This is a genomic window from Janthinobacterium sp. 75 (genome assembly GCF_004365495.1).
Lineage (GTDB): Bacteria > Pseudomonadota > Gammaproteobacteria > Burkholderiales > Burkholderiaceae_D > Janthinobacterium.
In genome coordinates this window covers 2,851,885-2,908,181 of record NZ_SORD01000001.1, presented here as the reverse complement: position 1 = coordinate 2,908,181, position 56,297 = coordinate 2,851,885, and the positions used below count along the sequence as shown (strand labels likewise).

The 56,297-nt window shown below is 62.0% G+C and carries 57 protein-coding genes and 1 riboswitch (2 of these 58 only partly in view); of the genes, 19 read left to right on the top strand and 38 right to left on the bottom strand.

Annotated features, from left to right (window positions below):
- From C8C89_RS13245 to C8C89_RS13190, 12 genes are all read right to left on the bottom strand, one after another.
- Positions 1-1,305, bottom strand: partial view of a DegQ family serine endoprotease gene (locus tag C8C89_RS13245; protein ID WP_133990288.1) — the 5' portion only. Its footprint begins 180 nt before the window's first position; only the first 1,305 of its 1,485 coding nucleotides appear in the window; the start codon lies at positions 1,303-1,305; its stop codon lies beyond the left edge, outside the window.
- A gap of 226 nt (positions 1,306-1,531) precedes the next feature.
- Entirely contained in the window at positions 1,532-1,867 is a 336-nt protein-coding gene (locus tag C8C89_RS13240; protein ID WP_133990286.1) for a sigma-E factor negative regulatory protein, read from the bottom strand.
- Between the two features lie 72 nt (positions 1,868-1,939).
- Positions 1,940-2,563, bottom strand: coding sequence for an RNA polymerase sigma factor RpoE (gene rpoE, locus C8C89_RS13235; protein WP_208327696.1), 624 nt, complete (start codon positions 2,561-2,563; stop codon positions 1,940-1,942).
- 66 nt (positions 2,564-2,629) lie between these two features.
- Positions 2,630-3,127, bottom strand: coding sequence for a hypothetical protein (locus tag C8C89_RS13230; protein WP_133990282.1), 498 nt, complete (start codon positions 3,125-3,127; stop codon positions 2,630-2,632).
- Positions 3,128-3,257: 130 nt separating this feature from the next.
- On the bottom strand, positions 3,258-4,508 hold the full coding sequence (gene fabF, locus C8C89_RS13225) for a beta-ketoacyl-ACP synthase II (RefSeq protein ID WP_101481971.1): 1,251 nt from the start codon (positions 4,506-4,508) through the stop codon (positions 3,258-3,260).
- A gap of 29 nt (positions 4,509-4,537) precedes the next feature.
- Positions 4,538-4,777 (bottom strand): acyl carrier protein, encoded by a 240-nt coding sequence (gene acpP / locus C8C89_RS13220; protein ID WP_008449912.1) that lies wholly within the window; start codon positions 4,775-4,777, stop codon positions 4,538-4,540.
- Positions 4,778-4,955: 178 nt separating this feature from the next.
- Positions 4,956-5,699, bottom strand: coding sequence for a 3-oxoacyl-ACP reductase FabG (fabG, locus tag C8C89_RS13215; RefSeq protein WP_099763133.1), 744 nt, complete (start codon positions 5,697-5,699; stop codon positions 4,956-4,958).
- Positions 5,700-5,748: 49 nt separating this feature from the next.
- Positions 5,749-6,690, bottom strand: a complete 942-nt coding sequence (gene fabD / locus C8C89_RS13210) for an ACP S-malonyltransferase (protein WP_133990280.1) — start codon at positions 6,688-6,690, stop codon at positions 5,749-5,751.
- Positions 6,691-6,721: 31 nt separating this feature from the next.
- Complete coding sequence (locus tag C8C89_RS13205) at positions 6,722-7,720, bottom strand: beta-ketoacyl-ACP synthase III (protein WP_133990278.1); 999 nt, start codon at positions 7,718-7,720, stop codon at positions 6,722-6,724.
- A 15-nt stretch (positions 7,721-7,735) separates the two neighbouring features.
- A complete protein-coding gene (gene plsX / locus C8C89_RS13200) occupies positions 7,736-8,803 on the bottom strand; it encodes a phosphate acyltransferase PlsX (RefSeq protein ID WP_101481974.1) in 1,068 nt (355 codons plus the stop codon).
- A 210-nt stretch (positions 8,804-9,013) separates the two neighbouring features.
- Positions 9,014-9,196: a 50S ribosomal protein L32 gene (rpmF, locus tag C8C89_RS13195; protein WP_010399517.1), complete on the bottom strand. Its 183-nt coding sequence runs from the start codon at positions 9,194-9,196 to the stop codon at positions 9,014-9,016.
- A 191-nt stretch (positions 9,197-9,387) separates the two neighbouring features.
- Positions 9,388-9,885 (bottom strand): YceD family protein, encoded by a 498-nt coding sequence (locus tag C8C89_RS13190; protein WP_101481975.1) that lies wholly within the window; start codon positions 9,883-9,885, stop codon positions 9,388-9,390.
- 235 nt (positions 9,886-10,120) lie between these two features.
- On the opposite strand from C8C89_RS13190, the gene C8C89_RS13185 reads away from it, so the two are divergent.
- Complete coding sequence (locus C8C89_RS13185) at positions 10,121-10,729, top strand: Maf-like protein (RefSeq protein WP_133990275.1); 609 nt, start codon at positions 10,121-10,123, stop codon at positions 10,727-10,729.
- A gap of 94 nt (positions 10,730-10,823) precedes the next feature.
- Positions 10,824-11,573, top strand: coding sequence for an SAM-dependent methyltransferase (locus C8C89_RS13180; protein WP_101481976.1), 750 nt, complete (start codon positions 10,824-10,826; stop codon positions 11,571-11,573).
- A gap of 182 nt (positions 11,574-11,755) precedes the next feature.
- Here C8C89_RS13180 and rlmJ read toward each other — a convergent pair whose 3' ends face one another.
- Positions 11,756-12,673, bottom strand: coding sequence for a 23S rRNA (adenine(2030)-N(6))-methyltransferase RlmJ (gene rlmJ, locus C8C89_RS13175; RefSeq protein ID WP_101481977.1), 918 nt, complete (start codon positions 12,671-12,673; stop codon positions 11,756-11,758).
- 279 nt (positions 12,674-12,952) lie between these two features.
- Between rlmJ and C8C89_RS13170 the strand changes: the two genes are divergently transcribed.
- On the top strand, positions 12,953-13,384 hold the full coding sequence (locus tag C8C89_RS13170; protein ID WP_101481978.1) for a thioredoxin family protein: 432 nt from the start codon (positions 12,953-12,955) through the stop codon (positions 13,382-13,384).
- Between the two features lie 3 nt (positions 13,385-13,387).
- Here the strand turns inward: C8C89_RS13170 and C8C89_RS13165 are convergent, their stop codons facing one another.
- The gene (locus C8C89_RS13165) at positions 13,388-15,661 is read right to left on the bottom strand and encodes a xanthine dehydrogenase family protein molybdopterin-binding subunit (RefSeq protein WP_208327695.1); all 2,274 of its coding nucleotides are present in this window, start codon (positions 15,659-15,661) and stop codon (positions 13,388-13,390) included.
- A 10-nt stretch (positions 15,662-15,671) separates the two neighbouring features.
- Positions 15,672-18,797: an EAL domain-containing protein gene (locus C8C89_RS13160; RefSeq protein ID WP_133990273.1), complete on the bottom strand. Its 3,126-nt coding sequence runs from the start codon at positions 18,795-18,797 to the stop codon at positions 15,672-15,674.
- Between the two features lie 263 nt (positions 18,798-19,060).
- Here C8C89_RS13160 and C8C89_RS13155 point away from each other — a divergent pair, with 263 nt between their 5' ends.
- The gene (locus C8C89_RS13155) at positions 19,061-19,567 is read left to right on the top strand and encodes a DUF1993 domain-containing protein (RefSeq protein ID WP_034779265.1); all 507 of its coding nucleotides are present in this window, start codon (positions 19,061-19,063) and stop codon (positions 19,565-19,567) included.
- A 127-nt stretch (positions 19,568-19,694) separates the two neighbouring features.
- Here the strand turns inward: C8C89_RS13155 and C8C89_RS13150 are convergent, their stop codons facing one another.
- The gene (locus C8C89_RS13150) at positions 19,695-19,889 is read right to left on the bottom strand and encodes a DUF1289 domain-containing protein (RefSeq protein ID WP_133990271.1); all 195 of its coding nucleotides are present in this window, start codon (positions 19,887-19,889) and stop codon (positions 19,695-19,697) included.
- Positions 19,889-20,461: a DUF1415 domain-containing protein gene (locus C8C89_RS13145; RefSeq protein WP_101484633.1), complete on the bottom strand. Its 573-nt coding sequence runs from the start codon at positions 20,459-20,461 to the stop codon at positions 19,889-19,891. Before C8C89_RS13145 ends, C8C89_RS13150 begins: the two co-directional genes overlap by 1 nt.
- A 339-nt stretch (positions 20,462-20,800) precedes the next feature.
- On the opposite strand from C8C89_RS13145, the gene C8C89_RS13140 reads away from it, so the two are divergent.
- The 3 genes from C8C89_RS13140 to C8C89_RS13130 all read left to right on the top strand — a co-directional run bounded on the left by C8C89_RS13140 (position 20,801) and on the right by C8C89_RS13130 (position 25,054).
- Positions 20,801-22,213, top strand: coding sequence for a transglycosylase SLT domain-containing protein (locus C8C89_RS13140; RefSeq protein WP_133990269.1), 1,413 nt, complete (start codon positions 20,801-20,803; stop codon positions 22,211-22,213).
- A 104-nt stretch (positions 22,214-22,317) separates the two neighbouring features.
- Positions 22,318-23,106 carry an enoyl-ACP reductase FabI gene (fabI, locus tag C8C89_RS13135; protein WP_133990267.1) on the top strand — a complete coding sequence of 263 codons (789 nt, stop codon included), beginning with the start codon at positions 22,318-22,320 and terminating at the stop codon, positions 23,104-23,106.
- 541 nt (positions 23,107-23,647) lie between these two features.
- Positions 23,648-25,054: a DEAD/DEAH box helicase gene (locus C8C89_RS13130; protein WP_101481984.1), complete on the top strand. Its 1,407-nt coding sequence runs from the start codon at positions 23,648-23,650 to the stop codon at positions 25,052-25,054.
- Between the two features lie 87 nt (positions 25,055-25,141).
- On the opposite strand, the gene C8C89_RS13125 is transcribed toward C8C89_RS13130, so the two are convergent.
- The 4 genes from C8C89_RS13125 to C8C89_RS26960 all read right to left on the bottom strand — a co-directional run bounded on the left by C8C89_RS13125 (position 25,142) and on the right by C8C89_RS26960 (position 26,728).
- Entirely contained in the window at positions 25,142-25,600 is a 459-nt protein-coding gene (locus C8C89_RS13125; RefSeq protein WP_101481985.1) for an acyl-CoA thioesterase, read from the bottom strand.
- Positions 25,601-25,681: 81 nt separating this feature from the next.
- Positions 25,682-26,050 (bottom strand): hypothetical protein, encoded by a 369-nt coding sequence (locus tag C8C89_RS13120; RefSeq protein ID WP_101481986.1) that lies wholly within the window; start codon positions 26,048-26,050, stop codon positions 25,682-25,684.
- 129 nt (positions 26,051-26,179) lie between these two features.
- Positions 26,180-26,317 (bottom strand): hypothetical protein, encoded by a 138-nt coding sequence (locus C8C89_RS26965; RefSeq protein WP_166674638.1) that lies wholly within the window; start codon positions 26,315-26,317, stop codon positions 26,180-26,182.
- A gap of 240 nt (positions 26,318-26,557) precedes the next feature.
- Positions 26,558-26,728, bottom strand: a complete 171-nt coding sequence (locus C8C89_RS26960) for a hypothetical protein (RefSeq protein ID WP_166674727.1) — start codon at positions 26,726-26,728, stop codon at positions 26,558-26,560.
- A gap of 330 nt (positions 26,729-27,058) precedes the next feature.
- On the opposite strand from C8C89_RS26960, the gene pepA reads away from it, so the two are divergent.
- Positions 27,059-27,892 (top strand): flocculation-associated PEP-CTERM protein PepA, encoded by an 834-nt coding sequence (pepA, locus tag C8C89_RS13115; RefSeq protein WP_101481987.1) that lies wholly within the window; start codon positions 27,059-27,061, stop codon positions 27,890-27,892.
- Between the two features lie 78 nt (positions 27,893-27,970).
- On the opposite strand, the gene C8C89_RS13110 is transcribed toward pepA, so the two are convergent.
- From C8C89_RS13110 to C8C89_RS13090, 5 genes are all read right to left on the bottom strand, one after another.
- A complete protein-coding gene (locus C8C89_RS13110; RefSeq protein WP_133990265.1) occupies positions 27,971-29,080 on the bottom strand; it encodes a nitroreductase family protein in 1,110 nt (369 codons plus the stop codon).
- Positions 29,081-29,950 (bottom strand): ThiF family adenylyltransferase, encoded by an 870-nt coding sequence (locus C8C89_RS13105; RefSeq protein WP_133990263.1) that lies wholly within the window; start codon positions 29,948-29,950, stop codon positions 29,081-29,083.
- A 79-nt stretch (positions 29,951-30,029) separates the two neighbouring features.
- On the bottom strand, positions 30,030-31,622 hold the full coding sequence (locus C8C89_RS13100) for a methyl-accepting chemotaxis protein (RefSeq protein WP_101481990.1): 1,593 nt from the start codon (positions 31,620-31,622) through the stop codon (positions 30,030-30,032).
- Between the two features lie 144 nt (positions 31,623-31,766).
- A complete protein-coding gene (locus C8C89_RS13095; RefSeq protein WP_010399555.1) occupies positions 31,767-31,964 on the bottom strand; it encodes a hypothetical protein in 198 nt (65 codons plus the stop codon).
- Positions 31,965-32,057: 93 nt separating this feature from the next.
- Positions 32,058-34,901 carry an insulinase family protein gene (locus C8C89_RS13090; protein WP_133990261.1) on the bottom strand — a complete coding sequence of 948 codons (2,844 nt, stop codon included), beginning with the start codon at positions 34,899-34,901 and terminating at the stop codon, positions 32,058-32,060.
- Positions 34,902-35,086: 185 nt separating this feature from the next.
- Positions 35,087-35,237, top strand: a riboswitch (FMN riboswitch).
- 95 nt (positions 35,238-35,332) lie between these two features.
- On the opposite strand from C8C89_RS13090, the gene ribB reads away from it, so the two are divergent.
- Positions 35,333-35,980 (top strand): 3,4-dihydroxy-2-butanone-4-phosphate synthase, encoded by a 648-nt coding sequence (gene ribB / locus C8C89_RS13085; RefSeq protein WP_101481992.1) that lies wholly within the window; start codon positions 35,333-35,335, stop codon positions 35,978-35,980.
- Positions 35,981-35,984: 4 nt separating this feature from the next.
- Here ribB and C8C89_RS13080 read toward each other — a convergent pair whose 3' ends face one another.
- Positions 35,985-37,358 carry an MFS transporter gene (locus tag C8C89_RS13080; RefSeq protein WP_133990259.1) on the bottom strand — a complete coding sequence of 458 codons (1,374 nt, stop codon included), beginning with the start codon at positions 37,356-37,358 and terminating at the stop codon, positions 35,985-35,987.
- Between the two features lie 118 nt (positions 37,359-37,476).
- Between C8C89_RS13080 and C8C89_RS13075 the strand changes: the two genes are divergently transcribed.
- The 5 genes from C8C89_RS13075 to C8C89_RS13055 all read left to right on the top strand — a co-directional run bounded on the left by C8C89_RS13075 (position 37,477) and on the right by C8C89_RS13055 (position 42,400).
- Positions 37,477-38,343, top strand: a complete 867-nt coding sequence (locus C8C89_RS13075; protein WP_101481994.1) for a LysR family transcriptional regulator — start codon at positions 37,477-37,479, stop codon at positions 38,341-38,343.
- A gap of 70 nt (positions 38,344-38,413) precedes the next feature.
- On the top strand, positions 38,414-39,229 hold the full coding sequence (locus C8C89_RS13070) for an ABC transporter permease (protein WP_166674871.1): 816 nt from the start codon (positions 38,414-38,416) through the stop codon (positions 39,227-39,229).
- Positions 39,230-39,284: 55 nt separating this feature from the next.
- Entirely contained in the window at positions 39,285-40,316 is a 1,032-nt protein-coding gene (locus C8C89_RS13065) for an MlaD family protein (protein WP_101481996.1), read from the top strand.
- A complete protein-coding gene (locus C8C89_RS13060) occupies positions 40,313-40,984 on the top strand; it encodes a hypothetical protein (RefSeq protein WP_133990257.1) in 672 nt (223 codons plus the stop codon). Before C8C89_RS13065 ends, C8C89_RS13060 begins: the two co-directional genes overlap by 4 nt.
- An 87-nt stretch (positions 40,985-41,071) precedes the next feature.
- A complete protein-coding gene (locus C8C89_RS13055) occupies positions 41,072-42,400 on the top strand; it encodes an ATP-binding protein (protein WP_133993352.1) in 1,329 nt (442 codons plus the stop codon).
- On the opposite strand, the gene C8C89_RS13050 is transcribed toward C8C89_RS13055, so the two are convergent.
- The 8 genes from C8C89_RS13050 to C8C89_RS13015 all read right to left on the bottom strand — a co-directional run bounded on the left by C8C89_RS13050 (position 42,397) and on the right by C8C89_RS13015 (position 50,446).
- Positions 42,397-43,710, bottom strand: a complete 1,314-nt coding sequence (locus C8C89_RS13050; RefSeq protein WP_166674726.1) for an HD domain-containing phosphohydrolase — start codon at positions 43,708-43,710, stop codon at positions 42,397-42,399. The two genes, C8C89_RS13055 and C8C89_RS13050, sit on opposite strands and share 4 nt — an antisense overlap.
- 14 nt (positions 43,711-43,724) lie before the next feature.
- Entirely contained in the window at positions 43,725-45,188 is a 1,464-nt protein-coding gene (locus tag C8C89_RS13045) for an ATP-binding protein (RefSeq protein ID WP_133990253.1), read from the bottom strand.
- Between the two features lie 14 nt (positions 45,189-45,202).
- A complete protein-coding gene (locus C8C89_RS13040; RefSeq protein WP_133990251.1) occupies positions 45,203-46,042 on the bottom strand; it encodes an HDOD domain-containing protein in 840 nt (279 codons plus the stop codon).
- Complete coding sequence (locus C8C89_RS13035; protein ID WP_133990249.1) at positions 46,039-46,383, bottom strand: hypothetical protein; 345 nt, start codon at positions 46,381-46,383, stop codon at positions 46,039-46,041. The genes C8C89_RS13040 and C8C89_RS13035 overlap by 4 nt, the downstream gene beginning before the upstream one ends.
- Positions 46,380-47,246, bottom strand: a complete 867-nt coding sequence (locus C8C89_RS13030) for a response regulator (RefSeq protein ID WP_133990246.1) — start codon at positions 47,244-47,246, stop codon at positions 46,380-46,382. The genes C8C89_RS13035 and C8C89_RS13030 overlap by 4 nt, the downstream gene beginning before the upstream one ends.
- A gap of 147 nt (positions 47,247-47,393) precedes the next feature.
- On the bottom strand, positions 47,394-47,864 hold the full coding sequence (locus C8C89_RS13025; protein ID WP_101482004.1) for a hypothetical protein: 471 nt from the start codon (positions 47,862-47,864) through the stop codon (positions 47,394-47,396).
- A gap of 87 nt (positions 47,865-47,951) precedes the next feature.
- Positions 47,952-49,205, bottom strand: a complete 1,254-nt coding sequence (locus C8C89_RS13020) for a DEAD/DEAH box helicase (protein ID WP_133990244.1) — start codon at positions 49,203-49,205, stop codon at positions 47,952-47,954.
- A 182-nt stretch (positions 49,206-49,387) separates the two neighbouring features.
- Complete coding sequence (locus tag C8C89_RS13015; RefSeq protein ID WP_166674725.1) at positions 49,388-50,446, bottom strand: DUF4105 domain-containing protein; 1,059 nt, start codon at positions 50,444-50,446, stop codon at positions 49,388-49,390.
- A 125-nt stretch (positions 50,447-50,571) separates the two neighbouring features.
- Here C8C89_RS13015 and C8C89_RS13010 point away from each other — a divergent pair, with 125 nt between their 5' ends.
- From C8C89_RS13010 to motA, 5 genes are all read left to right on the top strand, one after another.
- On the top strand, positions 50,572-51,006 hold the full coding sequence (locus tag C8C89_RS13010; protein ID WP_101482007.1) for a hypothetical protein: 435 nt from the start codon (positions 50,572-50,574) through the stop codon (positions 51,004-51,006).
- Between the two features lie 4 nt (positions 51,007-51,010).
- Positions 51,011-51,715 (top strand): hypothetical protein, encoded by a 705-nt coding sequence (locus tag C8C89_RS13005; protein WP_101482008.1) that lies wholly within the window; start codon positions 51,011-51,013, stop codon positions 51,713-51,715.
- 42 nt (positions 51,716-51,757) lie between these two features.
- Positions 51,758-52,120, top strand: a complete 363-nt coding sequence (locus tag C8C89_RS13000) for a glyoxalase superfamily protein (protein ID WP_101482009.1) — start codon at positions 51,758-51,760, stop codon at positions 52,118-52,120.
- Between the two features lie 80 nt (positions 52,121-52,200).
- Positions 52,201-52,389, top strand: coding sequence for a LysR substrate-binding domain-containing protein (locus tag C8C89_RS27320; RefSeq protein WP_243857999.1), 189 nt, complete (start codon positions 52,201-52,203; stop codon positions 52,387-52,389).
- 42 nt (positions 52,390-52,431) lie between these two features.
- Positions 52,432-53,295, top strand: a complete 864-nt coding sequence (motA, locus tag C8C89_RS12990) for a flagellar motor stator protein MotA (RefSeq protein ID WP_101482011.1) — start codon at positions 52,432-52,434, stop codon at positions 53,293-53,295.
- A 27-nt stretch (positions 53,296-53,322) separates the two neighbouring features.
- Here motA and C8C89_RS12985 read toward each other — a convergent pair whose 3' ends face one another.
- From C8C89_RS12985 to C8C89_RS12975, 3 genes are all read right to left on the bottom strand, one after another.
- Positions 53,323-53,721, bottom strand: a complete 399-nt coding sequence (locus C8C89_RS12985; RefSeq protein ID WP_133990241.1) for a VOC family protein — start codon at positions 53,719-53,721, stop codon at positions 53,323-53,325.
- A gap of 279 nt (positions 53,722-54,000) precedes the next feature.
- Positions 54,001-54,444, bottom strand: coding sequence for a hypothetical protein (locus C8C89_RS12980; RefSeq protein WP_133990238.1), 444 nt, complete (start codon positions 54,442-54,444; stop codon positions 54,001-54,003).
- Positions 54,445-55,090: 646 nt separating this feature from the next.
- Positions 55,091-56,297: the 3' portion of a DUF4153 domain-containing protein gene (locus C8C89_RS12975; RefSeq protein ID WP_133990236.1), read on the bottom strand. The gene runs 611 nt beyond the window's last position; the window shows 1,207 of its 1,818 coding nt (coding positions 612-1,818); its start codon lies off the right edge, out of view — the gene reads right to left on this strand; the stop codon is at positions 55,091-55,093.

The following is a 56,297-nucleotide window of genomic DNA, read 5'->3' as shown; positions in this document are numbered from 1 at the left end:
CACCCCACCCGCATCGTCGACCAGCGCGCCCGCGTCGATCCTCAATTCCTGCTTTTTCGCGGCCGGCACGTCGCTGACCTTCAGCCCCAGTGCATTGACGGCTTGCGCTTCCGACTTCTTGGTCGTCTTGTCGCCTTCCAGTTCGCTCACGGTGATGGGCAAGGTCTGCTGCGCGCCATTGCGCCAGATGGTGATGTTGGACTTGCCATTAAGAGTGGCGTCACCGACCAGGCGCTGCACGTCGGACCAGCGCTCGATGGCCGCGCCGTTGAATTTCAGGATGATGTCGCCCGGCTTGATACCCGCCTTGTCGGCCGCGCCACCCGGCTCCACCATCGACACTTGCGCGCCCTTGGCGTTCGGCAAGCCCAGCGATTCCGCCACGTCCTTGCTCACTTCGCCGATCTGCACGCCGATGCGCCCGCGCACCACTTTACCCGTCTTTTTCAGCTGCTCGCCCACGCGCATGGCTTCATCGATCGGTACGGCAAATGAAATGCCATTGTAGGCGCCGGACAAAGTGGCGATCTGCGAGTTGATGCCGATCACTTCGCCGCGCATATTGATCAAGGGACCGCCCGAGTTGCCAGGGTTGACGGCCACGTCGCTCTGGATCAGGGGCAGGTAGTCGCCCGTATCGCGGGACTTGGCGGAAATGATGCCGGCCGTCACCGTATTTTCCAGGTTGAATGGCGAGCCGATGGCGATCACCCACTCGCCCACGCGTATCTTGTCCGAGTCGCCGATGGTCAGGCGCGGCAGGTTGGCGCCCTCGATTTTCAGCAGGGCCACGTCGGTGCGGGCATCAGCGCCGATCACCTTGGCCTTGAATTCGCGCTTGTCCGTCAGGGTCACGTACACCTCGTCGGCGCCATCGACCACGTGGGCATTGCTCAGCACGTAACCATCGGCCGAGATGATGAAACCGGAACCGACGCCGCGCTGCACTTCCTGCTCCTGCGGCACGGCCCGACGACCGCCACGCGGTGCCTGCTGGCGCGGCACAGGCATGGCACCGCCAAAGAAGCGGCGCAGGAATTCCTGCATTTCCTGCTCATCCTGGCCACCCGCACCGGGCGCATTCATCTTCAGGCGCTCGGTGGTACGAATATTCACCACAGCCGGACCGACGGCATCGACCAGGTCAGCGAAATCAGGCAACTTCACGGCCGGCACGGCCGCGTGCGCCTGTGGCGCCAGGCCCAGCATAGTGGGAGCGAGAAAGAGGCCAGCCGTACCGAACAATAAGGCGGAAAGCGTCTTCACTGAAAACGACTTGCTGGCGACACACATGTTTTTTTTCATGGAAAGGATCTTTTCGAGTATTAAAACGGATCAGGCGATTGCCTACGCGCATGCTTGCCCGTCATGACGGAATCCCAGGGGCAAACACACCTGGCAGCGCGCATGGAAAGCAATACAACAATATATCGCAAAAGCAAGATATTGCCAGCACACAGTGTCAATCGTAGCGAAGTCCGGTGTCAAGAGGGCCAGGGGCAGGTTAAGCCTGGCATAAGATGCCGCAGCGCTAGCGCTGTGCCAGCGGCCCCGCCTCCAGCGGCTCGGCAGTGCCCAGCGGCACGATGGCAGAGGACAGGGATTGCAATGGCTCCGCGTGGACAGCCTGCTCGTCAGGCGCCGCCTCGGCGGCCAGGCGCCTGGCCAGGCGTGCGTCGAATTCGGCGCCCAGGGCATGGCCGCACTGCTCCGAGCGCAGCAAGTCGCCTATCAGGCGATAGGCATTCCAGGCTTGCCGCCCCGATGGCGTATCGAGGGCCGCAAAAGCCAGTTCGAGTTCGCTCGCCGCCAGCTCACCATCGGCCAGGGCGGAAATCGTCTCGTGCAATCGTGTATGCGTATCCATGATGGGTCCTGCCATTTCAAGAGAATAGTTGCGGAAACCGGACGCAGCCATGCCAACCCCATACTCCCCAGATTACCAGCGCTTGTCAATCGGCATATCCAACAACGGTTTCAATTTCTCCGCGATCACTTCGCGCGCGCGAAAAATGCGGCTGCGCACGGTGCCAATGGGGCACGCCATGATTTCCGAAATCTCTTCATAGCTGAGGCCCTCGATCTCGCGCAGCACGATGGCCGTGCGCAGCTCGATGGGCAGCACTTCCATGGCCGCATTAACGGTGACTGCAATCTGCTTGCTGGCCAGCACGGATTCGGGCGTATTGTTGTCGCGCAATTTAGTGCCGTCATCGAAGGATTCCGCCTGCTCGGCGTCGGCATCGCAGGACGTGGCGGCGCGCCGCCCCTGCGTGACGAGATAATTCTTGGCCGTATTGATGCCGATGCGATACAACCAGGTATAAAAGGCGGCATCGCCGCGAAAATGGCGCAGCGCCCGGTATGCCTTGATAAAGGTTTCCTGCACCACATCTTCGGCCTCCGCCGGGTCATGCACAAGTCGCGACACAAGACGCATCAAGCGGCGCTGATATTTCGATACCAGCACATCGAATGCCCGTTTGTCGCCAGCCTGCACCCGCTCGACCAGTAACTGATCATACTCGCGCTCTGTGCTCACGCCCGATGCCCCTGTTCGCATGCAGCGTGGGCGCCTGTATGGATATAGAGTTGGCCCGCTGCAAGAAGTTCAGTGTTCGCCCCACTTTTATTCGTCCCCGCTCCGCGCCGCAATGGCCCGGCACGCCACGGCCAGCGGACGGAAGGCGGTGCAAGCGCTGCCACGCTGCACCAGCACCTGCGTGCGTCGCCCCGCGGCATCGACCAGGCACAGCACCAGCAGCGATGGCCACAGGGTAGAACCGGGCAACAGGCGCAGCACAGGCGGCACCAACGGCGCCCCGCCATGTTCCAGATATACCCCCAGCCGCAACTGGCCGACCGGCGAAATATCAAGCACCTGCGGCTTTCTGCGCTTGCGCAGCAAAGCCAGCAAAAACACGCCGCCAGTCGCACTCGGCAGGGCACCGGGCCAGCCCAGCGCATAGCCGCCCACCAGCTGGCCGGGGCCAGGCTCAGACAGGGCCGCAACGCGCCACGCGCCGCTCAAGGGGCAGGCTGCCAGCACAGCACACAGCCCCAGCACCGCTTGCAGCAGGCGCAAACAGACAGGCGTGCGAATGACAGCCGCTACCGCGATCGACATAGTGACAACTCAAAGGGGAAAACATCAGGCGCGCCGGCACCATGCCGGGCAAATTCAGGCACCAACGAACGTTGGCACCGAATCAGCGCTCACTACGGTTTGACCGTAGCGAGCGCTTGAAAGTTCCTGCTTATTTCGCTTTACCGAAAATCAGCGTGCCATTCGTTCCGCCGAAGCCGAACGAATTCTTCACCGCATAATCGATCTTCATATCCCGCGCCGTGTTGGCACAGAAATCGAGATCGCAAGCCGGATCCTGGTTGAAGATGTTGATGGTCGGTGGCGACACCTGATGGTGCAACGCCAGGACCGTAAACACCGCTTCCAGACCGCCCGCGCCGCCCAGCAAATGGCCCGTCATCGACTTCGTCGAGTTGACGACCATATGCTTGGCATGCTCGCCGAAGGTGCGTTTGATACCCATCACTTCCGCCACGTCGCCTTGCGGGGTCGACGTGCCGTGCGCGTTCAGGTACTGAATCTGATCCGGATTCAAGCCTGCGTTGTTGAGGGCCGCGATCACCGATTTGCTGCCGCCGCTACCATCTTCCAGCGGCGAGGTCATGTGATAAGCATCTGCGCTCATCCCGAAACCATGCACTTCGGCATAGATCTTGGCACCACGGGCCACCGCGTGCTCATACTCTTCCAGCACCATGACACCAGCGCCCTCGCCCAGCACGAAGCCGTCGCGGTCGGCATCCCACGGACGCGATGCCGTTGCCGGATCGTCGTTGCGGGTCGACAAGGCACGAGCCGAGGCGAAACCGCCCAGGCCCAGCGGCGACACGGTCGATTCAGCACCACCGGCGATCATGACGTCGGCATCGCCGTACTCGATCATGCGCGCGGCAGCGCCTATGCTGTGCAAACCGGTGGTACACGCCGTCACGATCGCCAGATTCGGACCCTTCAGACCATATTTGATCGAAAGGTTGCCAGAAATCATGTTAATGATCGAGGCAGGCACGAAAAATGGCGAGATACGGCGCGGACCGCGCTTTTCGTACTCGGATTTGGTTTCCTCGATCAGCGGCAAGCCGCCGATACCGGAACCGATGATCACGCCGATGCGCTCGGCGTTTTCCTCGGTCACTTCCAGACCGGAGTCCTGCATCGCCTGGATGCCTGCAGCCATGCCGTAATGGATAAAGGTATCCATGTGGCGGGCTTCCTTACCGGAGATGTACTCTTCGATATTGAAACCTTTGACTTCACCGGCAAAATGCGTGGTGAAGGGCAATGCATCAAACTTGGTAATCGTGGCAATGCCGGATTTACCTTCAATGATTGCGCCCCACGCCTCGGCAATAGTATTGCCGACAGGTGAAACACAGCCCAGGCCGGTGACAACAACACGACGGTTTTTAGAACGGCTCAAGCGATTCTCCTGAAGTCGGTCAGACAGGCTTAGGCCTTGACGTGTGCGGTGGCGTAGTCGATCGCCTGTTGCACGGTGGTGATTTTTTCAGCTTGTTCGTCAGGGATTTCCATTTCGAATTCGTCTTCCAGGGCCATGACCAGTTCCACGGTGTCCAGGGAATCGGCGCCGAGATCGTCGACGAAGGAGGATTCGATTTTGATGTCTGCTTCTGCAACGCCCAGTTGCTCAGCGACGATTTTCTTAACGCGTTGTTCGATATCCGACATGTTATGGCTCCAAAGTGTGTGTTACGGAAAGTGCGCGCATTTTATCAGGTTTGCGCGTCCGAATACTAATTTCGGTGTCTGCTGCTAATTCGACCGAAGCTGCTGCTAAAAGATGTGATTATAGACAAAAACGATCGTTGAATCATGCCACAAACGCCCGCCCTGCCTGCCTTTCACATCAATTCATGTACATTCCGCCGTTCACGTGCAGGGTCGTGCCCGTGATATACGCCGCTTGCGGCGAGGCCAGAAAGGCCACCGCCGCTGCCACGTCTTCCGGTTTGCCCAGGCGGGACAGGGGAATTTGCGTCAACAGGGCCGCGTGCTGCTCTTCGCTCAGGGCCTTGGTCATATCGGTATCGATGAAGCCGGGGGCGATGCAGTTAACGGTAATGTTGCGGCTGCCGATTTCGCGCGCCAGGGCGCGGCTCATGCCTTCCACGCCGGCCTTGGCCGCCGCGTAATTCATTTGCCCCGGATTGCCCGACGAGGCCACCACCGACGTGATATTGATGATACGCCCAGCTTTGGCCTTCATCATGCCACGCAGTACTGCGCGCGACAGGCGGCCGACGGCCGACAGGTTGGTGGAAATGACGCTATCCCACTCGTCATCCTTCATGCGCATGGCCAGCTGGTCTTGCGTGATACCCGCATTGTTGACGAGGATCGACAGGCTGCCATAGGTTTTCTGCACTTCATCGACGACGGCCGCGCAGCGCGCCGCATCGGTCACGTTCAGGACCAGACCCTTGCCCGCCACGCCTTCGGCGGCCAGGTAATCGGTGATGGCTTGCGCGCCGCTTTCCGAGGTGGCAGTGCCAACTACGGTGGCGCCCTGCTTGCCCAGTTCGGTGGCGATGGCGCGACCGATGCCGCGCGAAGCGCCCGTCACCAGCACGACTTGATTTGCTAAATTCATGAGTATCCTTAAAAACAAGCGCGGCAGGCAGGCTGCCGCAATCTGATGTTTATTTGAGCTGCGTCAAAATGCGTTCCAGCGAGGCCTGGTCAACAATGGCGTCGCCCACCAGCACCGGATCGATGCGCTTGGCCAGGCCCATCAGAACCTTGCCCGGACCACACTCGATCACTTGCGTGATACCGTCGGCAGCCACTTTCTGCATGGTTTCCACCCAGCGTACGGGGCTCGCCGCCTGGCGCACCAGCGCATCCTTGATGCCGGCGACATCGTTGACGATGGCTACGTCGACGTTGTTGATCAGGGCGATCTGCGGTGCGGCGAACGTCAGGCCGGCCATGTACTCGCGCAAGCGGTCCGATGCTGGTTTCAGCAACGACGAATGGAATGGCGCCGAGACGGGCAGCTTCATGGCGCGCTTGGCGCCCTTGGCCTTGGCCAGTTCGCAGGCACGCTCGACTGCAGCCGTGTGGCCGGCGATGACGACTTGCGCTGGGGCATTGAAATTGACAGGCTCGACCACCAGGGCCGGGTTCTCCGCCGCCGCTTCCGCACAGGCGGCGCGCACGTCGTCATCCGACAGGCCCAGCACGACGGCCATCGTGCCCTGCCCTACCGGCACGGCTTCCTGCATGGCTTGCGCGCGGAAGCGCACGAGCGGCACGGCATCCTTGAACGAAATGACGCCGGCGGCGACGAGCGCCGAGTATTCACCGAGACTATGGCCAGCAACAACGTTCGGCACGGGACCGCCCGCTGCCAGCCAGGCACGGTAGAAAGCCACGGCCGCCGTCAGCATCACGGGTTGCGTGCTGGTGGTCAGGTCCAGCTCTTCCTTCGGCCCTTCGGCGATCAGCTTGCCCAGGTCGAATTGCAGGGCTTCCGACGCTTCGGCCACGGTCTGCGCAACCACGGGGTTGCCGGCGAAACCGTCGAGCATCGCAATCGCTTGCGAGCCTTGGCCTGGGAAAACAAATGCAAATTGTGTCATGTCGACTCCGTTTTTTAATAGTATTGCGGGATTACATGCGCGCCAGCACGGCGCCCCAGGTAAAGCCGCCGCCCACGCCTTCCATCATGACGTTGTCACCCTTCTTGACGCGGCCGTCGCGCACGGCGATGTCCAGTGCCAGCGGGATAGACGCTGCCGAGGTATTGCCATGCTGGTCGACGGTAACAACCATCTTGTCCAGCGGCAAGCCGAGTTTCTTGGCCGTGCTGTTCATGATGCGGATGTTCGCCTGGTGCGGGATCAGCCAGTCGATCTGGTCCGATGTCATGTTCGCTTGGGCCAAGGCTTCGTGCGCGACCTTTTCCAGCACGGACACGGCCAGCTTGAACACGGCCGGGCCATCCATGTACAGGAAGGCACTGCCGGCCAGTGCCCCGCCAGCCACGCTGCCTGGTACGCTGAGGATGTTCGAGTGGCGACCGTCCGCATGCAGCTTGGTAGCGAGGATGCCGGGCTCCTTGGAGGCCGTCATGACAATGGCGCCGGCGCCGTCGCCGAACAGCACGCAGGTGCCGCGGTCGTCGAAATTGAGGATGCGCGAAAACACTTCCGCGCCGATCACCAGCACATTCTTGTGCATGCCAGATTGAATAAAGCTATCGGCGGTGGCGACTGCATATACAAAACCGCTGCAGACGGCTTGCACGTCGACGGCGGCGCAGTTATTCGTGATGCCCAGCTTGCTCTGCACGATGCAGGCGGTGCTGGGGAAGCTGCCGAAGAAATCGGGGGTCGAGCTGGCGACGATGATCAGGTCCAGGTCGTTGCCGCTCAGGCCCGCCATTTCCAGGGCCTTTTTGGCCGCTTCCACGCCCAGGTCCGAGGAGTTTTGCGACGGCGCCGCGTAATGGCGCGCCGAGATACCGCTGCGCGAGACGATCCATTCATCCGACGTCTCGATGCCCTTGGCGGCGAGCTGTTCGGTCAAGTCCTGATTGGTGACGCGCTTCTCCGGCAAGTAGCTGCCGGTGCCGATAATTTTGCTGTAAGTTTTGCTAAAAACAGTCATGCAAGTACCCGTCCACTAAATGGTAGAGCTTGTTGAAGTAGGTTCATCCGGTACTGGCGTGCGCGGCATCAGCTCGGCGATCAGGCTGGCCAAGTGCGCTTGCACGTCATTTTTTGCCGCATCAAAGGCACGGCGCAAGGCCCATTCAAACGAATAGGCATCGGCGCTGCCATGGCTCTTGAAGACAAGGCCACGCAAGCCCAGCAGGCTGGCGCCGTTGTAACGCGAAGGATTCAGGCGGTTGCCGATGGCCCTCAGGGCACCCCGGGCGATCAGTGCACCCAGCATGGTGATCGGGTTGCGCTTGAATTCGGAAGTGAGCACGTCCTTCATGAGGCGCGCCAGGCCCTCGATGGCCTTCAGCGTGACATTGCCGACAAAACCGTCGCAGACGACGATATCGGTCGTACCCTTGAAAATATCGTTGCCTTCCACGTTGCCGTAGAAGTTCAGCGCGCCACGCTCGTGGTCGGCCTGCAGCAGCTTCGCGGTGAGTTTCACCACTTCATTGCCCTTGATATCTTCCGTGCCCACGTTCAGCAAGCCGATCGTCGGGCGGGCTATACCTTCCATGGCGGACACCAGCACGGAACCCATGATGGCGAACTGGTGCAAGTGATGCGGTTCGCAATCGACGTTGGCCCCCAGGTCCAGCATGTAGGTCGGGCCGTTCTTTTGATTCGGCAGGATGCTGCAGATGGCCGGGCGGTCGACGCCGGACATGGTTTTCAATACATAGCGCGACACGGCCATCAGGGCTGCCGTATTACCGGCGGAAACGGAGGCTTGCGCCGCACCGCTCTTGACCTGTTCGATGGCCACGCGCATGGAGGAATCCTTCTTGCGGCGCAGGGCCACTTCCAGGGGATCGTCCATGGTAACTTGTTCGGAGGCATGCAATACCGACAGGCGCGGATGCGTGTCGGCTTTATGTTTCTTCAGTTCGGCACGGATCACGTCTTCCAATCCAACAAGGATCAGTTCGGCTTCAGGCTCATGTTTTACGAAGGAAATTGCTGCGGCGATAGTGACTGAGGGACCATGATCTCCGCCCATGCAGTCGATAGAAATTTTGATTGTCATTTGTGTTGATTCAATACCGCTGCGGGCGTGCGGCAAGATGTGAATCGGACTGGAGCATATGCAGGGCGCAGCATGTCATGCACAGACCTGGACAGCGTGATTCAAAATGACGGGTGCGCAAGATGAATTGCAGCCGATAGAAAAGAAGAAGCGGCGCCACGCCGAATAACCACGCAACACCGCTTTCATCTTACCCAACAAAAACGTTGATTACTCGTCGTTTTTGGTCTTCAACACTTTACGGCCACGATAGAAGCCGTTAGGGCTGATATGGTGACGCAGGTGTGTTTCGCCGGTAACTGGCTCGACGCTCAATTGCGGCGCGACCAGGAAGTCGTGCGAACGGTGCATGCCGCGCTTGGAAGGGGTTTTCTTGTTCTGTTGAACTGCCATGATGACTCCTAATACATAAGTTCTAAAATTTTAGCACAATCGATTGGCAAATACATGCGAATCGAGTATCCCAGCGGCAAAGACTACCCGAAAATAGCCCGGACCGACATCGTTTATTACAATTACATTTTCACTACACTTGCCATACTCGATTACAACACGCGTTTGACACGTTCTTTACGCACTACAAATTATTCTGGCTTCAAGTCCTTCAGGGCCGCAAACGGCGACTTCTTTTCAGTCTTGAGAGCATCGAGCTGCGCCGTATCGGGGCAGACGTCGTGTTTGGGTACCTGCGGCAGGGCCAGCAAGGCTTCATCTTCGATCAGGGCCGCGGCATCCATGCTGCGGCTGCCGACGATCACGTCGATCGTTTCATCGTTGATGATTTCTTCGATCTCGTCCGCGTGCTCGTCATCCTTGCCCAGCATCAGAGTGGTCGTCGAATCAATTGCGTAAGCATACGGAGTCAGGCAGCGCTGGCAAACCAGCTGAACGGTGCCGTTGACCGACAAGGTCAGTTGTGGGTAGCCCAGCTTGCTGGTGCCGCCGACGATCTTCCAGGCGATCTCGCCGGAAGCATCTGCACAATCCTTGGTCAACCGGGTCATTTCAGCGACAGGAGTTACACCCTCGCGGCTCCCGCTGATACGACAAAAATCAAAGGCGTCGATCACAAAAGCATTCATTGGTAGAAAATTTCCCCGGAAAACCTGCGATAATAACAGGGTTTTCAGCACCGAGTCAAAGCCTAAGCATCTTTTTTGACGCAATGATTGCCGTATTCGTGACAAACTCAGTTATAAATTCATCAACACCGTCATGCCGCATGGGGCCTCAGTTAGGGGCTCTGCGCCCTGGAATTTGCGTGAAATTCCACTGACATCGACCAGTGCGGCCATGCCGGCCGCCATCCACTACCGAATGATACCAACTTCCGCCCCATTGCGCTTGATTCTTGCATCGAGTTCGACCTACCGCAAGGAATTGCTGCAACGCCTGCGCCTGCCTTTCGAGGTCGCCGTGCCCGATCTCGACGAAAGCCCCCTGTCAGGCGAAAGCCCCAGCGCCACGGCCCTGCGCCTGGCCCAGGCCAAGGCGCAGGCCGTACTCGACCGCCACCCTGGCAGCCTCGTCATCGGATCCGACCAGGTCGCCACCCTGGATGGTGCGCAAATCGGCAAGCCGGGCAATCACGGCAATGCCCTGCTGCAGCTGCAAACCATGCGCGGGCGCCAGACCGTGTTCCACACGGCGCTGTGCCTGCTCGACGGGCGCCAGTCGCCCGCCGTGGCGCAAGTGGAAGATATCCAGACCCTCGTCACCGTGCGCGACTTGCCCGATGCCGAACTGGACGCCTACCTGCGCATCGAGCAGCCATATGATTGCGCCGGCAGCGCCAAGAACGAGGGCCTGGGCATCGCCCTGCTCGAACGTATCGACAGTGTCGACCCCACTGCCCTCACCGGCCTGCCGCTGATCGCCCTGACGGGCATGCTGCGCAAGGCGGGCGTGACGTTTTTTACATTTTAATCACCCTGGGGCCAGACCCGACGGGGCAGTGTGTTCCAGTGGAGCGCACTGCGATCCCGGAGGGACTGACCCCGGCCAACACAAAGCTAACAATATGACCGGCACCCTGTACCTGATTCCCAACCACCTCGGCCTGTCCGACAGCCCGGCCGACCCGCTGGCCCACATCATTCCCGAGCAGGTGCGGCAAATCACTTCGCAACTCGATTATTTCGTTGCGGAAAACGCCAAGACGGCGCGCGCCTTCCTGAAATTGATCGGCAACCAGCATCCGCTGGCCAAGCCCTTGCAGGAAATTACGATTTCCGAACTGAACGTAAATACCCCGGCGCAAGCGCTGGCCGGCTTGCTGGCGCCGCTGCTGGCGGGACGCGATGCGGGCCTGGTGTCGGAAGCGGGCGTGCCCGCCGTGGCCGACCCGGGCGCCGACCTGGTGCGCCTGGCGCATCAGCACGGCATTAAAGTGCGCCCGCTGGTAGGCCCGTCGTCGATCCTGCTGGCCGTGATGGCCAGCGGCTTGAACGGCCAGAGCTTCGCCTTCAACGGCTACCTGCCCACCGATGCGGCCCTGCGCGCCAAGCGCATCAAGGAACTGGAACTGCGTTCGCGCATGGAAAAGCAGACCCAGCTGTTCATCGAAACGCCGTACCGCAATGCCGCCATGCTCGAAGCGCTGGTGGCGCAATGCGCACCTTCGACGCTGATCTGCGTCGCCACCGACCTGAGCCTGGACACGGAAAGCGTGCAAACGTGGAATGGCGGGCAGTGGAAGAAACAATTGGCCGCCGGCAAGGCTCCGGACTTCCACAAGAAACCGACCGTATTCCTGTTGTTGGGACAGTAAACGACAAACGCCACGAACATATTTGCCGTGGCGTTTTACTTTGCTCAACTACGATAGTTACGACACCTGACAAAACCGTCGCGAGCGGAAGGGAGAGGTGGCTAAGAAGCGCAACCGTACTCTAGTATGGTGAGCATCGCAGGCCGCCTATACCGACGCGCAGTAGGTTTGGCCAGGTGTCCTCAGACTCGGCGTGTGCCCGTGTTTTTCTGGCCGCCCTTACCTGTTTCCAGCACGAACTTGGCACCATCGTCGCGGCCCAATACCTTCACCAGGTACGGCATGACTTCGCGCAACATCGGCTCCAGCGTGTACGGCGGGTTCAAAATGAACATGCCGCTGCTGTGCAAGCCGAAACCGTCCGGCGACGGCGTGTTGACTGTCAGAGTCACGTGCAGCCAGTCCGAGCTGGGCAGTTGCTTGAGCTTGTCGGCGAACTGGCGCGATTCCATGCGCTGCAGCACCGGATACCAGACAGCGTAGATGCCCGACGGGAAGCGCACGAGGGCGTCTGCCAGGGTATCCTTGACCTTGCGGTAATCCATCTTGTCTTCATACGGCGGGTCGATCAGCACCAGCGCGCGGCGCGATGGCGGCGGCAGCAGGGCTTTCAGGCTCTGGAAGCCGTCGGCCTTGGTGATGAGCACGCGCTTGCCGCGCACGGTAGGACGCTCGCCCTGGGCCAGCGCATGCGCCTCGACCTTGCGGAAGTTGTCAGCCAGAATCTTTGCATCGGCAGGATGCAGCTCGAACAGGCGCAGACGGTCTTGCTCGCGGCTGACCTTGTCGGCGCAGTACGGCGACCCCGGGTAGTAGCGCATCTTGCCGCTCGGATTCATTTCCTTGATCAGCTTCATGTACTCGGCCAGCGAAGCGGGCAAGTCCGTGCGATCCCACAGGGGCGCGATGCCCGTTTCGTACTCGGCATTTTTCGAAGCATAACCACCGTCGAGCGCATACACGCCCGCGCCGGAGTGGGTATCGATATAACTATAGGCGGTATCTTTTTGATTCAGATATTGCAATAACTGAATCTGCACATAATGCTTCAACACATCGGCGTGATTACCCGCGTGAAAGGCGTGGCGGTAACTCAACATAAGCTGGCTAATTCCATAATAAAAATAAACAAAGGCGGGGCTGCGCTGACACCGGGCAGGGCATGAAAACAGACTGGAGGAGTCAGGCTGCGGGGCCAGGAAACAGCATGGACCAGCGTAATCAGCGCGCAATTACCAGCATTATCCACCAGAAAGGTGTATTGCATCAAAAAACACCGTTAAACAAGGCCATGCTTTCCCGGGACTGCCGCGGTCGGGCGCGGTAGAATACGCGCATCGGGCGCCCCGCGCCCATCAGACGACTAACTAGACACAGCCATGCACAGCCTGACCCTCACTACCGATAACCGCGCCGATGTCGCGGCAGCCCTGGCCGGCCCACGCTGGACGGTGGCCTGCCTGTGCGCGCTGTGGTGCGGCACCTGCGGCACTTACCGCGCCACGTTCGAGGAACTGGCCGCGCGCCACCCGGACACCGTCTTCGTTTGGATCGACATCGAAGACCAGGCCGATGTGGTGGGCGACCTCGACATCGACAACTTCCCGACCCTGCTGATCCAGCGCGAGAACAATGTGGCCTTCTTCGGCACGGTGCTGCCCGACGGCGGCCTGGCGCACCGCATGGTGCAGGCGCAGCAGGCGCTCAGCGGGGACGAACTGGCAGCGCTGGCCAGCAGCACACAGGAGCGGCGCGACTGGCAGCGCGACTGCAATTTGCGCAACATGCTGGCCGCCACCCTGGCACAATAAACATCAGGCCAGCCGCAGCGGCAGGCTGCGCAGCCGTTTCCCCGTCAAAATGAACACGGCATTGGCCACGGCCGGCGCGATCGGCGGCGTACCGGGTTCGCCCACGCCTTCGGGATGTTCGGCGCTGGCGATGATGATGGTTTCCACTTCGGGTGCCTGGCCCATGCGCAGCACGGGATAGTCGTGGAAATTGCCCTGCTCGACTTTGCCATCCTTGAAGGTAATCTCGCCACCCAGCGCCGCCGACAGGCCGAATAGCACGGCCGACTCCATCTGCTGGGCGATGATGTTCGGATTGACGGCAATGCCGCAATCGATGGCGCACACCACGCGCTGCACGCGGATTTCGCCATTTTCCACGGACACTTGCGCCACCTGCGCGACGATGCTGCCAAACGACTGGTGCAAGGCCACGCCATGCGCATGGCCGGGCGGCGCACTGCCCGCCTTGGCAACTGCCGCGTCGAGCACGGCCAGGTGGCGCGGATGTTTCGATAGCATGGCGCGGCGGAAAGCAATACTGTCCTGTCCGGCCGCATGCGCCAGCTCATCGATAAAACTTTCCTTGAAGAACGCATTGTGCGAATGCCCCACCGAGCGCCAGTAGCCTATCGGCACGGCACTGTCGGCGATCACGTGGGCGATGCGCTGGTTGGCGATTTCATACGGCATGTCGAATTCGCCTTCTGCCGTGGTCTTGTCAGGCCCCGCGCCGGGCAAGCCGAAGTTGCGTTGCAGAAACTGGTGCGTAATGGAACCGCTGACGGATTTATTATCCCAGGAGGCGATGCGGCCATGCTCGTCGAGGCGTGCCGAAAAACGGGCCAGCGCGGCGGGACGGTACATATCGTGCTGTGTATCCTGTTCGCGCGTCCACACCAGCTGCACGGGTGCGCCGTCGCACTGCAGCGCGATGGCCACGGCTTGCGCCACCATATCCACCTCCAGGCGGCGGCCAAAACCGCCACCGAGCAGCAGCACCTCGATCGTCACATCCTTCGCGTCGACGCCAGCCACCTTCGCCGCCACGTCGACGGCGATGCCGGACGCCTGCGTCGAGACCCACAGCATCACCTTGCCATCCTTGACCTGCGCGGTACAGTTGACGGGTTCCATGGCAGCGTGCGCGAGGAACGGCGCGCGGTACTCGGCCTTGACGCTGCGCAAACCCTGCACGCCCTTGCCCTCGACCTCGCCGCTGGCGTGGTAGGCATGGCCAGCTTCCGTGTCCAAGCGGCGGGCAAACTCCGCGTAGACGCCGGCGCTGGACAGGCCCGCTTGGGCACCGGCCTTCCACTGCATCGGCAAGGCGGCGGCGGCCTGCCTGGCGCGCCACCAGGTATCGGCCACCACGGCGACGCAAGAGGCACTGCGCTGCGCCAGGTGCGGCGTCAGGTCCAGCACCTTTTTGACGCCGGGCATGGTCAGGATGGGTGCCGCATCGAACGCGGCGAGGGTGTCGCCCAGGCGCGGCGGCAAATGCAGGGCCGCGTACAGCATGCCGGGCGGGCGCGCATCGATGCCGAAACGTGCGCTGCCATTCACTTTGGAAGGCGTGTCGCGGCGCGGCGCTGGCTGGCCGATCAGCTTGAAATCCCTGGGCAGTTTCAGCACGGGCGTGCCCGGGGCTATGCTGGCGGCGCGCTGCGCCAGGCTGGCGTAGCTGGCGCGCCGGCCGTCCGGGTGGATCACGGCGCCATCCTGCGTGCGGCATTGCGCGGCCGGCACTTGCCACTGCGCGGCGGCGGCGCCCACCAGCATGGCACGCGCGGACGCTCCCGCTTCGCGCATGGGAGCCCAGCCATCCTTCACACTGGACGAACCACCCGTGACGATCACGCCCAGCTCGCGCGCGGCCTTGGCCACCGTCCATTGCGCCAGCGCCTTGAGGCGGCCCTGGTCGTCCGGGTGGAAAGGCAGGCTATCCTTGAGCATGGCGACATTGCCAAAGATTTTATCCATGGGCGCCTGGATCAGCTTGACGCTGCTCAAAGGCACGTCGAGTTCCTCGGCCACCAGCATGGGCAAGGCCGTATGCACGCCCTGTCCCATCTCGCTGCGCGGCATGGCCAGGATCACCATGCCGTCCCTACCGATGGCGAGCCAGCCGTTCAGGGCCACGGCGCCATCCTGGAGCGGCAGCGGCGCGCTGCCGTTCAGGCGCTGGCGCGGCGGCAGCACGCCCCAGCCCAGCACCAGGGCGCCCACGCCGGCCACGCCGAGGCCCAGGCCTCCCAGCAGGAAACGGCGGCGCGACGGGGAGGATTGTGCGGCCATGGGCTATCCTTTATGGTGGTGATTGATCGATCCAGCGCTCTAGCATATCCTGCGCCAGCACCGGGCGGCTATAAAAATAACCTTGCGCCAGCTTGCAGCCATGGCGCAGCAGGAAGGCGGCCTGCTCTTCCGTCTCCACACCCTCGGCGATCACCGACAAGTGCATGCTCTTGCCCAGCTGGATGATGGCAATCGCAATCGCTTCGTCGTTCACGTCCGTCGAGATATCCTTGATGAAAGAGCGGTCGATCTTCAGGGTTTGCACGGGCAACTGTTTCAGATACGCGAGCGAGGAATAGCCGGTGCCGAAGTCGTCGATGGCCAGTCCCACGCCGATGGCATGCAAATCGTTGATGAAACCAAGCGCATCGCCCGTATTCATGATCACCGATTCCGTCACTTCCAGCTGCAGGCGCTGCGGCTCCAGGCCCGTTTCCTGCAAAATATCGGCCACCATGCCGGCGATGCTGCCCCGCTCGAACTGCTTGACGGACAGGTTCACGGCCATCTTCGGCACGCGCAAGCCCTGCGCCTGCCAGCGCATCATCTGGCGGCACGCCTCGTCGAGCACCCATTTGCCCAGCTGGTTGATGAAACCGCTGTCCTCGGCCAGCGGGATGAAGCGTGCCGGCGGCACCAGGCCCAGTTCCGGGTGGTTCCAGCGCACCAGCGCCTCCACGCCGACCAGGCGGCCCGTATCAATTTCCACCTGCGGCTGGTAATTGAGGAACATCTCGTTCTTTTCCAGCGAGCGGCGCAAAAAGGTTTCCAGGCGCAGCCGCTCGACGCCCTCGCCCGTCATCGACGGCGCATAGAAACGGTAGCCATTGCGCCCGCGCGCCTTGGCCTGGTACATGGCCACGTCGGCATTGCGGATCAACATGTTCAAGTCCAGCGCATCGTCCGGATACAGGCTGATGCCCACGCTGCAGGTGACGAACAATTCGTGGTCAGCCACCGTGAACGGCTGGTCGAACATGGTCATCAGCTTTTCCGCCACCTGCGTGGCGCCGTACTCGCCGTCGATGCATTCGAGCAGCACGATGAATTCATCGCCACCCAGACGCGCCAGGGTATCGCCCTCGCGCAAGCGGGCAGCCAGCTGGCCGGCCACCTTTTGCAGCAATTCGTCGCCCACATGGTGGCCCAGGGTATCGTTGACGTTCTTGAAACGGTCCAGGTCGATGAACAGCACGGCCAGCTGCTCCTGCTCGCGCGCGGCACGCAACAGGGCGTGCTGCAGGCGGTCGTGGAACAGCAGCCGGTTCGGCAACGCCGTCAACGGGTCGTGGTGCGCCATGTGGTCGAGCTTTTCCTGCGACTCCTTGATCAGCGTGATGTCACTGAACACACCCACGTAATGGGTGGTGACGGCGCGCGTGTCGCGCACGGCGCTGATGGTCAGCCACTCCAGGTAGATTTCACCGTTCTTGCGCTGGTGCCAGATTTCGCCGCGCCAGAAACCGCTGGCCTTCAACTCGCTCCACATGGCCTGGTAAAACGCCGCGTCGTGGCGCGCCGAGCGGTTCAGCGATGAGTGCCGGCCCAACGCCTCCGCTTCGCTGTAGCCCGTGATCTGCGTAAAGGCGGGATTGACAGTGACAATGATGCCCTCGGCGTCGACCACCATCACGCCATCGGCGATGTGTTCCAGCACGGTGGCCGACAGGCGCAGCTTTTCTTCCGCTTCCTTGCGCGCCGTGATATCGGCGTACACCCAGATGCTGCCTTCGTTGGGGCGCAGGGGGTCGAGCGCACAGCCGCTGACCAGCGCCCAGAACAGGCTGCCGTCGCGGCGCTTGTACTGGCGCTCCTCGCTGAAATCGCCGCCCATCGCCAGCGCCGGATACTGGCGCTCGCCCGCCTCTTCGAAGTCATACGACGTCATGAACACAATGGCGGTTGAACTGCCCGTCATTTCGGCGTGACCGTAGCCGAACAGCTCCTCGCAGCGGCGGTTGACGGAAATGATGCGGCGGTGGCGCACGAACATCACGCCGAACATCACGTTGTCGAGGATGGCGCTTTGCTCCGTCAGCAGCGCCTCGATGCGCATCTCGTGGTGCTTGCGCTGGCTGATGTCCGCAATGATGCCGTCGACCCAGGTGACGCCCTGCTCGCCCGCCTGCGGCTGGCCATTCTCGGCCACCCAGCGCTCGATGCCGAAGGCGTCGATGATGCGGTATTCCAGCGCATACGGCCGCACCTCAAGCACCGCCTGGCGCACGGCGCGGCGGTGCTCGCGGCGGTCTTCCGGGCAGATCAGGTCGGCCCAGGCGTGCGTGGTGCCGCGCATGAACTGGCGCGCCGAATAGCCGGCGATGTCTTCGATGGCATCGCTGACGAAATCGATGGGGCCGTCGGGCCGGTAGCGGAAGACGGCGCCCGGCACCTGCGTGACAATGGTGCGGAAACGCTCTTCGCGCTGGCCCACATCCTCGAACAACTGGCGGATGGCGGCACGCATTTGCTCGAGCTGGGCCGTCAGGCGCCCCAGTTCGTCGTTGCTGTGCGAGGCCAGGGGCGTGTCAAAATCGCCGTGCGACAGGCGGTCGGAAAAGCGCGTCAGGCGGCGCAGGGGTTTCAACAGGCGGCGGTTCAGGAACAGCACGATCAGCGCCATCGACACGGCCAGCTGTGCGCCCAGCACGAAAATATAGGACATCTGCTTTTCGCGCAGCTCCTGCTGGCTGCGCGCATCGTCCATCTCGACGACGACGTGCCCGATGCGTTCGCCGCGCACGAGGATGTCGCGCTCGGCACGGTACAGATTGCCCACGGGCCGCTGCGGTGCCTGCAGGCTGATGAATTCCGTGTCGCCCTGCCCCAGCACTTTCACCAGCAGCACGGAGCGGTCGCGCATCACCGACTCGACCAGTGAATGGGCCGATTCCGCATTCATGTTCCACAGCGACTCCTGCATGCCCAGCGCCAGGATGTCGGCATTGCGCTGCAAGGCTTCGTTCAGACTGGTGCGCGCCGACTGGCGCTCATGCACGCCGACCAGCAGATAGCTGCCGAAGATGGCCGGCACGACCAGGCCGCCGAACACCACCACCAGCAGGGCGCCATAGATCGACGAGCCGTACAGCACGCGCAGGCTGGCGCGCAGGCGCTGATAGGGCGAATTAAACATGCGGCAACAGGGCAACAGGGATCAGGCAGGCGATCATGGAACTTTTTACAGGGGAATTCGGGTGATATGGCGGGGGAAAACTTTTTCAGGAGCAATTATGCATGGAAAAAGCGGGAAAAGTCACCAATAAACACGTGCCAATGGCGACGTCATGCCATATAGACAGGGCTGAAAAACCACACGAAGGCTGGCGCGCCGGGCAAGCGCCAGCAGAAAAACGCGCGGCTTGCTATCATCGCGCCACTTTACCTCGAGGAACCACCATGACCTTCTCCATCTACTCCGCTTCCATCCCCGTCTTCAAACAGATCCTGGGCAGCCTGGCCGCCATCCTGGACAAGGCGGAAACGCACGCGCAAGACAAGAAAATCGATCCGAACGCCTTGCTGCAATTCCGTTTGTTCCCGGACATGCTGCCGTTCGTGCGCCAGATCCAGATCGCCACCGACTTCGCCAAGGGCTGTGGCGCGCGCCTGGCCGGCGTAGCCGTGCCACCGTATGAAGACAGCGAACAGAGCTTTGCAGAGTTGAAGGCGCGCATCGTGAAAACCATCGCCTTCCTGGAAAGCCTGCCGCAAGCGGACATCGACGGCAGCGAAACGCGCGCCATCACCACCGGCAGCGGCGAAAAGACCAAGCACTTCACGGGCCAGACGTATTTGTTCCACTACGCGCTGCCGCACTTCTTCTTCCACGCGACGACGGCGTACGACATCTTGCGCCACAATGGCATCGAAGTCGGTAAAAAAGACTTTATCGGCAGCTATTGATCGTTGACGCTGAAAGATCTGGGGTCAGACCCTCGCGGACGCTGGCGCTGAGCTCTGCGTTAGCGGCCTTGGGGGTCTGACCCTGGCAGTCCAGGGGGTCTGACCCCAGCAGTTGCTGCTGGCTTACCTAAGTATTCCGGCGCGGATAACCTTGAGAAAGAATCCGCACCCACACCACTTCCTTCTCTTCATCCGTCATCGATACCCAGTGGGCCACTTCCACTACACTGCGGCCGCAGCCGCGGCAGATTTCATCGAAGGTCGTCGAGCACACGGCCACGCAGGGCGTGTCTGGACGCGGCGGCAATTCCTTGTCACCCATCAGGACACCTTCGGCAAGCCGAGCTTTTCCCAGCCTTCGACGCCCAGCGCTTCCAGGGTGGCGATATTCTTGTCAAAGATCTCCGACGCTTCCGGAAAGGCTTCGACGGCGCGCTCGATGCTGTCTTCGCGCAGCAGGTGCAGGGTTGGGTAGGGCGAGCGGTTGGTGTAATTGCTGATGTCATCCTCGAACGTCTCGGCAAACTGGTAATTCGGGTGGAAACTGGCCACTTGCAGCTCGCCGGCCAGGTGCATGTCTTCCACGGCCGCATCGGCCACATCAAGAAACTCGTTGTAGTCGAGAAAATCATTCAGTGTGTACGGATGGATCAGCAAGGTCGTGTCGATCTGCTCGGGGTCCGTGTCGGCCAGGGTTTGCAGCTCGTCCATCAGCATGGCCAGCAAATCTTCCGGATTGCTCGATTCGCACACCACGTAGCGAATCTGCTTCTTGACGTGCACGGCCTTGGCGAAAGGGCACAGGTTCAGGCCGATCACGGCCTTTTCCAGCCAGGCAACGGTATTGGCGATGATGACGGCGTTGTCGTCGTCGTGGCGCGGCGGGGTGTTCATATGCATGACTCTCTATCAATATGGCGGCTGGCAGCCGAATGGCCGGCCAAAGCCAAATTGTACGCACTCTTTGCTCAGTCTCATACCGGACGACTGCCAGGCTTGCGCCAACCTCCCCGCCATGTATGCTATAACAGCGGCCGAATCACGCATCGGGCAAATTAAATTTGCAATAATGACAGCATTTGCGAATGGAAACTCAGTCGTTTCCCACTTATTGCCGCTTATTTCCTGTCATCATGCTGACATAATTCTTGACTCCAGCATGTGGATATACGTACACTCGCAGCTTGATCATGGGTCTGTCCGATGTTTCTCCGACGACAACAATGGAACACTATGCACGAAAACTCCTTTAAATCTACCGTCCTGGCGGCGTTGGCCTTGGCGCTTGCGCCCGCCCTCAGCCAGGCGTACGAAGCCGGTGTTGAGAGCGATAACGCGCCAGTCGCCGCCACCGCACCGGCCCTGATCCCGATGACCGCCCAGGTCACGGCGAAACTCCCCACCCTCGACAACCGCCTGCAAAAGACCGACCGTCTGCTGAAAAATCTCAGCGACAATTCCGACCCCCTGCGCGAAGCCGACGTCTGGGGCCGCATCCGCAGCGGCTATGCGATTCCCGACATCAACAACCAACTGGTGGCCAACCACGTCAACTGGTACGCCACCCGCCCCGACTACATCGCCCGCACCACGGCGCGCGCCTCGCGCTACATCTTCCACGTGGTGCAGGAACTGGAAAAGCGCGGCATGCCGACGGAACTGGCCTTGCTGCCATTCATCGAATCCGCCTTCAACCCGCAGGCATTCTCCAGCGCCAATGCGGCCGGCATGTGGCAATTCGTGCCCGCCACCGGGCGTGATTTCAACCTCAAGCAAAACATGTTCAAGGACGAGCGCCGCGGCGTACTGGCCTCGACCGATGCGGCCCTGACGTATCTGCAGCGCCTGTATGACATGTTTGGCGACTGGCAACTGGCGCTGGCCGCCTACAACTGGGGCGAAGGTTCGGTGCAGCGCGCCATCAAGAAAAACCAGGCGCTAGGCAAGCCGACCGATTTCGAAAGCCTGGCCGACCTGATGCCGGCCGAAACGCGCAACTACGTACCCAAGCTGCAAGCGGTGAAAAACATCATCGCCAATCCGGCCCAGTTCGGCCTGACCCTGCCCGTGGTCGACAACCAGCCCTACTTCACGGCCATCGACAAGACCAGCGACATCGACATCACCGTCGCCGCCCAGCTGGCCGAACTGTCGATGGATGAATTCAAGGCCTTGAATCCGCAATTTAACCGCCCTGTCATCATCGGCGGCGAAAAGACCAAGATTCTGCTGCCGCAGGAAAACGCCGCCAAGTTCACCACCAACCTGGCGCAATGGGGCCATGCCTTGTCGAGCTGGACCACGCACAAGATCACCAATGCGCGCGAACGCATCGAAACCCTGGCGTCGAAATTCGGCACCACGGCCGACGTGCTGCGCCAGGCCAACAACATTCCCCAGCGCACCAGCCTGCGCGCCGGATCCACCATCCTCGTGCCGAAGACTTCGGCCACGATGAACAAGGACATCACCCAGGAAATTGCCGACAGCGCCACCATGCTGCTGGAAGCGGACCGGCCGGAACGGGCCGCCAAGGCACTGCGCCGCGTCGCCAAGGGCGGCAAGGTGCAGGCCGCGCCAATTTCCCTGGTAAAACCACGCATCCAGCGCGGCGGCGGCAATCACCGCGCCAAGGCCCGCCATTAAACTGCGCTACGTCTGATTCGTACTGGAAACACGCCACCGGCCGCCACAGCTTTACTGTCGCGGCCGGTGGTACATCCGCCCCACCCACCCAGACAGGAGTCGTCATGGCTTTCTTGCAAGGCAAAAAAATCCTCATCACGGGCCTGCTGTCCAACCGCTCCATCGCCTACGGCATCGCCAAGGCTTGCCACCGTGAAGGCGCCACCCTCGCCTTCACCTATGTGGGCGAGCGCTTCAAGGAACGCATCACGGAATTTGCGGCGGAATTCGGCAGCGAACTGGTGTTCGACTGCGACGTTTCCAGCGATGAACAGATCAGCGCCGTCTTCAGCGATCTGGCGCACTACTGGGATCAATTGGACGGCCTGGTGCATGCCATCGGTTTTGCCCCGCGCGAGGCGATTGCCGGCGACTTCCTCGACGGCCTGTCGCGCGACAGCTTCCGCATCGCACACGATATTTCCGCCTACAGCTTCCCTGCCATGGCCAAGGCCGCGCTCCCCCTGCTGCATCCGGGCGCCTCGGTGCTGACCCTGACCTACCTGGGCGCCGCGCGCGCCGTACCCTATTACAACACCATGGGCCTGGCCAAGGCGTCACTGGAAGCGTCCGTGCGCTACCTGGCCGAATCGCTGGGTCCGCGCGGCATCCGCGCCAACGGCATCTCCGCCGGCCCCATCAAAACCCTGGCCGCTTCCGGCATCAAGGATTTCAGCAAACTCCTGGGCTTCGTGGCCGAGCACGCCCCGCTGCGCCGCAACGTCACCATCGAAGAAGTGGGCAACACGGCCGCCTTTCTGCTGTCCGACCTGGCCTCGGGCATCACGGGCGAGATTACCTACGTCGATGGCGGCTTTTCGCAAGTGATGGCGGTCAATCCTGAAGCAGATTGATACGGTGATGGCCGACATTGGCGGCATCGCATGCTGCGGGCCTCGCAACCCTAGAAAGACATCCGGGCGGCACTGCGCCACGCGGAAAGCCAGGGCTGGCGCGTGGGAAGGCAGCGCCGCCGCTACCCGCCGGCGTCGCCATCCCCGCCATGTTTGCCTGACTGACGGAAAACTACGTATTCCTACTGATTTCACATAGGAAACATGTTCAAAACGTGGTAGGACTTTCGTTTCCTCCCATTTAGACCGTGCAAAACGGCGGCAAATACGGTATAGTGTCGTTGTGCGCTGCAATATGTTCCCTTGAAGCGATGGCAACACGGCAGTAATCGCACTACAAACTTAGCAGCTTCGCAAGCCTTAGCGCATCCACAGGATGCCGCTTATAAAGCCCTCCCGCCTTGTGTGTCGCACCTGACACCGTCCCGGCGCAAAGCTTTTGTGCCGAAATTTCTTTCTAGTTGAGTCATTTCGTTTTGGTTGGCGTTGCTATTTTGCGTTCTGCTTTTTGCAAGAACGCTGATTTTTACGAAAGAAAAGAATGACATTTGAATCCTTAGGCCTGCATCCGTCCATCATCGCCGCTCTGACCGAATCGGGCTACACCGCGCCAACCGCGGTACAGTCGCAAGCGATTCCAGCCGCGATCGAAGGCCGTGACCTGCTGGTCTCGTCGCAGACCGGTTCGGGCAAGACCGCAGCTTTCATGCTGCCGTCGTTGCACAAACTGGCCAGCGCCGAACAAAGCGCCGCCGGCAAGACGCCGAACCAGGAAATGCAAGCATCGCGCGCCCGCGGCGAGCGTCCACGCTTCAAGGCTGCCCAGCCAAAAATGCTGGTCCTGACGCCAACGCGCGAACTGGCCCTGCAAGTGACCACCAACACCGACAAGTACAGCACCGGCATCCGCCGCATCAAGGCTGTGTCGATTCTGGGTGGCATGCCTTACCCTAAACAGATGCAATTGCTGGCCAAGAATCCAGAGATTCTGGTCGCCACCCCAGGCCGTCTGATCGACCACATGGATTCGGGCAAGATCGACTTCTCGCAACTGGAAATCCTGGTGCTGGACGAAGCCGACCGCATGCTGGACATGGGTTTCATCGATGACATCGAAAAAATCGTGGAAGCGACGCCAGAAGGCCGTCAAACCATGCTGTTCTCGGCAACGCTGGACGGCGTGGTTGGCAACATGGCCCGCCGCATCACGAAAAACCCGCTGGTCATCCAGATCGCCGGTTCGTCGAACAAGCATGAAAACATCACCCAGCGCGTCCACTTCGTCGACGATCTGTCGCACAAGAATCGCCTGCTGGACCACCTGCTGCGCGACGAAACGCTGGACCAGGCTGTTGTGTTCACCGCCACCAAGCGTGACGCAGACACCATCGCTGACCGTCTGAACATCGCCGGCTTCTCCGCTGCCGCCTTGCACGGCGACATGCATCAGGGCGCACGCAACCGCACCCTGGACGGCATGCGTCGCGGCCAGGTCAAAGTGCTGGTCGCCACCGACGTTGCCGCCCGCGGTATCGACGTACCGACGATCACCCACGTGTTCAACTACGATCTGCCGAAGTTCCCGGAAGACTACGTCCACCGCATCGGCCGTACCGGCCGCGCTGGCCGCAATGGCCTGGCCATCTCGCTGGTAAACCACGCTGAAGGCATGAACGTCAAGCGTATCGAGCGCTTCACCAAGCAATTGATCCCGGTCAATGTCATCGAAGGTTTCGAACCTAAGAAAACGGCGTCGGCACCACGCTCGAGCGCCCGTCCAGGCGGCTGGAAACCAGGCGACAACCGTGGCGGCGCGAAGCCAGCGCAACGCACGTTCAGCAAGCCAGGCGCACCACGCAAAGATGGCGCACCTAGCACCGGCGGCGGCTACAAGGGTTCCAACCCGCGCAGCACCGACGGCGCACGCCGCAGCTACGGCGACCGTTAATCACGGCGCCATGCCGCCAGTAGGCGGCACGCAATAAAAAACGGCCACCAGATCACTCTGGTGGCCGTTTTTTATTGCCCGCCGCCCTTATTTCTTCGACACCCTCTGGCGCGACAACTTGCGCAACTTGGCTTGCTCAAAGCGCAGCTGCTGCTCCGGCGTTTCCAGCACCAGCGGCGGCACGGCCACCGGCTTGCGATTGGCGTCCACGGCCACCATCGTGAAATAGCAGCTGTTGGCATGGCGCACCAGGCGCTGCTGGATGTTTTCCGTCACCACGCGGATGCCCACTTCCATCGAGGTCGTGCCCGTGTAATTGATCGAGGCGAGGAACGTCACCAACTCGCCCACGTGGATAGGCTGCAAGAACATCACCTGGTCCACGGACAGGGTCACCACATAGCTGCCCGAATAGCGACTGGCGCAGGCGTAGGCGACGCTGTCGAGGTATTTCAGGATGGTGCCACCGTGCACGTTACCGGAAAAATTGGCCATATCGGGCGTCATCAAGACCGTCATCGTCAGTTCGTGGGCCGACCAGTTCATCGCACTGTCCAAAAGTGTTCTCCAAGGGGGAAATAAAAGTGAGGGGATGTGAAAACCGGCCCCAGGGGCCGGCTGCAGACCTTACAGGCCCAGGGTGTCGATATCGGCCAGCGAGTCGCGGCCCTTGTCGGAAATGTCGTGGCCCTCGCCTTCCGCGCGTGCCACGATGTGGGCTTTCTTGCCCAGGAAATAAGCCACGTCCGAGTCCAGCTTGGTCAGCGGATCGACGGCGACAGCGCGCAAACCCATGATGCAGCGGCGCAGGAACAGCAGCTGTTGTGCTTTCTCGGTGATGGACAAACGGCCATCGCGTGCATAGCTGAGCAGCTTCAGGCCGGACAGGCGCTTGGCATTGCGGGCAACGCAAGCACTGGGGCGCTCGGTCTTGATGCCGCGTGCAACTTGCTCCAGCGCGTCATATTCATCGGTTGTTAATTTCTCGTTCTTCATTACTTTTCCATAAAAGGCCAGGTGTTCGGCCCCCATGGTACGCGCCCCGCTGCGCATCGGCAACAGGCAACGTGATTCAGTCGCCGCCCGCCTCACGGACGGCGTGCTGAAAATGCGCGTGGCGCGCGCTTATTTGTAGGTGCGCAGCAGCAGCCATGCCAGGCCGCAACCAGCCACAGCGCCCGCCAGGGCCAGCGCTGCGAGGTTTTTGCTGGTGATCACAGGGCGCCGGCCCAGGTAGATTTTGTTATGCAAGGAATTGCCCATGATGGTCTCCTGTACAAGAATTTTTATGATGTCTCATTATAAGAACAGAATCGTGACGGCCGCATGACACACAGCTGTTAGCGCTCCATTTGTGTCCACCCGGCAACGTTTATTGGCATTTTTGTTGTTTAAATGGCGCGGCGATCCCGCCGCCCGCGCAATCCATTTCCGACTAGAAATAAACAGCGCGCCGCAGTGGCATGCCAGCCTGGGTGCGCCCGGGTGCGCGACGACTTGCTCTTAACCCATCTTGACGGGCGGCGGCGGCGGCGTCGGTTCCTCGACGGGTACGGGATCCATATGCGGCGGCTGTTCGGGCGGCGGCGTCAGCGGATCGCCTTCTGGCGGCGGGATATCCGGTTCAGGCGTGCTGTGCGCACGCAGCGGGGCAGGACGGAATTGTGATGGCATGGTGACCTCCTTTGCCCCACTGTAGCCGATGACGGAAAAGACTGGCGCCCGCGAGCCGCACTACTCAAACGTGAAAAAACTCCCGCTGCAGGACGCGCAATGAGCCTGCATTGGCCAATTGAGCTGTAATAAGCCTGCGCGTGTGAAGGCTGCGTAAAACGTCGATTTTTTTTACACAAACGCGAAAAACGGCAAGCCTGTTTTTATAAGCTGTTGAATTTAAATACAAATATTACATGGTACGAATTCTGCTCCAAGGGCGTATGAGGTTATCTGAGGCAGCCGCCACAGTGACCTGGTCCAATCAACCCTCACGCTGAAGGAAATGCCATGAAACCACTGTCCTCATTCCTGCGTTTCGCTCTCTCCGCGGCCGCCATCAGCGCCGCGCTGATCAGCGCTCCCGCACTCGCTGGTCCTTTGTTTACCGTCAACGAAGGCTCCGTCCCCGGTACCGCAGCCAATCAGGTTGTGGCCGACCGCATCAGCTTTGAATATCACGCGCGCGTCGAACAAACCATCGTTGGCGGTTTGGGTGGTGGCAACGACCCCTTCACTCAAACAGGCTTTCTGACCAAGGCCGCTTTCGGCAGCCCCACTGGCGGCAGCGTACCATCGCAATTGAATGCCCTCAATGGCTATGGCATATATGGCTTGTTTACCATTACCGGCCAGTCGGATACGCTGGCTGGCGGGATCCACGCCAACTTTCAAACCCTGACCATGACGCTGTACATCGACCCCAACCAGGACACGTCATTGTCAGTCAGTAACGTAGCAGGCTCGCCAGTGAATGTGGGCGGCGCCTCCGGGGATGACTATGCGATCGTGACCTACACGCTCGATCTGGGCGAAGCCCACATTTTCGCCGGCCTGGCCCAAGGCGACTTCAAGGCCTTGCTTAACGCCACGCTGACGCCGCAAGGACAGTTGTTTTTCGTCAATCCCAACCCGTTTTTCCCGCTGGAGTCCCTCAGCGGGAATACGAACAGCTTCATCGGTGGCAGCCTGACCAACAGTTTCATCGCGATGGCCGACGGTGGCGGCCTGGAATTATTTCAGGCAGCCGTACCTGAGCCAGGCACCATTGCCCTGCTCGGCATCGGCCTGTTTGGCCTGGGCATGACTGCGCGCCGCCAGCAAGGCGGGCAGCGCCAGGCTTGACATGCGATCGTCCTCTTGAAAAGCCGCTGATGTCCTCAGCGGCTTTTTTCGCTGCAGCCACCGGCAAACGCCTGGCGCTCACGCAGGCGTCCTCGCGTCGACCGGCGCCACCAGCAAGTCTTGCAGCGGCCGGCGCAAGGAACGCGCCTGGGCCGCCGGGCCGGCGCCGATGCGGCCAAGGAACACGGCCCGCTCGACCACCACCGCACCCAGCACGGCCTGGCATTGCAGCGCCAGTTCCTGCGCCAGCTCCAGCATGCCGTCGGTGCGCGAAAAGGCCCGCCGTTCGCGCACATAACGGGAGAAGATCAGCGGTGTCAGTTCCGGCTGCAATTGCAGGCCCAGCTGCGTGGCCGTCAGCCAGAAGCGCTGCATGGCGCGGCCCGCCGCCACGTAATCGTCGATATGGCGCGGCGGCGCCTCGGCCAGCAGCGCGAAATGCGCAGCGCAGTACAGACCAGGCAACAAATCCATCTGCAGCCGGGGCGCGACGGTGCCCGCCAGCCAGGTATTGAAAAAATCCACGCGGCGCCAGCTGTGCATGACCCAGCGCATCAGCCTTGCCGTCATCGGGTCGACGCCCAGCGCCTGCTCCGGGATGCGGTCGTTGCTGAAGCGCGCCCCCCATTCGATCACGTCGCGGTGTACCTTGTGCGCTTCGGGCATGGTCAGGCGCAGCTTCGCATTGTCGAACATCAGGCGCGCACAGGCCAGACGCACGCGCCAGCCTTCGAACCACTGCACAGTGTAGCCAAGCGGCAAGCTGGCAAGCAGCGCGGTCTTTTCGCTGGCGCGCAGGGGGCGTGTGCTGAGCCGTCGTCGCTGCACGCTGCGCTGCGGCAGGAAGGCTGCCAGCGGGTCGGGCAACATGCCGGGGCTGTCGACAAAGCGCACGTCAAACGTAGGCAGGGTGTCGGGCAAGCCGCCGCGCCGGCGCGCTTCCATGCGCATGCCATGGCTGCTGGCCGCCAGTGCCATGCTTTCGAGCAAGGCGCCCAGCGATAGCTGGCTGGGATGGCCGTCGAGGTCGTAGACGCAATGGCTGCGCGTATCGAAGCCATGCACGACGACATGGCGCTGCGCCACGACTTCAAAGCGCCACGGCTGCGTGTTGTCGCCGCTGGGCGCCCAGCGCGCCTGGTCGAGGAGGTTTTCCAGCACGGGATCGATCAGCAATGCTTGTGCCATTTATGCCCCCTGCGCCGCGCGGCGGCGCTTGATGATGGCCATCGTCAGCCGTTGCAGCGGATGACGGTTGCCGCCGGGACGCCAGGTACGCACGAGCTTGTTGCGGTAGGCGTCGAAATGCATGCCATGCGGCGCCGCCATCACCTTGCCGCGTTTCAGTAATATTTTCAGCGCCTCGGTGGCGGCCGCGCCCGCGCACAACTGGCAGCCCATGATGGTCGACGGTCCGCGCCGCTCCTTCAGATTAATGGCCGACGGGTCGATCAAGTAAGGGCCGTGCAAGCCGGCCGGCGCCAGCCCGACGAGAAAGCGCAGGGCTTTTTCTTCCTCGGGCAAGTCGCCCCAGCCAAAATACTCTTCGAACGTCATGCCGCCCGGCATGAAGCTGAGCACGGCCGTGCCCATGCCCAGCGGCGCGGCCGTGATGGCAGGGATGCCCAGGCGCGCGCAACTGGCGAAGGTGGCCTGGCGCGCGGGAAAGGCAAAGAAATCCAGGCCATCCACATACAGATCGACACCGGCAAAAAACTCGGCCAGATTGCTGTCGTGTATGCCGTCAGGAAATTGCTTGATCTCCAGTTCGGGATTGATGTCCATCGCCATCTGCGCCAGCACCGCCACCTTGGGCTGGCCCAGGGTTGACATCATGGCGCCGGCCTGGCGATTGAAGTTGGCGATATCGAAGGTGTCGAAATCGGCGATGTGAAAAGCGCCGATGCCCAGCCGCGCCAGGGTCAGCAAGTGCACCCCGCCCACGCCGCCCATGCCGGCAATGGCCACGCGCCTGCCACGCAAACTGTCCTGCTCAGCCTGCGTGACCCAGCCCAGGTTGCGGGCAAATGCCGCGTGATAGGAAAAACCGTCTGTCATGCTTACCTCTTCTGTGCGTCAGCGAAGGACCAAGAATGGTTTGACAGACGGTCGGGCGACAAGTTCCCGCTATGACGGTTTAGCGCGCCAGACGGCGCTGCACTGCCGGTGCAGCGGCTACGCGCGAGGGCGCCGCCGCATGCCGCGCCACTGCACCCACCTTGAACACGCTGACGATCTGCGCCAGCCCGGCCGCCTGCTCGTTCATGGCCTGCGCCGCCGCCGAAGCCTGCTCGACCAGGGCCGAATTTTGCTGCGTCATGTTATCCATCTCGACGATGGCCTGGTTGATCTGCTCGATACCGGCGCTTTGCTCGGCGCTGGCCGAGGAAATCTCGGCCACGATATCGGTCACATGCTGCACGCTGGAGACGACCTTTTCCATTGTCTCGCCCGCCAGCGCCACCAGTTTTTCACCGGCGCCCACTTGCTCGGCCGAACTGTCGATCAATTGCTTGATTTCCTTGGCGGCCGCAGCCGAACGCTGCGCCAGATTGCGCACTTCACTGGCGACGACGGCAAAGCCACGGCCCTGCTCGCCCGCGCGCGCCGCTTCCACGGCGGCGTTCAAGGCCAGGATATTCGTCTGAAAGGCGATACCGTCGATGACAGCGATGATGTCGCCGATCTTTTTCGACGAAGCATTGATGGCGCCCATGGTGTCGACCACCTGGCTCACCACGCCGCCCGCCTGTGTCGCCACTTGCGAAGCGGAAATGGCCAGTTGGTTGGCCTGGCGCGCATTATCCGCATTCTGGCGCACGGTCGAGGTCATCTCTTCCATGGTCGAGGCCGTCTCTTCCAATGATCCCGCCTGCTGTTCCGTGCGCGCCGACAGGTCGTGGTTGCCCGAGGCGATCTCGCCCGACGCCGTGGAAATGGCATCGGCATCGTTGCGCACCTGGCTCACCAGATGCGCCAGGTTGTCACGCATGGCCTTGATGGCCATCAACAGACTGGACGTATCGCCGGGACGCGTATCGATCTGCGTGGTGAGGTCGCCCTGGGCGATTTGCGCCACGATGGCGGCTGCATAGTCGGGTTCGCCACCGAGTTGGCCCAGAATACGGCGCAGCATCAAGGCCGCCAGAGAGCCCACTACCAGCATCAGCGCACCGCCGATGGCCAGCAGCACGCCGGCCTGGGCCCAGAACTTGTGGTTGATGTCATCGATGTAAGTGCCCGTGCCGATCAGCCAGTCCCACGGCGCAAATTTCACCACGGCATACATCTTCGCCACGGGGTCAGTCACGCCGGGACGCGTGCCGTCCGCCTGCACCAGGCCGATGCGGCTGTTGGCCAGCGCGGCCCGGTAGCGGTCGCCCGACTGCCGCATATTCTTTTGCGGCGTGCCGATGCGTGAGGGATTCGGATGCACATACAGCAAGTCGGTGCTGAAATCGCGCACAAAGTAATACATCTCATCCTTGACGAAGCTGCCGATGGCCAGCTTGGCCTGTTGCTGGGCCTGCTCACGCGTCAGCTTTCCCGACTGTTCCAGCGCATACGCCTTTTCCACCGACGCGTTGGCCAATTCCACCAGCACAGTCAATTGCTCGACCCTTTCGGCCATCATGGTCTGGCGCAAGGAATACAGGGAAAACGAGGCGATGAGGACGATGCCCAGCAAGGTGCTGAAACACAATAAAAGAATACGCGAACGGAGAGTCATGGGAGCCTGGGTGGAAAATAAAGCATGGAATTATAAACAATTTCCATATGGAAATCTTTTCAGAAAAGCAAAGCGGGCGGCGCTACCAGGCTGATGCCCGGCAGGCACCGCCCGCTTTGTTATTACTCGCTTGTTTTTAGAGGATCACGCCAGCGCTTCCTTGGCCGCCTCTTCCGGCGTCAAGCCGTCGTAGAACTGATCGGTAAACCACTCGACCTGCTCTTCGATGTGGTCTTGCGCCTGCGCCACGGTGGCGCCGCCAGCCACGAGGAAGCCTTCGACCTCGATACACCAGTTGATCAATTCCAGGGTTTCCGGATCGAGCTCTTCTTTCTTAGCCATCGTATTTCCTTGCTTGTTAAATTGCGATCAAATTCATCAGCAGCAGTTTAACAGCTTCGCCACCCCGCCGCTCCTGCAATGGAACAATAAAAATTACTTTAAGGTAACATTTTTGCGTTCCGGATACAGCACCACCTGCACATAATTGTGCATGTCCAGGTAGCGCTGCGCCGCCTGCTTGACGGCTTGCGGCGTGATCGCCCGCACGCGCTGCTCGTAGCGCAATATCTGCGCGGGATCACGGCCCTGCGTCACCGAACCCATCAGTTGGTTCATCCAGTAATTATTTTCCCGCAATGACTTCTGCTGGCGCGTGATCCAGTTCAGCTTGACCTTTTCCAGGTCGGCCACGGACGGCCCCTCGGCCTTCATCTTGTTGATTTCGGCAAAGGCGGCGGCGATCACCTTGTCCACGTTTTCCGGGCCCGTCGGCAAGTTCAGCGCCACCGAATAATGGCCATACGGATGCTGGCCCATGGAGGTTTCGAAGCCGCCGCCATAGATCATGCTCATCTTTTCGCGCAGCACTTCGATGACTTTCAGATTCAGCACCTCGCCCAGCGCCTGCAGGGTCAGCTTTTGCTCGTCCGAATACGTCGCGGCGCCATTGAAGGTGATGGAAATCGTGCTTTTCGGCTCGCTGCCCATATAGATGTCCTTCTTGACGATCCCGGCCACCGGGCGCATGCCCACGTCCCGGTAGGCGTGCGCCACCTCGGTCACGGGCAAGGTACCCAGGTAGCTGGCGATCAGCGGCTTGATCTTGTCGAGCTCGAAGCTGCCCGTGAAGATGAAGGTCATGTCGCGCGCGCTGGAAAAGCGCTGGCGGAAGATCTCCAGCGAGCGGTCCAGGCCCACCTTGTCGAAGTCGGCCGCGCGCGGTACGCCATCGACGCGCGGGTTGTCTCCAAACATGGCGTGCTGGATGGCATCGTAAAACACGGCTTCCGGCTGCGCCATGCTGTTTTTCGCCAGGTCCTGCTGCTTGCCGATGAAGGACTGGTACAGGCCCGCATCCTTGCGCACGTCATGGAAATACAGGGTCACCAGTTGCAGCATGGCTTCCACGTCGGCGCTGCTGGCCGAACCGCCAAAACCTTCGCTCAGTTCGCCCAGCGAAGCACCCACGTTGACCGTCTTGCCGGCCAGCACTTTTTGCAAGTCCAGCGGCGCCAGGTCTTTCAGACCCATGCTGCCGACCACGGCGCTGGCATAGCGGGCATTGTAGATGTCGGCGTCGCCAAACAGGGACTGGCCGCCGAAGCGGGTCGAGCCCATCAGCACCTGGTCATTCTTGAAATCCGTCGGTTTCAGCAGCACGCGCACGCCATTGCCCAGGGTCAGTTCCGTCACGCCTATGGCGCTATTCAACTTTTCAGCGACGATGCTGCCGCCGGCCGGCGGGCCATCCATCAGCTTGCTGGCCAGCACTTTTTCCGTGCGCGGCTCGACCTTTTGCCGCTCGGCTTGCGCCACCGCGTCGAGCAATTGCTGCTGTGTCGGCACAGCCGAGGCCGTATCGCCCGCTTTCGGCTCGGCCCCCATGAAGACGACGAGTTTCTTTTGCTGGTCGGGGATGACCCTGGCCACCGTCTCATTGATTTCCTGCAAGGTTACCTGCGGCAAGAGTTCCTGTGCGTACAGCAATTCATTGGCGATGCCGGGGATGGCTTCCTGCTCCAGGAAGTTGCGCGAATACTCTGCCACGAAACCGGAGGAATCGGACTTGTCGCGCTCGCTGTATGCGCGCTCGTAATTGCGCAGCATGTTCTTGCGCGCGCGGTCCAGCTCATCCTGGCTGAAACCAAAGCGGCGCGCCCGCTCATCTTCGTGCACCAGCGCGTCGACAGCCGGCTGCACGCCGCCCTTGCCCAGCAAGGCGTACGCGCTGAACGATTCGTAGCCACGCACCAGCTTGCCCATGCTGCTGCCGCCCTGGATGAATGGGGGATGGGCTTGCTGCGTCAATTCCTGCATGCGTGCGCTGAGCATCTGGCCGTACAGGTTTTCGATCATCTGGCGGCGGTAGTCGGCAATGGTGACGGGCTCCTGCGCGGCGCGGACCGGGTAGCGGATGAAGACGGTGTCGTCCGGCGCTTCCTTGTCCGTGATCACCAGCGCTTCCGTCTGCGAGCGCTGCGGCACTTCCGCATACAGGCGCGGCCGGGGTTTCGCGGGGTTTTTCAGCTTGCCGAAATGCTGCTGGATCAGCTTTTCAGCCTGTTTCGGCTCCACGTCACCGACCACCATCACGGCCATCAGGTCGGGCCGGTACCAATCCTTGTAGAAACGCTTGATGGCTTCCGGCTTGAAGGTTTTCAAGACGGATTCCTTGCCGATCGGCATGCGTTCCGCATAGCGCGAACCGTTCAGCAGCTTGGGATACAGGACCTTGTTCATGCGGTCGCTGGCGCCCTTGCCCAGGCGCGCCTCTTCCAGCACGATGCCGCGCTCGCTGTTGATGTCGGCCGGATTGAATTTCAAGCCATGCGCCCAGTCTTCCAGCACGAGGAAGCCCTTTTCCAGGTTTTCCTTCTTGTTCGTCGGAATCGGCAGCACGTACACAGTTTCATCGAAACTCGTGTAGGCGTTCAAGTCGGCGCCGAACTTCACGCCGATCGATTGCAGATACGAAATCAGCTCATTGCGCTTGAAATGCGTGGAGCCATTGAAGGCCATGTGTTCGGTGAAATGCGCCAGGCCCTGCTGGTCGTCATCTTCGAGGATGGAGCCGGCTTTCACCACCAGGCGCAACTCCACTTTCTGGGCAGGACGGGCATTTTTCTTGATGTAGTAGGTCAAGCCATTCGGCAATTTCCCTACGGTCACTTCTGGTGCCAGTGGCAGGGGGTCGCTCAAACGGATTTCCGCCTGGGCCATGCAGGCGCACGCCAGCAAGACGGCGCCCGAGATCAGGCGTAATTTACTCAGCTTCATGTATTCTCAACGGTAAGATTCAGTAGGCGTACCTTACACTGAAATCGTCTTTCGGCCATTAAAAACAGCTTAGGAAAGACGGCTTTCCCCAGGCAGCTTTGCCGCACAAGAAACTCAGCAGTACCCTGTCACATTTTTTCAATTGTGCTAAAGTATTGCCGCCGGTCATGTGGACCGGCACAACAATACGTCTTCGGGGCGGGGTGCGATTCCCCACCGGCGGTAAGACCGGCAACGGTCAAGCCCGCGAGCGCCTGTCAAACTTCGTTTGGCAGGGTCAGCAGATCCGGTGTGATTCCGGGGCCGACGGTATAGTCCGGATGAAAGAAGATGTGCAGTAAACGCGATGTCCCATCGACCCGTCGATGCGGCCGGCTGCGTCTATTCGCTTGCCCTGCAGCGTTTTTCGCCTATGCGAGGAGCGTTTCACCATGTTAGTCAACAGCTATACCCTGCTTTCCAACGACCTGGAAGGTCGCATTCAATCCGCACTGGCCGCCATGCGCGCCGGCATCCCCGTCATCCTGCTCGACGATTTCGACCGCGAAAACGAAGCCGACCTGATCCTGTCTGCGGAAAAAATCACGAACGAAACCATGGCTCTGCTGATCCGCGAATGTAGCGGCATCGTCTGCCTGTGCCTGCCCACGGACGTCGTCAGCGCGCTGGAATTGCCGCCCATGTCGTCCGACAATGGCAGCCGCTACGGCACGCCATTTACCGTCTCCATCGAGGCGCGCGACGGCGTCACGACGGGCGTGTCGGCCGCCGACCGCGTGACCACCATCCGCGCCGCCATCGCGCCGAATGCCAAGCCGGCCGACCTGGTCCGTCCCGGCCACGTCTTCCCCCTGCGCGCCGCGCCCGGTGGCGTGCTCGAACGCCGCGGCCACACGGAAGGCTCCGTCGACCTGTCGCGCATGGCGGGCCTGAATCCGGCCGCCGTGCTGTGCGAACTGATGAACCCGGACGGCAGCATGATGCGCGGCGACGATATCGAGCGCTTCGCCGAACTGCATGGCATGCCGATCCTGACCATCGAAGAACTGGTGGAGTGGCGCAGCACGCGCGAGCAGTAAGCGCTCAGGCGGCGGCCACGGCCTTGGGCAAATGTACGTGTCTGTACACGAGGCACGCCGCCAGGCCATACGCGGCGGCAATCGTCGCGTAGGCCAGCGGCAAACGCAGCGACCAGTCCTGCACCATGTGCAGGATGCTGCCGATCAACGCCACGCCCACCAGGGCACCGATCTGGCGGTTGGCATTCAGGGCCGCCGCCGCGCTGTTCGCATGCTGCTTGCCGGCCACCCGCATCACGGTGGCCGTCATGGCGGGAATGGCAATGCCGATGGCCACGTTCATCACAGCCGTACCCAGCGCCAGCAGCGCGTAAGGCGTAGCCGGACGCAAGCCCATCAGAAGCAAGGCCATGACGGCCCCCACCAGCAAACCTGACAGCATGGGCAAGCGCGTGCCATGACGTGCCGCAATACTTCCTGCCATGAAGTTCCCCACCGTATAGGCCGCCATCATGGGCAACAGGCGCAAGCCCGACTGCAAGGCATCGGCGCCGCCAGACTGCTGCAGGAACAGGCTCAATAAAAACAGCTGGCCGAATACGCAAAAATTAATCAAGAAGCCCACGCCATTGGCCGCGCCAAAGCTGCTGCTATGAAACAATTCACGCGGCAACAGCGGATGGCTGCCGCGACGCTCGCGCCGCAACAACTGCCAGGCCGACAGGACCATCAATGCCCCCGCCGCCAGCACGCCAGGCGACAGCCAGCCCAGCACTGGGCCTTCGATCAAGATAAAACTCAGGCCCGCCAGCGCTGCCACACCGAGCACATGGCTGAACAGCGACAAGGCGCGCTGCTGGCGTGCTGGCGCGGCCAGCAGCACTTGCGCCATGACGATGGCCAGCACGCCCAGCGGCACATTCACCCAGAAGACGCTGCGCCAGCCGAACTGGTGCACAAGGATGCCACCGATCAGGGGGCCGGACGCTCCCGCCACGCCCACCAGCGCCGACCAGGCGCCCAGCATGCGCGTGCGTTCGCGCTCGTCGTCAAAGCTGTGCGTCAGCAAGCTGAGCGAACTGGGCATGAACAGGGCCGCGCCCGCACCCTGCAACAGGCGCGCCGCCGTCAGGAAATGCCCATCGGGTGCGGCGCCGCACAACACCGAACCGAGGATGAAGATGCCCAGGCCGCCCTGGTACACGGCTTTCGGGCCAAAGCGGTCCGCCAGCGCGCCGCCGGCCAGCAACAGCGCGGCAAACGTCAACGTATAGCCGTCGACGACCCAGACCAGACCCGTCAGCGGTATGGCCAGGTCCAGCGCGATATCGGACAGGGCCACGTTGACGGCAGTGACGTCAAGCATGGCCATGACGAAGCCAAAGGCCAGGGTCAGCAGGATCAAGCCGCTGGCGCGGCGCGGTGTGGCGGTAGACATGATATTCCTAGCAGTGACGGCGGGGCAGCCATTATGGGAGCGTTGCGCAATGCGGTAAACAGGCATAAACTCGGCACCTTGATGCAAAAATGCATCATGTAACCGAATAAGGAATGCCATGGACTGGGATAACGCGCGCATCTTTCTCGCCATCGGTCGCGCCGGCACCCTGCGCGGCGCGGCCGCCCTGCTGTGCATCGACCAGGCCACTTGCGGGCGCCGCCTGGCCGCGCTGGAAAGCTCCTTGGGCGCCACCCTGTTCCTGCGCACGCCTTCCGGCTACGTGCCCACGCCGGCCGGCGAACTGGCGCTCACGGCCGCCGAAGCGATGGAGCGGGCGGCCGACAAGCTGCAGCGCGAGATGCAGGGCGTCGACAACCGCCTGTCCGGCCTCGTGCGCGTGGCCACCACCGACACCATGGCCAGCCATTTCGTCATCCGTGCCATGCAGCAGCTGCACGCGGCCCACCCCGACATCCGCATCGTGCTCAACGTGGCGCCCGCGCTGGCCAGCCTGACGCGGCGCGAAGCGGACCTGGCCGTGCGCGGCGTGCGCCCGACCGACCCGGACCTCATTTCCCGCCACCTGGTCAAGCGCAGCCTGGGCCTGTACGCGTCGCAAGCCTACCTGGCCGAACGGGGCGAGCCCGTGCGCGGCACGGCGCTGGCCGGGCACGACATCGTCATTTACCACCATTCCGTGACGCCCCGTCATGGAGAAAAAATTGCCGGCGAGCCCGTCGCCAACGCCAGGGTCGCCATGGAAGTCAATTCGGCGGCGATGCTGCAGGAAGCCACGCGCGCCGGCCTGGGCGTGGCCGAGCTGGCCACCCACCTGGGCGACATCGACCCGCAACTGGTGCGCATCTGGCCCGAGCGGGCGGAAGCGTACGACGTATGGCTGGTCATGCATGCGGACCTGAACCGTTCGGCACGCGTGCGGGCGGCGGCCGACGCGATTATCGCCAGCGTGGCCGGACAATAGGGCCGCCCGCGCACGCCTGCACGGCCAGGGAATCGCTTGTATCGAGCGCATCCAATGTTAAGATGCCATGATGACCCTATCCGTCTCCCTCATCATCAGCCTGCGCCGCCTGCACCGGGCCACCATGGCCTGGCTGGTCAGCTGGTGGCGCATGCTGCATTTCGCCACCCTCGTGTTTTCGCTGGCCCTGTCGCCGTCGAGCTATAACCGCGACAACCGCCCCATCCTCGCGCACCGCCTGGTGACAAACACGGCGCCCAATCTCGTGTGGTTCAGCGTGGCCTGCGCGCTGGTCAGCCTGGTCCTCATCCGCATCGTTGTCGTCAGCGCACAAAGCTACGGCCTGTCGCGCTATGCGCTGGAAATGGTGGTGCGCGTGCTGGTGCTGGAACTGATACCGCTGACGGCCGCCCTCTTCGTGGCCCTGCGCCTGACCCTGCCCGACGGCATTGCGTTTGCGCAAATGCGCTCGAGTGGCGTGCTCGACACCATGCAGCACCAGGGCGTCGACCTGCTGCGCCGCGAATACTTTCCGCGCGTCATGTCCGGCATCTTCGCCGTGTGGATGCTGGCCATCGTCAGCTGCGTCACCTCGCTGATCCTCGCCTACCTCACCATCTATGGCTTTACGCCGTGGGCGCTGCAAGGCTACACGCGCGTGGTCGGGCAAATCTTCAATCCGGCCGTGGCCCTGATCCTGATGCTCAAGGTCATCTTCTTCAGCTTTGCCGTGGCCCTGATCCCGCTGGCCTCCTCGTATTACCCGGAGGAGCCGCACGGCAGACGCAAGCGCCTGTGGGCCGCGCACGGCCTGTCCGAAATGCTGCGCCTTTTTTCCGTCATCCTGCTGATCGAAGTGGCTTCGCTGATGGGCAATTACTACTGATGCCCCGCCCGCCACCGCCAGCGATCCCGAATTACCCATACGAGAGCCAGAATCCATGAGCCAGAGCCAGCCCCCCAATCCCGACCAGGTCGATGTCACGGCGCCTGCCGGTCTCACGCAAGATGCCGTCCTGCCCGCACCGCCACCCGTGCGCCACGCCGAACTGAAGGCGGCCATCCTGCTCGTCTTCATGTTCGTGCTGGTGGTCGGCTCCGTCGTCTACCTGATGTACGCGCGCGGCGCCTTCGAGGCAACGCAAACGCTGGTGCTGACTACCGACGATTCGGACGGCGTGGGCGTGGGCGCCGACCTGACCTTTTCCGGCTTTCCCATTGGCCGCGTGCAGCGCATCGAGCTGGCGCCGGACGGCAAGGCCCGCGTCATCATCGATGTGCCGAGAAAAGACGCGCACTGGCTGCGCAGCAGCTCCATCTTCACGCTGGAACGGGGCATCGTGGGCGGCGCCAAGCTGCGCGCCTATAGCGGCATCCTGACGGACCCGCCGCTGCCCGACGACGCCACGCGCGACCTGCTGGTGGGCGACATGGCGGCGGAAATCCCCCGCCTGCTGGCCGCCGCCAAAGACCTGTTGAACAACCTGGGCAGTCTGACGGGCACCGATTCCCCGCTCGACGGCACCCTGCGCAATGTGCAGGCCGTGACCGGCAAATTGAGCGGCCCGGGCGGCGCCATGGGCTTGCTGACGGGCGACGACAAGCAGTCGCGCCTGCTGGTCGAACGGGCCAACGCCCTGCTGGTCACGGCCGACCAGCTGGCGCGCCGCACGGATGGCCTGGTGGCCAATGCCGACACGCGCGTATTTGGCGAAAAAGGTGTCATGACGGATGCGCAGGCAACCATCGTGCAGCTGAACGCGCTCTTGGCCGACACGCGCGCCAGCCTGAAAAAGGTCGATGCGGTGCTGGTCGAGGCGCAAGCCGTGGGCGCCAATGCCAGGGTAGCGACAGCCGACCTGGGCCCGCTGCGCGCGGACGTGGAAAGCAATCTGCGCAAGGTCGAGCAACTGGTCAATGAAATCAACCGCAAATGGCCATTCAAGCGCAATCCGGAGATCAAACTGCCATGAGAAATATCCATACCCTCCTGTCTGCCCTGGCCATGACAGCGCTTGCAGGCTGCTCCAGCGGCCCGCCCGTGCCGGACTGGAAAATGAATGCGCAAAGCTCCGTCGAACGGTTTCAGGCGGCTTACTTGAATGGCAACACCCTGGTCGAACAGACGGAATTCCGGCGCGCCCGCAGCCAGGTGGCCGGCACGGGCAAGCTCGACCTCGTGGCACGCATCGAACTGCTGCGCTGCGCCGCCCGCGTGGCCAGCCTGGCATTCGAGGACTGTGCCGGCTTTGACGCCCTGCAGGCCGACGCGACAGCCGCCGACCGCGCGTATGCAGCCTGGCTGGCTGGCAAGGCGCAGGGGCCCGACATCGCCCTGCTGCCGGAAACGCAGCGGGCGGCAGCCAGCGCCAGCTCGGACACGGCCGCCGCCAGCGCCGTGGCGGCCATCAAGGACCCGCTGTCGCAGCTGGTGGCGGCCGGCGTACTGCTACGCTCTGGCCGCGCCACGCCGGACCTGCTCGATACGGCCGTGGCTACCGCCTCGGATCAGGGCTGGCGCCGTCCTCTGCTGGCGTGGCTGGGCGTGCAGCGCCTGCGCGCCGAACAGGCGGGCGACACGCAAGCGGCGCAGCGCATCGCGCGGCGCATGGCGATCGTGGAGCAGCCGCTGGCGCCTTGAGCGTGCCGATGGCGAGCCTGGAGCAGGCAGAATCAGGCATAATCGAGCCAAGATGACAGCTATGCCGTGCAGCAGCGAGGTGTGACGATGCAGTTCGAGGATTTCGACCTTTCTACTCCCGATGCCGGCCGGCAAGCCGGGGCGGCGCCTGGCGATGAAGAGTCGGCGGCCACGGCAGTGCGTCTGCAATACCTGCTCGACAATACGCCCTCCATCATCTATTGCACCGTACCCAGCGGCGACTTCAAGATGACTTTTGTCAGCAACAATGCCCTGAATGTGCTGGGCTACCGGCCCGCCGAGATGGTGGCCGACCCCAATTTCTGGTTCGACCACATCCATCCCGAGGATGCGCCCGGCATCTTTTCCAGCCTGGCGCAGATCTTCGTCGAAGGCGCGCGCGCCTATGAATACCGCTTCCGCGTGCGCGACGGCAGTTACCTGTGGATGCACGACAGCCTGCGCCTGGTGCGCGACGAGCACGGCGTGCCGTTCGAGATCATCGGCTCGCTGACGGATATTACCGAACGCAAGCACATGGAAGCGATGCTGCAGGCGCGCGGCGAAGAACAGCAACTACTGATCAGCAAGTTGCAGGAAGCGCACGACCAGCTGCTGCAATCGGAAAAGATGGCCTCCATCGGCCAGCTGGCGGCCGGCATCGCGCATGAAATCAATAACCCGATCGGCTTCGTCAACTCCAACATGAGTTCGCTGCAAGGCTATGTCGACACCCTGTTCGGCGTGATCGCCCAGTATGAAGCGGCGATGCGCGAGACGCTCGACGGCGCTGCCCTGGCCGCGCGCGTGGCCCAGGTGCGCGCGCAGGCCGACCTGACCTTCCTGCAGGACGACATGGTGGACCTGGTCCGCGAATCGATGGATGGCCTCAAACGCGTGCGCGACATCGTGCAGGCACTGAAGGATTTTTCCCACGTGGGCGAGACGGACTGGCAAGTCGCCAGCCTGCATGCTGGCCTGGACAGCACCCTCAATATCGTTGCCAACGAATTGAAATACAAGGCGCGTATCGACAAACAGTATGGCGAACTGCCGCCGATACTCTGCCTGGCCTCGCAGCTGAATCAGGTGTTCATGAACCTGCTCGTCAACGCGGGCCAGGCCATCAGCGGCGAAGGCGTGATCAGTATCCGCAGCGGTCATGCGGACGACTGGGTGTGGGTGGAGATCGGCGACACGGGTGCCGGCATCGCGCCCGAGCACCTGAATCGCATCTTTGAACCGTTCTTCACCACCAAGGCTGTCGGCAGCGGCACGGGCCTGGGCCTGTCGCTCTCGTACGGCATCGTCAACAAGCACGGCGGACGCATCGAGGTGGCATCCGAAGTGGGCCAGGGCACGCGCTTTACCGTGCACTTGCCCATATCACCCCCGACGGCCCGGGCCGCGCCCTAGCCTTCCTTGACGGGCGCGTACACGCGGATGCTGAGCCGGCCGCCATTCTTGGCTTCGAAATCGAACAGCTGGGCAATCACGCGGGCCGTCAGCACGTGTTCGGCGGCAAGCAGCATCAGGCCATCGCGGCTGATCAGGTCGCGCGACAGCACCATGCCCGGTTCCAGCTGGCCCGACAGCACGGTCAGATCGCGCGCCGGCGGTTCCGTCTCCTCCATGATGGCGCGGAATGCGGCCACCACGGCAGGGTCGTAGCGCTTGCCGATGCTGTCGTAGATCAGGGTGCGGGCTTCTTCGGCGCGCAGGCTGCGCTGCACCATGGCGCCGATCTGCAAGCCGTCATAGTCAGACGCCAGCGCCAGGATGCGCGCGCCCAGCGGAATGGCCAGGCCCACCATGCCATCAGGAAAGCCGCCACCGTCGAAGCGCTCCAGCTGCGAGCGCAAGATGACGGAGACGGCGCGCAATTCATCGAGCGCCATCAGCAATTGTTCGGCGCGCAGCGGATGCTTGCGGAAGGCCGCCAGCTGCTCGCCCGTCCAGGCGCTGGCCGGCAGTTCCAGTACATCGTCGCTCAAGCTGAGTTTGCCGATATCCTTGAGCAGGGCCGCGATGAACACGTCGCGCGCTTCCTGCCCTTGCAAGCCCAGCGCCTGCGCCAGCTTGCGCGACAATTCCGCCACGCGCCGCGCATGGCCGACCAGCTTGCCGCCACGCATCTCGATCAGATTGGAAAACACCTTGATCGTCGTCACGAACGTGGCTTTCAGGCGTTCGTTGGCCGCCTGCACTTCGTCGTGCGAGTGTTTCAGCTGCTGCGTGCGCGTGGCCACCTTCGCTTCCAGGCTGGCGTTGAGCGCCTGCAGCTGCACGTTCTGGCTGGCCGTCAGCGCTTCCAGGCGCAGTTTTTCCTGTTCCAGCGCGCGCCGTTCCAGCGCGTGGCGCACCACCAGCACCATATCGTTCTCGTCCCACGGCTTGGTCACGTAGCGGTAGATTTCGCCCTGGTTGATGGCGTCGAGGATGGACTGGATGTCCGCGTAGCCCGTCAGCAGCAAACGCATGGTGCCGGGCCAGCGCTGGCGCACCTGGGCCAGGAATTGCGCGCCATCCATGTGCGGCATGCGCATGTCGGAAATGACCAGGTCCACCGTCTCGCTCTCGAGCAGGGCCAGGCCCGCCGCGCCGCCGTCGGCTGTCAGCACGCGGTAACCGTGCGGGCGGAACAAACGCCGCAGCGACGACAGGATGTTCGGTTCGTCGTCGACGCACAGGATGGTCGGCGCTGCGGCCGCGGTGCTGGTGCTCATGTTTTCCCGTTCGGTCATGGTATGGCGGCCTGCGCCTGGCGCACGGGCAAGGTAATGCGGAAGGTGGTGCCGAGGCCGATGCTGCTGCGCACGTCGATGCGGCCGTGGTGCTTTTGCACCGTGCTGTAAGCCAGCGACAGGCCCAGCCCCGTGCCCTTGCCGACGGCCTTGGTGGTAAAGAAGGGATCGAAGATGCGCGACAGGTGTTCGGGCGCAATGCCGCCGCCCGTGTCCTCGATCTCGATCCACACTTCCCTGGCGTTGTCGCTGCCCGTGCGCAGGGTGATGCGTCCGCGCGCCTCGCCCATGGCGTGGGCGGCATTGACGACCAGGTTCATGATCACCTGGTTCAGCTCGGAAGGCTGGCATTCGATATCAGGGATGTCGCCATAGTCGCGCACCACGTCTGCCTTGTACTTGACCTCGTTATTCACGATATTGAGCGTGGTGTCGATGCCCTGGCGCAGGTCGGCCCAGACCCACTCCTGGTGCGCATCCGTGCGCGAAAAATCCTTCAAGTCCTGCACGATGCGGCGCACGCGCGAAATGCCTTCCTTCGATTCGCCCATCAGCAGCGGAATGTCGGTGCGCAGGAAATCGAGGTCGATCTGTTCGCGCAAGGCGCGCAGGCGCGCCGCCACCACGGCGTCGGCGACGGCCGGCTCGGCTTCCTCATAGGCGTCGAGCATGCTGAACAGGTCGTCCAGATACCCTTCCAGGGTGCCGACGTTGGAAAACACATAGCCGATGGGATTGTTGATCTCGTGCGCCACGCCGGCGGCCAGCTGGCCGATCGAGGCCAGTTTTTCCGACTGCAGCAGCTTTTGCTGGGCCAGCGACAGCTTGCTGTTCAATTCCGTCAGGGCCAGGTTACGCTCGCGCAATTCCATATCGGCGATCTGGCGCTGGCGGATATCGTCGGCCAGGCGCTCGTTCATGTCCGCCAGTTGGGCCGTGCGTTTGGCCACCAGATGTTCCAGGTTGTCGTGCGCCTTGCGCAGCGCGAGTTCGGCAAGGCGCCGCTCGCTCACGTCGCGCAGGGTTTCGATGGCGCCCACCAGGCGTCCCTGGCGGTCGCGCAGGGGCGCCGCCGTGAAGTGCAGCCAGTGACCATCGGGGCCGATATCGGCAAAGAAATCCTCGGCCTCGTAGGCGCCGGGGATCACGGGAGAGCGCTTCAGCTTGCCCAGGTAGAGGTCGTTTTCGCCGAGCGCGATATCGTCGGCCACCAGCAAGTCGGCCAGGCAGGCGCGCGGCTGCGGATAAAACGCCTTCCAGTGCTCGCGCGTGCCGACCATCTCGGCGGCCGTAAAGCCCAGCAACTGTTCGCAGGCGCTGTTCCAGTGCGTCACCACGTGGTCCGTGTCGATGGCGAAGGTGGCCACGGGATGGCCATCGAAAAACGCCGATAGCGCGATGGTATCGCCCTGGCGGCGTTCCGGCGTGGCGGGCAGCGCCTGCCCTGCGTCTGTTTCCATGGCCTCTATCCTGTTCATGCCAGCATGATCCGCGACATTTCATCGAAGGTGTGTTCCGTTTGCCGCAGCAGCGCCAGCCACGCTTGTTCGTCCAGGGCAAGGTTGCGCCAGACTGCGGGCGACAGCGGTGGTACCAGCGCGTCGTCGACGCCGGCCAGGTCGAGCGCCAGAGCGACGGCGTTGGCCATGTGCACGGCCAGCGGCAAGCCGCCCGCCTCCAGGCGGTCGATGGCGTAGTGGTCGGCCACCGCCTGCTGTATCGCCTCGGGAAACTTCCAGTAGGCGGCCAGGGCGCTGCCCACTTGCGCGTGATCGATGCCGATGACGGCCAGCTCCGCCTCGGCCATCTGGCAGTCGTGCGCCTGGCGGTAGCTGCGCACGAGCGCGTGCTCGGCCGGGAAGCGCGTCACCAGCACCAGGGTGCCCAGGTCGTGCAGCAGCCCGGCCGTGAAAGCCGTCTCGGGATTGACACCCAAGTGCGGCGCCAGCAGGCGCGCGGCGATGGCCGTGGCCAGCGAATGGCGCCAGAATGCCTGAAAGTCGAAGCCGCCTGCCGCCGGCGCGAAGCTGCTCGTCAGGGCACAGGCCGTGACGACGGTGCGGATGCTGTGAAAGCCCAGCACGGAAACGGCTTGCGGAATGCTGGTGACCTTCGATTGCATGCCATAGAAAGAGGAATTGGCGATGCGCAAGGTCTTCGCCGCCAAGGCCTGGTCCAGCTCAATCTTTTGCGCCAGCACATGCACGTCCGTGTCGTCCTGGTCCATGCTCGACAGCAGTTCCAGCACCACCACCGGCAGCGAAGGCAGTTCCTGTATCTGGCGGACGATGTGCTCAAAACTGAGGCGTATCATGCCGCATCCCCCTGCCGGTAGCGCTGCAGCAGCGCCAGCAGTTGCGCCCCTGAGGAATCGGGCGGCGTGGCGCGGAACAGCACCGCCAGCCGTTCCAGGCGGCGCAAGCGTTCCTGCTCGGCAAGCTCCTGCGCGGCGGGGTCCAGCGTCTCTTCCATGACGACGTAGCAGCGCTCCACATTGCGCCTGCGCAGGGCCGTCAGGCTGGCCGCCGTCAGGGTGGCGCCCTGGGCCAGCAGCACGGCGCCGCCGGCGTCGCTCAGCGCCTGCGCCAGCACCATGCCTTCCTGCGCCTGCTCCATCGAAATCTCGCGTCCGCTTTCACTCACGCTCTCACTCATTTATCCACTCCATGACGACTCAGTGTGACCAGGCTGCCGCGCGAGCGCGAATGCAAGCCCATGGGATGGATCGCCACGACATACGGCTGCCCATCGATGGCGGCCAGGCGGGGCGTGTCCTGCCCGTCGAACAGCTGCGGCAAGACCAGCGCCGCCTCGTTGCCCAGCAGGGCCGCGCCCCGCTCGAACAGGTTGGCTGCCGCCGCATTGATGAAGGCGATCATACCTTCGTCGTCTAGCCCGATCACGGGCAGCGGCAGAAATTGCAGCAGTTCGCGCGCGATGCCCAGACTGACCTCATCGCGGCTGATCTGATGCTGCTGCTGGCGCACCAGCGCCTGCATGGCGGCATTGGCTGCCGCCAGCGCCAGGTTGGCCTCGCGCAACTGCTCGTTGAGGCGCACATTGTCGTCGTCGATGCCCTTCAGACGGAAGGCTTCGGCGATATGTTCGCGCAACTGATGGTCGTCCCAGGGCTTGGTGAGGAACTTGAAGATGGCGCCTTCGTTGACCGCGTCCGTAACGGCCTGCAACTCGGTATAGCCCGACAGCATGATGCGGATGGTTTGCGGACACAGCAGCTTGGCCTTGCGCAGGAAGTCGGCGCCCAGCATGCCGGGCATGCGCTGGTCCGACACGATCACATCGACCGCATGGCTGGCCAGCACGTCCAGCCCTTCCTGGCCGCTGCCGGCCGTGAGGATATGGTAGGCATCGCGCCGCAGCAGGCGCTTGAGGGAAGCGAGGATATTCGGCTCGTCATCGACCAGCAGCAAGGTGCGCGGCTGCGCCGCAGGCTGCTGCACGGCGTCCGCCGCCGGCACCGCAGTACCTGGCATACCATGCTCGTCGTGCAAATCCATGGGACCATCCTCTCATCGCCACGGCGATATGGGAGCTTGCCTGGAGCGGGAAGCTGTCGCGCGAGACAGTCTTGCGAGTCTTGCGCGGCATCCCGCTTGCGCTGAAATTATACGACTAAATATTCCTTCATAGCACTTATCCGCCACTTATCCGCGCCGTGCCGGACAGGGCGTGTCGCGGTAGAACACAAAGCCGCCCAGGCCGATGGCCTTGGTATCGGCTTTCACGCCATATACCAGCATGTTCTTGTCCGCCTCGATGCGCAGCAGGTTCAGGTGCTGCACGATTTGCGCGTGCGACAGTTCCAACGAAGGGGTCGGCGCCAGTTGCAAACGCAGCTCTGACGTGGCCGCATCGTAGGCCCAGCGGCCCGGATTATAGAAGGCGAAGCCGCCATCGAAACGCAGGCGGCCATCCTTGAACTGGGTCAGGCAAATACCGGGAAATTCGCTGGGCGGGTTGTACCAGGTGGCGGCCACGGCCGCATCGGCCGGCGTCTTGCCCGGCATCTGCATGCCAGCCGTGTCACCGACATTATTACCGTCCCCGCCCATGCCGGCGCAACCGGCCAGCGCCAGCGCGCAAGCCCATGCGCCCGCGCGCGTGATGAATCTCATGTGCATTCCCGTCCCCTTGCTTTATAGAAACATAATCTTAGTCCGGGAAACTTGGCTGTTCAAGCGGCCAGCGCACATAAGGCGGATTTAATTGCCTCCGGACGCCTTGGCAGCCGCCTCGCGCAATTTATCTTTTTTACTCTTGCGCGCGCCCTTCACTCCACCATTGACCGTATCCGTCACGGCACTCACGGGCGTGGGCAGTTCCGTCGGCTCGAAACCGGCCACCACTTCGCGCACGATGCGCAAGTCGTTGCGGTTTTCGATCAGGCGGAAATGCGCTTCCGTATCGGCCGTCACAAAACTGATGGCCGTGCCGCTTTCGCCGGCGCGGCCAGTGCGCCCGATGCGGTGCGTGTAGTCGACGGCCGAGCGGGGCAAGTCGTAATTGACGACGGCAGGCAAGCCGGCGATGTCGATGCCGCGCGCGGCCACATCGGTGGCCACCAGCACCTGCAAGCGCCCCGCCTTGAAGTCGGCCAGCAGCTGGCTGCGCGTGCCCTGGCTGAATTCGCCATGGAAGGCGCCCACGTGCAGGCCCGCGCGCTGCAGCTTGTCGGCCACGTGTTCAGCCGCGTACTTGGTGGCGACGAACACCAGCACCCTATCCCACTGCTGCTGCAGGATCAGGTAGCGCAGCAGCTGCGTGCGGCGCGGCACGTCGACCGTGATGGCCCGCTGCACGATATCGGGCTTGTCCTGCGGTTCGGACGCCACCTCGATGCGCACGGGGTCCGTCAACAGGCTGTCGGCCAGCGCCTGCACGCTGTCAGGGAAGGTGGCGGAGAAGAACAGGTTTTGCCGCTGCTTGGGCAGCAGCGCCAGGATGGCATTGATTTCCTCGGCAAAACCCATGTCGAGCAGGCGGTCAGCCTCGTCCAGCACGCACAGCGACACGCCCCCCAGTTTCACGGCATTTTGCCGCACCAGGTCCAGCAGGCGGCCCGGCGTGGCGACGACGATATCGGCGCCGCCGCGCAAGTCCATCATCTGCGGATTGATCGACACGCCGCCGAACAGCACGGAAATCTTCAATTTGACGGGCAGCGGCTTGGCCAGCGCGTGCACCGTCTGTCCCACCTGCGCCGCCAGCTCGCGCGTGGGCACGAGGATCAGCGCGCGCACCTGGCGCGGGCCGGAAACGGGCGCCATCAGCGCCTGCAGCAGCGGCAGCGCGTAGGCGGCCGTCTTGCCGGAACCCGTCTGCGCCGCGCCCAGCACGTCGCTGCCGCGCAGGATGGCGGGAATGGCGGCCGCCTGGATGGCCGTCGGCGCGGCATAGCCGGCCTTGTCAACGGCACGGACCAGGGAGGGAATCAGACCCAGTGAGGAAAATGGCATAGCGGGCCTTCTTGTATATTCGTAAAGTGAGACCGGCCGCAATGTGCGGCCGGTCGGATATGGTGACAGTATAAAGCAAGGGTACGATTAACCGGACAAAATGCTCAGGGCCAGGCGCCATGCCGCAGACAGTACGCTAGTACGGCAAGGCAATGGCAACAACGCTCTGGGGATTTTGTCGGCTATTGCTTGGGCACTTGCAGCTTGGGGTAGCCATTGTCATCGTAACCCGGCATGCCGCGGCGGATGGCGTGCGAAAAGTCCGCATCGTCGTTGGCGGCCCGCGCGCGCGCCGTGATGTGGCCCCCTGTACGCAGCTGCTGGAAGCTCTGGCCAGGCACCAGGCCCTTGACGTCGAACAGATAGCGGTCCAGGTAGCCCGAGGCCAGCAGGCGGTAGTCGAACGGCAGGCCCGGCACGATGCGGCGCACCATCTCGAAGACGATGGTGGTGCAGTTGGCCGTCAGCGTGTTGTAGAACTGCGGCTTGGCCTTCAGCGCTTGCGCTTCGTCCAGGTAGGCGAGGAACAGCGAGCGCATGGCCGCTTTCGGCATCATCACGCGGTACAGATGCATGTCCTCGTCCCGCGCATTCGTGCGCACGCGCAGGATGTCGCGCTCGTCGGCGGCAATCAGGCTCATCTCGAAATGCTTGAAAAAGCCGCCAATGGCGGAAAAGCTCTCGCCCTTTTCCTTGCGGATCTCGATGGAAAACGTCAAAAATCGCCCGTCGGCAAAGCCGAACGAGATCAGGGTATGCGCAATGTAGGGCCCCGTCCAGTACGACAGCGCCGTGTCCACCGTGCGCAGCTCGTCGAGGTCGTAGCTGCGCTGCTCCCACTTGACCGTGTAGTCGTCATCGCTGCGCCAGTCGAAATTGCGCACATTGTCCAGCGTGACGCGATTGCCCGTCACGGTGCCCGTGACATTGCGCGCCACGTCATCGGCCCACACGCGCTGCTGCTTCGGCGTGATCAGGCTCCACCACAGGAGCAGCAGGATAAAACCGCCCGCATACGGCAGCAGCACGCGCGCATCGCCGCGCGTCCACCACAGCACCACGCTGGCCACGCCCAGCGCCCCCCACAGCAGCGCGCCGATGGCTTGTGCCGCGGTGCCGCCAGAGAGCTGGTACCACAGCGCCAGCGCGCCCCACAGAGCAGTCAACAGGAGAATCAGGGAAACGGCCATTTTGCCGATGCTGCCCAGCACGGAGCGGGCACGAAGTGATAAGAAAGTCATGCCTCAATTATAGGGGCAAGTGAAGATGCGCAAGTAGTTCGGGCGTGTCCAGCGTATCTTGGAACAGACATGCAATATTATTTCGATGGCATAATGATTTCTTTTGCAATTAATTCTGCCTTCGCATGCAACTCCATGGTTTTTCCATCGTCAAAGGTTTAACTAAGATCTTGCTTGAAGGGCAAGAACTTGACCTGCACAACGATTACGAATTCAGGCATCTCGACTACTGCATCGCTACGCGGCGGCTGCAGCTGCATTGGGTACGCCATGCCGGCCACTGGGTCAGGCCATCCATGCCCCCGGCGCTGACACTGGTTTGCGCAGGCGTGCATATGCTGAAAATCCGGGAATCCGGCGACGATGAGCATGCCAACGGGGAGAAATGCCTTTCCTCGATCGGCTTCCTGTGGAATGCCATGCGCGATGACATGGATGGCGTCGCGTCGCATGCAGCGAGCGAAGGATGCACGGATCTCTCGTGCATTTTCATGAGTGGCTTGAGCATCAAGATTGCCGCCATCGAAGCGCGCATCACAACCACGACAACATTCAGGTGACACCTTGCAGCATCAAGCGCTCTACGCCCTCGCCGGCAGTCTCAATTCCCTCTTTATCGTCGTCAGCCTGCTTGGTCTGTGGTCGCAGCTGCAAAAGATCTGGCGGCGCAAGCACGATGCCGGCATCGGCGCGGGCAAGACGACGGACATCCTTTCCATCAACCAGTTCACCGTCAGCTTCCTCGCGTACTGCGCGTTCTTTGTGTACGGCTATTCGATCACGCCGTTCAACCACTACATCGTCTGGCCCCGTTTGATCGCCTCCCTGATCGCGCTGGCCATCCTGTATGAAATCGCCCGCGACCGCCGTAGCCTGGCCTCGCGCAATGCGCTGCTGGCCTGCATGCTGCTGCTGTGCGCGGGGGTGGCGGGGCTGGCCTTCGGCCCCACCTTCAGCGATGAAAAGCGCGTGATCTCGCAAAGCCTGATCGTCGCCGTCACGGTGCTGCTGGCGCAGGGCTATGCGCATCAGATCCGCCTGATCTGGCGCTCGGGCAAGACGGGCGCCGTATCGCTGAAAATGAGCCAGTTCATCCTGGCGATGGATATCAGTACCATCTTCTTTGCCTGCGTCATGGGGCTGAAAACAGGCTGGCCATTGCTGCTGCTCGCCTGCGTCAGCGCCACGACCAAACTGATCATCATGTGGCTGTTCCGCTGGGAAAAGACCAGTCCCGCCGCACAGGTGAAACGGCAGGCGCCGGCCTGAGGCTAGAATGGTGGCCTTGCCACCTTTGTTGAAAGAGCCGCCATGCAGCTGTCCCCCGCCATCCCCATCCTGCGCAGCTTTTCCGAAGCCAAGGCGCGCGAGTTTTACCTCGATTTTCTCGGTTTTACCCTGGACTGGGAACATCGCTTCGAGCCCACGGCACCGCTGTACCTGCAGGTGACGCGGGGCGAACTGGTGCTGCACCTGAGTGAGCACTACGGCGACGCCACGCCCGGTGCGGCGCTGCTGATCCCCGTCGATGACATCGCCGCCCTGCACGCGGAGCTGCAGGCAAAGGATTACCCGTATGCGCGGCCCGGCATCCGCGACGAGGACTGGGGCCGCATCCTGGAAGTGGCGGACCCGTTCGGCAACAAACTGCGCTTCTGGCAAACAACGCAATAACGCTCGCTCCCCGTTCAGCGCGCGCATCTCCGCGTACAGGTTCGCCAGCATACCTGCAGGCGCAGGGCACGCCCGACGAATTGCCACGCCACCGTTGCATCGACAGCGGCCGCCTGCGCGTGGTGCTGGCCGACTATGCGCTGGCGCCGGCCGACCTGTACGCCTGCTACCCGAGCCGCCACCAGTTGCCCGCCAAAGTGCGCGCTTTTATCAATTTTCTCGGCCAGCAGTTGCAGCCGGAAGCGGCCACGGCAGCCGAATCAGGTTAAACTACAATATTGCGATATGGCAATATTTTGAAGGAGTAAGTTTTGCTAGTCATACTCGGATTTCTCGTCGTGCTGTTTTCCGTCTTCGGCGGCTTCGCCTTGCAGGGCGGCCACCTGGCGGCCCTGTTCCAGCCGCTGGAGCTGCTGATGATCGGCGGCGCCGCGCTGGGCACCTTCTTTGTCGGCAACGATGCCAAGGCCATCCGCGCCACGTTCGCCGCCCTGCCCACCCTGTTCCACGGCTCGCAGTACACGAAGGCGCGCTACATGGAACTGATGGGGCTGATGTATGAAATCCTCAGCAAGATCCGCAAGGAAGGCTTGATGTCCGTCGAGGACGATATCGACGATCCGTACCGCAGTCCCATCTTCGTGAAATACCCGTACACCCTCGGTGACGAGCACATCCTGGAATTCATCACCGATTACCTGCGCCTGATGGTGTCGGGCAATATGGATGCCTACCAGATCGAAAACCTGATGGATAACGAGATCGAGACGCACCATGAAGATGCGGAAATGCCGATCCAGACGATTTCGCAGCTGGCCGACGCCATGCCAGCCTTCGGCATCGTGGCCGCCGTGATGGGCGTGGTGCATACCATGGCATCCGTCGGCTTGCCGCCGGCCGAGCTGGGCGTGCTGATCGCGCAGGCGCTGGTGGGCACCTTCATCGGCATCTTGCTGGCCTATGGCTTCATCGCCCCGCTGGCCAGCTTGCTGCGCCGCAAGCACCATGAAACGGCGAAGATGTACCAGTGCGTGAAAGTGACCTTACTGGCCAGCCTGAACGGCTATGCGCCGGCGCTGGCCGTGGAATTCGGTCGCAAGGTGATTTCCGCCACGGAACGCCCTTCGTTCAGCGAACTGGAAAACCACGTGCGCCAGGTGCGCACGAAGAACTGATCCGGCCTGTTTCGCTTGCTCCGCGCCTCAGGCTTCCGGTGCCGTCCAGACCAGGTTCCACAGGTGGCCATCGATATCCTCGAAACCCTGGTCATACATGAAGCCATGGTCCTCGGGCGGATGCGGTATGCGGCCACCTGCGGCAACCGCCTTGGCGATCAGGCTGTCCACCTCTTCCCGGCTTTCGCAACTGAGGCAAATGACGAATTCATTGGCTTCCTTTGCATTCACGACTGGTTTGTCGATCAGGGACTGGAAGAACGGTTCGGTCGTCAGCATGGCCTCGATGGCGCCGTCGACGATGGTCATGAACGCCGCGTTCTCTCCGCTAAAGCGGGAATTGAAGGAAAAGCCGAGCGCGCAAAAGAAGGCCCTGGATTTGCCCAGGTCCTTCACGGGCAGGTTGAGGATGATCTGTTTCTTCATGGCGTTTCCTTGCTGAAGGAGAACTGGGCAATCGGTGCCTCGCCCCTGCGACGGGTGACGGCACACAAGATCGACACGCTTGCAAAAAAATATTTTCCTCCAGGATGGAAGAAAATGAAAGCGTAAAAAGTGAGGGGCAAGACGGCATGATCGATGGCATGCAAGTCAAGCCGGCATGCTTTCCAGCGATGTCTCATTGCCATACCCGCCGCTGGCCGACTACGGCCCGTCGAGACGTTCAATCTTCTGACGGAGGTTGCCAGATGAAAGCGCGCGCCGCTATCTGTGCGTGGCCATTGACCGCGCCACGCGCTGGGTACTCGGAAGCAGAAGCCTTGCCTCCCTCATTGGTGCACCAAACCGTAACACGGCGCCTGACGTTGACAACACCAAAACCAAGCTACCCTTGATTATTATTTGATCGAATGGATTGGATTGATCCGAAACAAACGTCCAAACAGGGTCATGATTTTGCAGCGATTCCAAAACGACTACGCCGATTGAGCCGTGTTCCGCAGCCTCTCCGCACTTGACTATGTACTGTCCGCCATACAGCTCTTCTTGCGCCAGAATCGCGACATTGAGCCAACTGCCAAGCTCCTGTTTTTCATGTACTCTGGCCATCCAGGTTTCGTGCACGTCGTAGATATCACCGTTGCTGCACACGAGGCCATTGTAGCCTCGCACCTCCTGGTTCTTCCACTTTGCTGCCATCACTGTCATTGATTCCATATTTAGAAAGGGGCGACCGCATGCCCTGAATTAAACAATTTATACTCCATCGAACGGCTGCTCTTGCACTAGTTAGCCTCGCTGAAAGTAGCCCGGGCAAATTCGACGCAAAATCGACTTGAGTTCAGAATCATTGATGATGATGGTGTTCTTGCCCGTAAAGGCGTGCAAGAACCGGCGCGTGCCTGTTCAACGTCCGCTCCTGGCCGGATTCGGCCAGACGCAACTAGCCCTTTCTTCTGGTCTTTTCGTGTTGCAAAATCGACCTGCATTCGTCCTCGGTTGGCACGCTTTTCTCAGTCAGTATGGTATGCCAGCCACCGCAATCAGGGTCAGGGCAACCACACACCGTTGTTCGCACCGGGTGCTGGCTTAATCCATCGCGCTTCTGAATAGCATTCGTTCGTTCCTGACTCTTGATAAGGTGGACTAGCGCGCCTCGACTCAAAAATTTCCCTGCCATGATTTTCCTCCAGATGCATTGGACCGCACAAGACGTTAACGTTTTCAATGTCTGCTACTGGCCGATAGCGTACGGTCGGAATGGCTCGGCGCACGAAACTGCAGCCTTAATGGCAGGCAAGATGTTTTCTTCGGCGCGCCTAGTCTTCTCTCTGCCATTTCCTCTTCCTGCCATTCAAGGACCCGGCGCCGTCTCATCCGGGCAGCTGACCTCGTCCTCTGGCGTATATAAAGTCATCGGCACGCGCTGGCCGTCGACTTCCAGCTCGCGCACCTTCGGCGGCACCAGCTGGAATTGGCCCGCCTGCAGTTTCTCGCGCAAGGGCTTGCAGCGCAGGGCATCTACGGGGATTTGCCCGCGCGCAGTCCAGCTGCCATCGTCCTTTTCCGCCAGCAAGACCGACGAGGCGCGCGGGTCATTACTGATCAGCAACACATCCTGCTTGCCATCGCCATCGAAATCGAGCAGATACGCATCGCACTGCGGCCCTGCCCGCTTCAAACAGGCGGGCAAACGCCAGGCCGGACTCACTTGCGTCCAATCCTGGCGCAGGAAACTCTCCGGCAGCTTCGCCGTGGCCGGGCGCAGGGTCAGGTTGATCGACACGTCGCTCAGCGCACCCGTCTCGTCCAGGCGGTTCTGGCGCTTGAGCATGGCCTCGGCGCGGGCCCGCACTACTGCTGCGTCAGCGCCCGTCGTGCGTTTCGTCAATTCCTGCAGGGCCGCCTGGCCATAGCGGGCGCCCTGGAAGCGCAGGTATTCGAAATCGAACTTGTCCACGCCAACCTTGCCGCTGTCCAGGCGCGCCATCTGGCTGGCCACGGAAATGCGCGCCGGGTCCGCCAGCGGCGAGAACAGCGCGAACAGCACCAGCAGGGTGACAAAGGCGGTGGCCACGTTGACGTTGGCGATCAGGTGCAGCCAGTCGCCATACTTGCTGGCCGCCCACGCATAGCCGGCGGCGTAGCAGGTGGCGACCAGCAGGTAGGCGGCAGCGATGAGGCGGTCGGCCGTCCAGCCATGCGACATCACGCGCAAGGTCAGCGCATAGATGGCGATGCCCACCACCCATGGCAGCAACAGGCAGGCCAGGCGCGTGCCCAGGCGGATGCCGCGCGCCACGCCATGGCCCACTTCGCCATTCTGGAAGGCGGCATTGATCAGTACCACCAGCACGCCGGCCATGCCCAGCAGCACGGACGCCGCATGGCGCGTGGCCCACAGGCGCTCGAAACCGATGAAGGGCAGGGTCAGCAGGAAGCCGGAGACCAGCACGGCGGCGATCGGCATCAGCCACGACAGCAGCACCAGAAGCAAGGTGCGGATGCCGCGCACGATGGACGGGCGCACGTCGGTGATGTGGATGGCAAACGAAAACGCG

Coding starts and splice junctions, on each gene's coding strand:
- C8C89_RS13240 (WP_133990286.1), bottom strand. CDS start 1,867: ATGGATACGCATACACGATTGCACGAGACGATTTCCGCCCTGGCCGAT.
- rpoE (WP_208327696.1), bottom strand. CDS start 2,563: ATGCGAACAGGGGCATCGGGCGTGAGCACAGAGCGCGAGTATGATCAG.
- C8C89_RS13230 (WP_133990282.1), bottom strand. CDS start 3,127: ATGTCGATCGCGGTAGCGGCTGTCATTCGCACGCCTGTCTGTTTGCGC.
- acpP (WP_008449912.1), bottom strand. CDS start 4,777: ATGTCGGATATCGAACAACGCGTTAAGAAAATCGTCGCTGAGCAACTG.
- fabG (WP_099763133.1), bottom strand. CDS start 5,699: ATGAATTTAGCAAATCAAGTCGTGCTGGTGACGGGCGCTTCGCGCGGC.
- fabD (WP_133990280.1), bottom strand. CDS start 6,690: ATGACACAATTTGCATTTGTTTTCCCAGGCCAAGGCTCGCAAGCGATT.
- C8C89_RS13205 (WP_133990278.1), bottom strand. CDS start 7,720: ATGACTGTTTTTAGCAAAACTTACAGCAAAATTATCGGCACCGGCAGC.
- plsX (WP_101481974.1), bottom strand. CDS start 8,803: ATGACAATCAAAATTTCTATCGACTGCATGGGCGGAGATCATGGTCCC.
- rpmF (WP_010399517.1), bottom strand. CDS start 9,196: ATGGCAGTTCAACAGAACAAGAAAACCCCTTCCAAGCGCGGCATGCAC.
- C8C89_RS13190 (WP_101481975.1), bottom strand. CDS start 9,885: ATGAATGCTTTTGTGATCGACGCCTTTGATTTTTGTCGTATCAGCGGG.
- C8C89_RS13185 (WP_133990275.1), top strand. CDS start 10,121: ATGATACCAACTTCCGCCCCATTGCGCTTGATTCTTGCATCGAGTTCG.
- C8C89_RS13180 (WP_101481976.1), top strand. CDS start 10,824: ATGACCGGCACCCTGTACCTGATTCCCAACCACCTCGGCCTGTCCGAC.
- rlmJ (WP_101481977.1), bottom strand. CDS start 12,673: ATGTTGAGTTACCGCCACGCCTTTCACGCGGGTAATCACGCCGATGTG.
- C8C89_RS13170 (WP_101481978.1), top strand. CDS start 12,953: ATGCACAGCCTGACCCTCACTACCGATAACCGCGCCGATGTCGCGGCA.
- C8C89_RS13165 (WP_208327695.1), bottom strand. CDS start 15,661: ATGGCCGCACAATCCTCCCCGTCGCGCCGCCGTTTCCTGCTGGGAGGC.
- C8C89_RS13160 (WP_133990273.1), bottom strand. CDS start 18,797: ATGTTTAATTCGCCCTATCAGCGCCTGCGCGCCAGCCTGCGCGTGCTG.
- C8C89_RS13155 (WP_034779265.1), top strand. CDS start 19,061: ATGACCTTCTCCATCTACTCCGCTTCCATCCCCGTCTTCAAACAGATC.
- C8C89_RS13150 (WP_133990271.1), bottom strand. CDS start 19,889: ATGGGTGACAAGGAATTGCCGCCGCGTCCAGACACGCCCTGCGTGGCC.
- C8C89_RS13145 (WP_101484633.1), bottom strand. CDS start 20,461: ATGAACACCCCGCCGCGCCACGACGACGACAACGCCGTCATCATCGCC.
- C8C89_RS13140 (WP_133990269.1), top strand. CDS start 20,801: ATGCACGAAAACTCCTTTAAATCTACCGTCCTGGCGGCGTTGGCCTTG.
- fabI (WP_133990267.1), top strand. CDS start 22,318: ATGGCTTTCTTGCAAGGCAAAAAAATCCTCATCACGGGCCTGCTGTCC.
- C8C89_RS13130 (WP_101481984.1), top strand. CDS start 23,648: ATGACATTTGAATCCTTAGGCCTGCATCCGTCCATCATCGCCGCTCTG.
- C8C89_RS13125 (WP_101481985.1), bottom strand. CDS start 25,600: ATGAACTGGTCGGCCCACGAACTGACGATGACGGTCTTGATGACGCCC.
- C8C89_RS13120 (WP_101481986.1), bottom strand. CDS start 26,050: ATGAAGAACGAGAAATTAACAACCGATGAATATGACGCGCTGGAGCAA.
- C8C89_RS26965 (WP_166674638.1), bottom strand. CDS start 26,317: ATGGGCAATTCCTTGCATAACAAAATCTACCTGGGCCGGCGCCCTGTG.
- C8C89_RS26960 (WP_166674727.1), bottom strand. CDS start 26,728: ATGCCATCACAATTCCGTCCTGCCCCGCTGCGTGCGCACAGCACGCCT.
- pepA (WP_101481987.1), top strand. CDS start 27,059: ATGAAACCACTGTCCTCATTCCTGCGTTTCGCTCTCTCCGCGGCCGCC.
- C8C89_RS13110 (WP_133990265.1), bottom strand. CDS start 29,080: ATGGCACAAGCATTGCTGATCGATCCCGTGCTGGAAAACCTCCTCGAC.
- C8C89_RS13105 (WP_133990263.1), bottom strand. CDS start 29,950: ATGACAGACGGTTTTTCCTATCACGCGGCATTTGCCCGCAACCTGGGC.
- C8C89_RS13100 (WP_101481990.1), bottom strand. CDS start 31,622: ATGACTCTCCGTTCGCGTATTCTTTTATTGTGTTTCAGCACCTTGCTG.
- C8C89_RS13095 (WP_010399555.1), bottom strand. CDS start 31,964: ATGGCTAAGAAAGAAGAGCTCGATCCGGAAACCCTGGAATTGATCAAC.
- C8C89_RS13090 (WP_133990261.1), bottom strand. CDS start 34,901: ATGAAGCTGAGTAAATTACGCCTGATCTCGGGCGCCGTCTTGCTGGCG.
- ribB (WP_101481992.1), top strand. CDS start 35,333: ATGTTAGTCAACAGCTATACCCTGCTTTCCAACGACCTGGAAGGTCGC.
- C8C89_RS13080 (WP_133990259.1), bottom strand. CDS start 37,358: ATGTCTACCGCCACACCGCGCCGCGCCAGCGGCTTGATCCTGCTGACC.
- C8C89_RS13075 (WP_101481994.1), top strand. CDS start 37,477: ATGGACTGGGATAACGCGCGCATCTTTCTCGCCATCGGTCGCGCCGGC.
- C8C89_RS13070 (WP_166674871.1), top strand. CDS start 38,414: ATGACCCTATCCGTCTCCCTCATCATCAGCCTGCGCCGCCTGCACCGG.
- C8C89_RS13065 (WP_101481996.1), top strand. CDS start 39,285: ATGAGCCAGAGCCAGCCCCCCAATCCCGACCAGGTCGATGTCACGGCG.
- C8C89_RS13060 (WP_133990257.1), top strand. CDS start 40,313: ATGAGAAATATCCATACCCTCCTGTCTGCCCTGGCCATGACAGCGCTT.
- C8C89_RS13055 (WP_133993352.1), top strand. CDS start 41,072: ATGCAGTTCGAGGATTTCGACCTTTCTACTCCCGATGCCGGCCGGCAA.
- C8C89_RS13050 (WP_166674726.1), bottom strand. CDS start 43,710: ATGAGCACCAGCACCGCGGCCGCAGCGCCGACCATCCTGTGCGTCGAC.
- C8C89_RS13045 (WP_133990253.1), bottom strand. CDS start 45,188: ATGGAAACAGACGCAGGGCAGGCGCTGCCCGCCACGCCGGAACGCCGC.
- C8C89_RS13040 (WP_133990251.1), bottom strand. CDS start 46,042: ATGATACGCCTCAGTTTTGAGCACATCGTCCGCCAGATACAGGAACTG.
- C8C89_RS13035 (WP_133990249.1), bottom strand. CDS start 46,383: ATGAGTGAGAGCGTGAGTGAAAGCGGACGCGAGATTTCGATGGAGCAG.
- C8C89_RS13030 (WP_133990246.1), bottom strand. CDS start 47,246: ATGGATTTGCACGACGAGCATGGTATGCCAGGTACTGCGGTGCCGGCG.
- C8C89_RS13025 (WP_101482004.1), bottom strand. CDS start 47,864: ATGAGATTCATCACGCGCGCGGGCGCATGGGCTTGCGCGCTGGCGCTG.
- C8C89_RS13020 (WP_133990244.1), bottom strand. CDS start 49,205: ATGCCATTTTCCTCACTGGGTCTGATTCCCTCCCTGGTCCGTGCCGTT.
- C8C89_RS13015 (WP_166674725.1), bottom strand. CDS start 50,446: ATGACTTTCTTATCACTTCGTGCCCGCTCCGTGCTGGGCAGCATCGGC.
- C8C89_RS13010 (WP_101482007.1), top strand. CDS start 50,572: ATGCAACTCCATGGTTTTTCCATCGTCAAAGGTTTAACTAAGATCTTG.
- C8C89_RS13000 (WP_101482009.1), top strand. CDS start 51,758: ATGCAGCTGTCCCCCGCCATCCCCATCCTGCGCAGCTTTTCCGAAGCC.
- C8C89_RS12985 (WP_133990241.1), bottom strand. CDS start 53,721: ATGAAGAAACAGATCATCCTCAACCTGCCCGTGAAGGACCTGGGCAAA.
- C8C89_RS12980 (WP_133990238.1), bottom strand. CDS start 54,444: ATGACAGTGATGGCAGCAAAGTGGAAGAACCAGGAGGTGCGAGGCTAC.